Origin of the sequence: Pseudomonas sp. NPDC089758 (assembly GCF_044748705.1) — a bacterium.
GTDB classification, from domain to species: Bacteria; Pseudomonadota; Gammaproteobacteria; order Pseudomonadales; family Pseudomonadaceae; genus Aquipseudomonas; species Aquipseudomonas putida_X.
Genome location: NZ_JBIVGN010000010.1, coordinates 112,689 through 167,482 on the forward strand (window position 1 = coordinate 112,689; position 54,794 = coordinate 167,482).

Annotated in this window: 56 protein-coding genes (2 of these 56 cut by a window edge); 26 read left to right on the forward strand and 30 right to left on the reverse strand. The window is 63.8% G+C overall.

All coding sequences use genetic code 11. The annotated features are described in order from the left end of the window. Together ACIPZH_RS15425 and ACIPZH_RS15430 are read right to left on the reverse strand one after the other, a co-directional pair. A protein-coding gene (locus ACIPZH_RS15425; RefSeq protein WP_400636753.1) for an FUSC family protein crosses the window boundary here: on the reverse strand, positions 1-1,939 show its 5' portion. 239 nt of this gene lie to the left of the window's left edge; only the first 1,939 of its 2,178 coding nucleotides appear in the window; its start codon is at positions 1,937-1,939; its stop codon lies off the left edge, out of view. Further along, on the reverse strand, positions 1,936-3,465 hold the full coding sequence (locus ACIPZH_RS15430) for an efflux transporter outer membrane subunit (RefSeq protein ID WP_400636754.1): 1,530 nt from the start codon (positions 3,463-3,465) through the stop codon (positions 1,936-1,938). The genes ACIPZH_RS15425 and ACIPZH_RS15430 overlap by 4 nt, the downstream gene beginning before the upstream one ends. Positions 3,466-3,643: 178 nt before the next feature. Between ACIPZH_RS15430 and ACIPZH_RS15435 the strand changes: the two genes are divergently transcribed. Continuing rightward, complete coding sequence (locus ACIPZH_RS15435; RefSeq protein WP_267821042.1) at positions 3,644-4,591, forward strand: LysR family transcriptional regulator; 948 nt, start codon at positions 3,644-3,646, stop codon at positions 4,589-4,591. A 113-nt stretch (positions 4,592-4,704) separates the two neighbouring features. Next, complete coding sequence (locus ACIPZH_RS15440) at positions 4,705-5,679, forward strand: 2-hydroxyacid dehydrogenase (RefSeq protein ID WP_400636755.1); 975 nt, start codon at positions 4,705-4,707, stop codon at positions 5,677-5,679. A 40-nt stretch (positions 5,680-5,719) separates the two neighbouring features. On the opposite strand, the gene ACIPZH_RS15445 is transcribed toward ACIPZH_RS15440, so the two are convergent. The 4 genes from ACIPZH_RS15445 to ACIPZH_RS15460 form a co-directional block, all read right to left on the reverse strand. Beyond that, on the reverse strand, positions 5,720-6,658 hold the full coding sequence (locus ACIPZH_RS15445; protein ID WP_400636756.1) for a glycosyltransferase family 2 protein: 939 nt from the start codon (positions 6,656-6,658) through the stop codon (positions 5,720-5,722). Further along, positions 6,655-7,014, reverse strand: coding sequence for a GtrA family protein (locus ACIPZH_RS15450; RefSeq protein ID WP_241806594.1), 360 nt, complete (start codon positions 7,012-7,014; stop codon positions 6,655-6,657). The genes ACIPZH_RS15445 and ACIPZH_RS15450 overlap by 4 nt, the downstream gene beginning before the upstream one ends. Before the next feature lie 2 nt (positions 7,015-7,016). Beyond that, positions 7,017-8,450 (reverse strand): glucosyltransferase domain-containing protein, encoded by a 1,434-nt coding sequence (locus tag ACIPZH_RS15455; RefSeq protein ID WP_400636758.1) that lies wholly within the window; start codon positions 8,448-8,450, stop codon positions 7,017-7,019. A 123-nt stretch (positions 8,451-8,573) separates the two neighbouring features. Beyond that, the gene (locus ACIPZH_RS15460) at positions 8,574-9,497 is read right to left on the reverse strand and encodes a DMT family transporter (RefSeq protein WP_400636760.1); all 924 of its coding nucleotides are present in this window, start codon (positions 9,495-9,497) and stop codon (positions 8,574-8,576) included. 265 nt (positions 9,498-9,762) lie between these two features. Here ACIPZH_RS15460 and ACIPZH_RS15465 point away from each other — a divergent pair, with 265 nt between their 5' ends. After that, a complete protein-coding gene (locus ACIPZH_RS15465) occupies positions 9,763-10,638 on the forward strand; it encodes a helix-turn-helix domain-containing protein (RefSeq protein ID WP_400629253.1) in 876 nt (291 codons plus the stop codon). Here the strand turns inward: ACIPZH_RS15465 and ACIPZH_RS15470 are convergent. From ACIPZH_RS15470 to ACIPZH_RS15495, 6 genes are all read right to left on the reverse strand, one after another. Continuing rightward, positions 10,635-13,025, reverse strand: a complete 2,391-nt coding sequence (locus tag ACIPZH_RS15470; protein ID WP_267821030.1) for a TonB-dependent receptor — start codon at positions 13,023-13,025, stop codon at positions 10,635-10,637. The genes ACIPZH_RS15465 and ACIPZH_RS15470 overlap by 4 nt on opposite strands. A 96-nt stretch (positions 13,026-13,121) precedes the next feature. Next, complete coding sequence (locus ACIPZH_RS15475) at positions 13,122-14,123, reverse strand: FecR family protein (RefSeq protein WP_400636761.1); 1,002 nt, start codon at positions 14,121-14,123, stop codon at positions 13,122-13,124. Next, a complete protein-coding gene (locus tag ACIPZH_RS15480; RefSeq protein ID WP_400636839.1) occupies positions 14,120-14,617 on the reverse strand; it encodes an RNA polymerase sigma factor in 498 nt (165 codons plus the stop codon). The genes ACIPZH_RS15475 and ACIPZH_RS15480 overlap by 4 nt, the downstream gene beginning before the upstream one ends. A gap of 55 nt (positions 14,618-14,672) precedes the next feature. Continuing rightward, positions 14,673-14,999, reverse strand: a complete 327-nt coding sequence (locus ACIPZH_RS15485) for a DUF3325 domain-containing protein (RefSeq protein WP_400636763.1) — start codon at positions 14,997-14,999, stop codon at positions 14,673-14,675. Next, positions 14,993-16,573 (reverse strand): PepSY-associated TM helix domain-containing protein, encoded by a 1,581-nt coding sequence (locus tag ACIPZH_RS15490; protein ID WP_400636765.1) that lies wholly within the window; start codon positions 16,571-16,573, stop codon positions 14,993-14,995. The genes ACIPZH_RS15485 and ACIPZH_RS15490 overlap by 7 nt, the downstream gene beginning before the upstream one ends. After that, positions 16,570-16,875 (reverse strand): DUF3649 domain-containing protein, encoded by a 306-nt coding sequence (locus ACIPZH_RS15495; protein ID WP_241806586.1) that lies wholly within the window; start codon positions 16,873-16,875, stop codon positions 16,570-16,572. The genes ACIPZH_RS15490 and ACIPZH_RS15495 overlap by 4 nt, the downstream gene beginning before the upstream one ends. A 274-nt stretch (positions 16,876-17,149) precedes the next feature. Here ACIPZH_RS15495 and ACIPZH_RS15500 point away from each other — a divergent pair, with 274 nt between their 5' ends. Then, a complete protein-coding gene (locus tag ACIPZH_RS15500) occupies positions 17,150-17,497 on the forward strand; it encodes an HPF/RaiA family ribosome-associated protein (RefSeq protein WP_241806585.1) in 348 nt (115 codons plus the stop codon). Positions 17,498-17,565: 68 nt separating this feature from the next. On the opposite strand, the gene ACIPZH_RS15505 is transcribed toward ACIPZH_RS15500, so the two are convergent. After that, positions 17,566-17,976 (reverse strand): response regulator, encoded by a 411-nt coding sequence (locus ACIPZH_RS15505; protein ID WP_241806584.1) that lies wholly within the window; start codon positions 17,974-17,976, stop codon positions 17,566-17,568. A 55-nt stretch (positions 17,977-18,031) separates the two neighbouring features. Continuing rightward, positions 18,032-18,208 (reverse strand): Flp family type IVb pilin, encoded by a 177-nt coding sequence (locus ACIPZH_RS15510; RefSeq protein ID WP_241806583.1) that lies wholly within the window; start codon positions 18,206-18,208, stop codon positions 18,032-18,034. Between the two features lie 295 nt (positions 18,209-18,503). Between ACIPZH_RS15510 and cpaB the strand changes: the two genes are divergently transcribed. The 8 genes from cpaB to ACIPZH_RS15550 are packed head-to-tail and all read left to right on the forward strand — an operon-like array spanning position 18,504 to position 25,927. Next, positions 18,504-19,451 carry a Flp pilus assembly protein CpaB gene (gene cpaB, locus ACIPZH_RS15515; RefSeq protein ID WP_400636767.1) on the forward strand — a complete coding sequence of 316 codons (948 nt, stop codon included), beginning with the start codon at positions 18,504-18,506 and terminating at the stop codon, positions 19,449-19,451. 17 nt (positions 19,452-19,468) lie between these two features. Beyond that, entirely contained in the window at positions 19,469-20,728 is a 1,260-nt protein-coding gene (locus ACIPZH_RS15520) for a type II and III secretion system protein family protein (RefSeq protein ID WP_400636769.1), read from the forward strand. Further along, the gene (locus ACIPZH_RS15525; protein ID WP_400636770.1) at positions 20,725-21,915 is read left to right on the forward strand and encodes a pilus assembly protein; all 1,191 of its coding nucleotides are present in this window, start codon (positions 20,725-20,727) and stop codon (positions 21,913-21,915) included. Before ACIPZH_RS15520 ends, ACIPZH_RS15525 begins: the two co-directional genes overlap by 4 nt. Further along, positions 21,912-23,168, forward strand: coding sequence for a CpaF family protein (locus ACIPZH_RS15530; protein ID WP_400636771.1), 1,257 nt, complete (start codon positions 21,912-21,914; stop codon positions 23,166-23,168). The genes ACIPZH_RS15525 and ACIPZH_RS15530 overlap by 4 nt, the downstream gene beginning before the upstream one ends. Further along, complete coding sequence (locus tag ACIPZH_RS15535) at positions 23,165-24,046, forward strand: type II secretion system F family protein (protein WP_400636773.1); 882 nt, start codon at positions 23,165-23,167, stop codon at positions 24,044-24,046. Before ACIPZH_RS15530 ends, ACIPZH_RS15535 begins: the two co-directional genes overlap by 4 nt. Positions 24,047-24,048: 2 nt before the next feature. Next, positions 24,049-24,936, forward strand: a complete 888-nt coding sequence (locus tag ACIPZH_RS15540) for a type II secretion system F family protein (RefSeq protein ID WP_400636774.1) — start codon at positions 24,049-24,051, stop codon at positions 24,934-24,936. 10 nt (positions 24,937-24,946) lie between these two features. Continuing rightward, complete coding sequence (locus ACIPZH_RS15545; RefSeq protein ID WP_400636776.1) at positions 24,947-25,648, forward strand: tetratricopeptide repeat protein; 702 nt, start codon at positions 24,947-24,949, stop codon at positions 25,646-25,648. 15 nt (positions 25,649-25,663) lie between these two features. Further along, complete coding sequence (locus ACIPZH_RS15550; protein ID WP_400636778.1) at positions 25,664-25,927, forward strand: DUF3613 domain-containing protein; 264 nt, start codon at positions 25,664-25,666, stop codon at positions 25,925-25,927. A gap of 16 nt (positions 25,928-25,943) precedes the next feature. Here ACIPZH_RS15550 and ACIPZH_RS15555 read toward each other — a convergent pair whose 3' ends face one another. Beyond that, positions 25,944-26,378: a prepilin peptidase gene (locus ACIPZH_RS15555; protein ID WP_400629309.1), complete on the reverse strand. Its 435-nt coding sequence runs from the start codon at positions 26,376-26,378 to the stop codon at positions 25,944-25,946. Between the two features lie 75 nt (positions 26,379-26,453). On the opposite strand from ACIPZH_RS15555, the gene ACIPZH_RS15560 reads away from it, so the two are divergent. After that, the gene (locus ACIPZH_RS15560) at positions 26,454-26,894 is read left to right on the forward strand and encodes a TadE/TadG family type IV pilus assembly protein (RefSeq protein WP_241806575.1); all 441 of its coding nucleotides are present in this window, start codon (positions 26,454-26,456) and stop codon (positions 26,892-26,894) included. Further along, complete coding sequence (locus tag ACIPZH_RS15565; protein WP_400636779.1) at positions 26,891-29,524, forward strand: ATP-binding protein; 2,634 nt, start codon at positions 26,891-26,893, stop codon at positions 29,522-29,524. The genes ACIPZH_RS15560 and ACIPZH_RS15565 overlap by 4 nt, the downstream gene beginning before the upstream one ends. Here the strand turns inward: ACIPZH_RS15565 and ACIPZH_RS15570 are convergent. Continuing rightward, on the reverse strand, positions 29,509-31,464 hold the full coding sequence (locus tag ACIPZH_RS15570; protein WP_400636781.1) for a pilus assembly protein TadG-related protein: 1,956 nt from the start codon (positions 31,462-31,464) through the stop codon (positions 29,509-29,511). The genes ACIPZH_RS15565 and ACIPZH_RS15570 overlap by 16 nt on opposite strands. 173 nt (positions 31,465-31,637) lie before the next feature. Here ACIPZH_RS15570 and ACIPZH_RS15575 point away from each other — a divergent pair, with 173 nt between their 5' ends. Then, positions 31,638-31,928: a DUF3509 domain-containing protein gene (locus ACIPZH_RS15575; protein WP_241806572.1), complete on the forward strand. Its 291-nt coding sequence runs from the start codon at positions 31,638-31,640 to the stop codon at positions 31,926-31,928. A 3-nt stretch (positions 31,929-31,931) separates the two neighbouring features. On the opposite strand, the gene ACIPZH_RS15580 is transcribed toward ACIPZH_RS15575, so the two are convergent. Continuing rightward, the gene (locus ACIPZH_RS15580; protein ID WP_039604338.1) at positions 31,932-32,402 is read right to left on the reverse strand and encodes a phosphate-starvation-inducible protein PsiE; all 471 of its coding nucleotides are present in this window, start codon (positions 32,400-32,402) and stop codon (positions 31,932-31,934) included. 227 nt (positions 32,403-32,629) lie between these two features. Between ACIPZH_RS15580 and ACIPZH_RS15585 the strand changes: the two genes are divergently transcribed. After that, a complete protein-coding gene (locus tag ACIPZH_RS15585) occupies positions 32,630-32,893 on the forward strand; it encodes a YebG family protein (protein WP_400636783.1) in 264 nt (87 codons plus the stop codon). Positions 32,894-32,921: 28 nt separating this feature from the next. Here the strand turns inward: ACIPZH_RS15585 and ACIPZH_RS15590 are convergent, their stop codons facing one another. Continuing rightward, positions 32,922-33,941, reverse strand: coding sequence for a Glu/Leu/Phe/Val dehydrogenase dimerization domain-containing protein (locus ACIPZH_RS15590; protein WP_400629222.1), 1,020 nt, complete (start codon positions 33,939-33,941; stop codon positions 32,922-32,924). 125 nt (positions 33,942-34,066) lie between these two features. On the opposite strand from ACIPZH_RS15590, the gene ACIPZH_RS15595 reads away from it, so the two are divergent. Beyond that, entirely contained in the window at positions 34,067-34,873 is an 807-nt protein-coding gene (locus tag ACIPZH_RS15595) for a SirB1 family protein (protein WP_400636785.1), read from the forward strand. Here ACIPZH_RS15595 and maiA read toward each other — a convergent pair. From maiA to hmgA, 3 genes are read right to left on the reverse strand one after another with little or no spacing between them, the layout of a single operon-like run. Beyond that, positions 34,867-35,499 (reverse strand): maleylacetoacetate isomerase, encoded by a 633-nt coding sequence (gene maiA / locus ACIPZH_RS15600; RefSeq protein ID WP_400636786.1) that lies wholly within the window; start codon positions 35,497-35,499, stop codon positions 34,867-34,869. The genes ACIPZH_RS15595 and maiA overlap by 7 nt on opposite strands. 12 nt (positions 35,500-35,511) lie before the next feature. Further along, positions 35,512-36,804, reverse strand: a complete 1,293-nt coding sequence (fahA, locus tag ACIPZH_RS15605; RefSeq protein WP_400636788.1) for a fumarylacetoacetase — start codon at positions 36,802-36,804, stop codon at positions 35,512-35,514. A 3-nt stretch (positions 36,805-36,807) separates the two neighbouring features. Beyond that, a complete protein-coding gene (hmgA, locus tag ACIPZH_RS15610; protein WP_400636789.1) occupies positions 36,808-38,109 on the reverse strand; it encodes a homogentisate 1,2-dioxygenase in 1,302 nt (433 codons plus the stop codon). A gap of 114 nt (positions 38,110-38,223) precedes the next feature. Here hmgA and ACIPZH_RS15615 point away from each other — a divergent pair, with 114 nt between their 5' ends. Beyond that, a complete protein-coding gene (locus ACIPZH_RS15615) occupies positions 38,224-39,006 on the forward strand; it encodes an IclR family transcriptional regulator (RefSeq protein WP_400636791.1) in 783 nt (260 codons plus the stop codon). A 244-nt stretch (positions 39,007-39,250) separates the two neighbouring features. Here the strand turns inward: ACIPZH_RS15615 and ACIPZH_RS15620 are convergent, their stop codons facing one another. From ACIPZH_RS15620 to ACIPZH_RS15630, 3 genes are all read right to left on the reverse strand, one after another. Next, a complete protein-coding gene (locus ACIPZH_RS15620) occupies positions 39,251-40,162 on the reverse strand; it encodes an SDR family oxidoreductase (RefSeq protein WP_400636793.1) in 912 nt (303 codons plus the stop codon). 113 nt (positions 40,163-40,275) lie between these two features. Beyond that, positions 40,276-41,184, reverse strand: coding sequence for an alpha/beta fold hydrolase (locus ACIPZH_RS15625; RefSeq protein WP_400636795.1), 909 nt, complete (start codon positions 41,182-41,184; stop codon positions 40,276-40,278). A gap of 209 nt (positions 41,185-41,393) precedes the next feature. Next, positions 41,394-41,849 (reverse strand): flavodoxin, encoded by a 456-nt coding sequence (locus ACIPZH_RS15630; RefSeq protein WP_400636796.1) that lies wholly within the window; start codon positions 41,847-41,849, stop codon positions 41,394-41,396. Between the two features lie 101 nt (positions 41,850-41,950). Between ACIPZH_RS15630 and ACIPZH_RS15635 the strand changes: the two genes are divergently transcribed. Together ACIPZH_RS15635 and ACIPZH_RS15640 are read left to right on the forward strand one after the other, a co-directional pair. After that, positions 41,951-42,391 carry a PAS domain S-box protein gene (locus ACIPZH_RS15635; RefSeq protein ID WP_241806561.1) on the forward strand — a complete coding sequence of 147 codons (441 nt, stop codon included), beginning with the start codon at positions 41,951-41,953 and terminating at the stop codon, positions 42,389-42,391. A gap of 46 nt (positions 42,392-42,437) precedes the next feature. Continuing rightward, positions 42,438-43,055: a hypothetical protein gene (locus tag ACIPZH_RS15640; protein WP_400636798.1), complete on the forward strand. Its 618-nt coding sequence runs from the start codon at positions 42,438-42,440 to the stop codon at positions 43,053-43,055. On the opposite strand, the gene ACIPZH_RS15645 is transcribed toward ACIPZH_RS15640, so the two are convergent. After that, positions 43,040-43,978, reverse strand: a complete 939-nt coding sequence (locus ACIPZH_RS15645; RefSeq protein WP_400636800.1) for a MerR family transcriptional regulator — start codon at positions 43,976-43,978, stop codon at positions 43,040-43,042. The genes ACIPZH_RS15640 and ACIPZH_RS15645 overlap by 16 nt on opposite strands. A 212-nt stretch (positions 43,979-44,190) precedes the next feature. Between ACIPZH_RS15645 and ACIPZH_RS15650 the strand changes: the two genes are divergently transcribed. The 4 genes from ACIPZH_RS15650 to ACIPZH_RS15665 all read left to right on the forward strand — a co-directional run bounded on the left by ACIPZH_RS15650 (position 44,191) and on the right by ACIPZH_RS15665 (position 46,161). Further along, on the forward strand, positions 44,191-44,751 hold the full coding sequence (locus ACIPZH_RS15650; protein ID WP_400629204.1) for an antibiotic biosynthesis monooxygenase: 561 nt from the start codon (positions 44,191-44,193) through the stop codon (positions 44,749-44,751). A gap of 77 nt (positions 44,752-44,828) precedes the next feature. Continuing rightward, positions 44,829-45,521, forward strand: coding sequence for a dihydromonapterin reductase (folM, locus tag ACIPZH_RS15655; RefSeq protein WP_267820971.1), 693 nt, complete (start codon positions 44,829-44,831; stop codon positions 45,519-45,521). A gap of 9 nt (positions 45,522-45,530) precedes the next feature. Further along, on the forward strand, positions 45,531-45,827 hold the full coding sequence (locus ACIPZH_RS15660; protein WP_241806558.1) for a DUF1244 domain-containing protein: 297 nt from the start codon (positions 45,531-45,533) through the stop codon (positions 45,825-45,827). Further along, entirely contained in the window at positions 45,820-46,161 is a 342-nt protein-coding gene (locus ACIPZH_RS15665; protein ID WP_241806557.1) for a HopJ type III effector protein, read from the forward strand. Before ACIPZH_RS15660 ends, ACIPZH_RS15665 begins: the two co-directional genes overlap by 8 nt. Before the next feature lie 24 nt (positions 46,162-46,185). Here the strand turns inward: ACIPZH_RS15665 and ACIPZH_RS15670 are convergent, their stop codons facing one another. Beyond that, entirely contained in the window at positions 46,186-47,094 is a 909-nt protein-coding gene (locus ACIPZH_RS15670; RefSeq protein ID WP_400636802.1) for an alpha/beta fold hydrolase, read from the reverse strand. Between the two features lie 89 nt (positions 47,095-47,183). Then, positions 47,184-48,383 (reverse strand): enoyl-ACP reductase FabV, encoded by a 1,200-nt coding sequence (fabV, locus tag ACIPZH_RS15675; RefSeq protein ID WP_241806555.1) that lies wholly within the window; start codon positions 48,381-48,383, stop codon positions 47,184-47,186. 322 nt (positions 48,384-48,705) lie between these two features. On the opposite strand from fabV, the gene ACIPZH_RS15680 reads away from it, so the two are divergent. Then, positions 48,706-49,884, forward strand: a complete 1,179-nt coding sequence (locus ACIPZH_RS15680; protein ID WP_400629307.1) for an acetyl-CoA C-acetyltransferase — start codon at positions 48,706-48,708, stop codon at positions 49,882-49,884. Positions 49,885-50,102: 218 nt separating this feature from the next. Next, positions 50,103-51,614: a methylenetetrahydrofolate reductase C-terminal domain-containing protein gene (locus ACIPZH_RS15685; protein WP_400636803.1), complete on the forward strand. Its 1,512-nt coding sequence runs from the start codon at positions 50,103-50,105 to the stop codon at positions 51,612-51,614. On the opposite strand, the gene yjiA is transcribed toward ACIPZH_RS15685, so the two are convergent. From yjiA to ACIPZH_RS15700, 3 genes are all read right to left on the reverse strand, one after another. Continuing rightward, a complete protein-coding gene (gene yjiA / locus ACIPZH_RS15690) occupies positions 51,550-52,527 on the reverse strand; it encodes a GTPase (protein WP_400636804.1) in 978 nt (325 codons plus the stop codon). The genes ACIPZH_RS15685 and yjiA overlap by 65 nt on opposite strands. A 72-nt stretch (positions 52,528-52,599) precedes the next feature. Further along, positions 52,600-52,797 carry a YbdD/YjiX family protein gene (locus tag ACIPZH_RS15695; RefSeq protein ID WP_008094130.1) on the reverse strand — a complete coding sequence of 66 codons (198 nt, stop codon included), beginning with the start codon at positions 52,795-52,797 and terminating at the stop codon, positions 52,600-52,602. Between the two features lie 13 nt (positions 52,798-52,810). Continuing rightward, on the reverse strand, positions 52,811-54,794 hold the 3' portion of the coding sequence (locus ACIPZH_RS15700; protein ID WP_400629193.1) for a carbon starvation CstA family protein. It continues 83 nt past the right edge of the window; the window shows 1,984 of its 2,067 coding nt (coding positions 84-2,067); its start codon lies off the right edge, out of view — the gene reads right to left on this strand; its stop codon occupies positions 52,811-52,813.

Genomic DNA, 54,794 nt, shown 5'->3' on the forward strand with positions numbered 1-54,794 from the left:
CACGAATTGCCTGGCGCCAAGGCTGCGACTCGGCATACGCCGGGTGGACGGGTGCGCGGGCCTGCTCCTTGCGCAGCTCGATGACCGCATGGCCGATTTCCAGCACCGTCAACATCCAGCCCATCAGCTCGCTTTGTACCTGCGGCTTGCCGGCGGCCAGGCCATAGGCCTGGTGCAACAGGTCACGGGTGCGGCTTTCGAACGCCGAGCCCAGGCCGCGCAGGCGACCGCTGATGGCGAACAGCACCTGCTCGCGCAGTTCCTGCTCCAGGCGGCTCCATAACCAGCGGCTGTTGGGCGGCAGGATGATCGCCCCCGCCGCAGCGCAGACGAACATACCGATGACCATGCCGATGTAGTCGTTGATGAAGGTGTAAGGGTCGTACACGGTCAGGTTGTTAGGCACTGAGCCGATGGCGAAGAACACCAGCAGGCCTATGCCGTAACCCGCGTAGGCAGGCCGCGAAGACAGGAAGGCACCCAGCGTGAACACCGGCGCCAGCACCATGCACAGCAGCGCGAAGCCGTCGATCCAAGGGAACACGAAGAAGGTTTCGAAGAAGCCGATGAACGCCCCGATCGCCGTGCCGCAGGCCATTTGGAACGACATGCGCTTGGGGTTCGGCGAAGCCGCCGACAGGCCTACGGTGACGGTGGCGATCAAGGTCATCATGCCCCCACTTGGCCAGTCGCTGAGCAGCCAGTAGCTGCCCAGCAGCAACAGCACTGCCGAGGCGCGCAGGCCGGCGGCCAGCGACACCAGCCAGCTGGTCTGGGCCACGTAAGGCTCATCCCACTGCTCGCGCTCATGCGTGTGCGCGGCCAGGGAGGCGTGGGTTTCGGCGTAGCTGTACATCTCGTCGACGAAGCGATAGAGCAGCTCGAAAGCGGTATGGAAATCGAGCTGGTCGGACTCGCTGGGGTCGGTCAGCAGGTATTCGGCGCGCAGGCCACGTACCTGAGCCTGCAGGCCCTCTTTGTAGGCCGCCAGCTCCAGCGTCAGGCGCAGCGCATCGGCATCGGTCAGCGCGCGCCCGACATAGGGCTCAAGCAGCTCGACCAAGGTGTTCAAACCCGGCTCGATGGCCCCGACGATGGTGAGCGGCCCACGGGCGCGCAGGCGCTCAAGCAACCGGTGCAGGGCGTTGAAGCGCGTGGTGATGGCCATGAACTCGCTGTTCATGCGCACCAGGCGGCCAGAGCGCCTGCGCATGTGCGGGTCTTCGAAGGCGGTGACGTTGCGCAGGCTTTCCAGGCCGACCGCCTCGGCGACGAACCTGACGTTGCTGGTTTCGAAACGGTCTCGCTGGCTGTCACCACGCAAGGCCTCGACCACGACCCCGGCGAACACGCCAAAACGCTGGTACAGCGCATTGCGCATCGCGGCGCTGGCCGACTGCGGCAGGACCGCGGCGCTGACGAAGGTCGAAACGAGGATGCCCAAGCCAATCTCCAGCACCCGCCATACCGCCGCCATGAACGCTTGGTCTGGGTGTTCCAGCACCGGCAGGCCGGTCATGGCCGCGGTGTAGCCGGCCAGCACGAAACCATAGGCGCGAAAGGTGCGGTAGCGCATGGCGCCCGCCGAACACAGGCCCACCCACAGCGCCAGGCTGGGCAGGAACAGCTCAGTGTTCTGCGCGAACAGGGCAATCAGCGCCACCATCATCGCCGAGCCGGCCAGGGTGCCGAGCACCCGGTAGAAACTCTTGGCGAAGACATGGCCGCTCTGCGGCTGCATGACGATGAACACGGTGATCATCGCCGTGCGCGGCTGTGGCAGCTCCAGGCGCATGGCCAGCCACAGGGTGATGAACGCAGCGGCCAGCACCTTGCAGATGTAGACCCACGTCACCCCGTCGGTACGCGCCCAGGCAAAGAAACCCCGGCGCCATTCCAGGCTGTGCAGCCAGCGCAGGGGCAAGCTCGATGCACTCATTCGGCGTGGTCCGGTTTGCGGTCGAAAACAGCCAGGCTGGCTGGGGTGGTCGGCGCTGCCTGGCGCTCCTGCTCAGGCACGTCCTTGCCGGCCTGCAGGCCACCGCCCAGGGCGGTCACCAGCTCGGCATGGGCGATCAGGCGCGCGGCCTGCACCTGCTGCTGCACGTTCTGCTGGCGCAGCAGCAAGGTCTGGGCATTGAGCACGTTGAGGTAGTCGGTCAGGCCCCGCTGAAAGGCGATCATGGCGATGTCGTAGGTCTTCTGTGCAGCGGCCACGGATTCAGCGGCGAAATGCGCCTGTTCCTGCATCGACTCACGGCGGATCAACTGGTCGGAAATGTGCTTCAACGCGCCAATGACCGTCTGGTTGTAGCGCGCCACGGCCACGTCATAGCCCGCCGCAGCCACCCCCAGCTGCGAGCGCAAGCGGCCGCCGTCGAAGATGGGCAGGCTGATGGCCGGCCCGACGTTGTAGTTGAACTTGCGCCCGCTGAGAAATTCCAGCGGCCCGCCACCGGTGGCCATGAAGCCCAGGCTGCCGACCAGGTCGACGTTAGGGAAGAAGCCAGCGTGAGCGACGTCGATGCCACGCGCCTGGGCGGCCACCTGCCAGCGGCTGGCAACCACGTCGGGGCGCTGGCCGACCAGCTCGGCCGGCAGCGCAGACGGCAGCTGCACAGGGGCGGCGAGGGTCAGGCTGGGGCGCTGGATCTGCGCGCCCTCCCCTGGCCCCTTGCCCGCCAGCGCAGCCAGCTGGTTGCGGGTAAGCGCGATTTCTTCGTCGAGGCTGTCCAGTTGGCGATGGGTTTCGGGCAGCGGGGCTTCGGCCTGGCTGACCTCCAGATGGGTACCGATACCGCCGTCCAGGCGGCGCTTGGCCAAAGCCAGAATCTGCTCCTGCTGCTTGAGCTCGGCCTGGACGATGTCACGCTGGGCGAAGTGCAGGCTCAACTGAATGTAGGCACGCACCACGTTGTTCTGCAGTTCCAGTTGCGCCTGGCGGGCCTCGGCCACGCTCATGTGTGCCTGGTCCACGGCCTGTTCGCTGGCGTTGCGTTCGCGCCCCCAAAGGTCCAGGGCATAGCTGAAGCCGATGGCGGCGTTGTTGTCCCAGGTGTTGGCACCCGACAGTGCGCCAGGGCCGTAGAACTGATCTTCAGGCCAGTTGTGGCGCTTGAGCGACGCCTGGCCGTTGGCCTGCAGCTGTTCTGCCGACTCGACCACGCCGGCCATGGCCTTGGCTGCGCGCACCCGCGCTGCGGCCATGGCCAGGCTCGGGCTACCCGCCACGGCCAGGTCCAGCCAATGGTTCAGTTGCGGGTCATGGTAGGCACGCCACCACTGCTGGTCGGGCCAGTGGGCATCGCTGGCGGCTGCACGGATGGCTGCGTCGGTGGTCAAGGTATTGGCTTGGAGGGTCTTGCTTTGTGGGGCAATGCCCCAGGTTCCGATACAGCCGCTCAAGGTGAGGCTAATGGCACAGGCACTGAACGCCTGAAGCGTTCTGATGATGCGACGCGGCACAGCTGCGATTTCCCGAGGAAGAGGTGGAGGGCTGGGCAATTCTAGGGGGCGGCCGCACTGGCGATAAGCGTGGATTCCTGCGAATCTTTGTTACCAAAACAGCGATAATCCGGCTTTGGTCGAAGGCACATGCAACTTACTTCGTGACACAATTTGCCCTCTACCTTGAGAGTGACCCATGGACACCCTGCAAAACATGCGTGCTTTCAGTTGCGTAGCCCAGCTTGGCAGTTTCACTGCCGCTGCGGCGCAACTGGATACGACCACCGCGAACGTGTCGCGGGCGGTCTCCAACCTGGAAGCCCATCTGCAAACCCGGCTGCTGAATCGAACCACGCGGCGCATCGCCCTGACCGAGGCGGGCAAGCGTTACCTGATGCGCTGTGAACAGATCCTGACCTACGTCGAAGAGGCCGAAGCCGAGGCGAGCGATGCGCATGCCCGCCCTGCCGGGCAATTGAAGGTGCATTCGATGACCGGGGTCGGCCAGCACTTCGTGGTCGATGCCATCGCCCGCTACCGCGAGTCGCACCCGGACGTGACGTTCGACCTGACCATGGCCAACCGCGTGCCCGACCTGCTCGACGAAGGCTATGACGTGTCCATCGTGCTGGCCACCGAGCTGCCGGACTCGGGCTTCGTGTCGCAGCGTCTGGGCATTACCTACAGCATCGTCTGCGCCTCGCCCGACTATGTGGCCAGGCACGGCTTCGCGCACAAGCCGGTCGACCTGCTGCAGCATGCCTGCCTGCGCATGGTCAGCCCGGTGATCCCGCTGGAAAAGTGGTTGTTCGACGGCCCGGAGGGCCAGGAGCTGGTCAACATCAGCAGTTCGCCGTTCCAGGTCAATTCTGCCGACGCGATGAAAACCGCGATTCGCAGCGGCATGGGCATGGGCGTGCTGCCGATCTACTCGGCCATCGAGGGTTTGCGTGATGGCAGCCTGGTGCGGGTGATGCCGGACTACAGGCTGCAGGAGCTGAACCTGTATGCGATCTACCCGTCGCGCCAGTATCTGGATGCGAAGATCAAGACCTGGGTGGAGTACCTGCGCAATTCCTTGCCTGAGATTCTCGCAGCCCACGAAGCGGACCTGAAAACCCACGAGTTGCTCATCGCAAACTGAAGCAGCTGCAAGCTGCAAGCTGCAAGCAACAGCAGAGCCGTGCACGCGCTGCTTTCTCTTGCAGCTTGTAGCTTGCAACTTGTAGCTTCTACCTTTTGCCCGGAAGTAGCCCGATGAAAAAGACCGTCCTGGCCTTCAGCCGCATAACCCCGGCCATGGCCGAGCGCCTGCAGCAAGATTTCAACGTGATCGTGCCCAACCCCAAGCTCGGCGACATCAGTGCCCAGTTCAATGAAGCATTGCCCGAAGCCCACGGCCTGATCGGCGCCGGTCGCAAGCTCGGCCGCGCGCAACTCGAAGGGGCCGCCAAGCTGGAAGTGGTGTCCAGCGTCTCGGTGGGCTACGACAACTACGACATCGACTACTTCAACGAGCGCGGCATCGCCCTGACCAACACGCCTGACGTGCTGACCGAAAGCACCGCCGACCTGGGCTTCTCGCTGATCATGGGCTGCGCACGGCGCACGGCCGAACTGGACGCCTGGACCAAAGCCGGCCAATGGCAGGCCACCGTCGGCCCAGCGCACTTCGGCAGCGACGTGCACGGCAAGACGCTGGGCATCGTCGGCCTGGGCAACATCGGCGCGGCCGTCGCCCGCCGTGGCCGCTTCGGCTTCAACATGTCGGTGCTGTATGCCGGCAACAGCCGCAAACCAGCACTGGAGCAGGAGCTCTGGGCCCAATACCGCAGCCTTGAGCAACTGCTGGCAGAATCCGATTTCGTCTGCATCGTGGTGCCGCTGTCCGACGCCACCCGCCAGCTGATCGGCGCTCGCGAGCTGAAGCTGATGAAGCCGAGCGCCTTCCTGATCAACATCGCCCGTGGCCCGGTGGTCGACGAAGCAGCGCTGGTCGAGGCGCTGCAAAACGGCACCATTCGCGGCGCGGGCCTGGATGTCTACGAAAAGGAGCCGCTGAGCGAGTCGCCGCTGTTCAAACTGCCCAATGCCCTGACGCTGCCGCACATCGGTTCGGCCACCGCCGAAACCCGTGAGGCCATGGCCAACCGGGCAATGGACAACCTGCGCGCTGCGCTGCTGGGCGAACGGCCGCGGGATTTGGTGAATCCACAGGTGTGGAAGGGCTGACAACGCGTATTCGCCGCGAAGAGGCCAGCACAGGCAACCTTCACATGGGTTGCCTGTGCCGCCTCAGTACCTTGCGCACCACGTACCGGGGCCGATGCTTGGTCTCTTGGTAGATCCGCCCTATGTATTCGCCCAATATTCCGATGCCGATCAACTGCACCCCGCCCAGGAACAGCACTGCCGTCATCAACGACGGATAGCCCGGCACATCGTTTCCGAACAGCATTTTGTCGATCACCATGTACATCGCAAACACGAACGCCGACAGCGATACCCCTCCACCCACGTAACTCCATAGCCGCAAAGGCACCGTGCTGAACGAGGTGATGCCATCCAGGGCCAGGTTCCATAGCCGCCAGAAGCTGAATTTGCTGTTGCCCGCCGTACGTTCGGGCCGGTCGTACTCGACGATTTCGGTACGAAAACCCACCCAGGACAACACACCTTTCATGAACAACTGCTGCTCCGGCAACTGGCGGATGGCGGCCACCACCTTGCGGTCCAACAGGCGAAAATCACCGACGTTTTCCTCGATCCGGGTCGAGGCGATGCGGTTGTGCAAGCGGTAATACAGGCGTGCAGTCCAACGCTTGAGCCGGGTGTCGGTCGCACGGCTACGGCGCTTGGCCAGCACGACGTCGGCCCCCTGCTGCCACAGCTCGATCATCTGTGCGATCAGCTCTACAGGGTCCTGCAGGTCGACGTCGATCGGCACCACGGCATCGCCATTGGCGTATTCGAGGCCCGCGAACAGGGCGGACTCCTTGCCGAAATTGCGCGAGAAGTTGACCACCGTGACCCATTCATCGCGCGCCGCCAACTCGGTGCAAATCTGCTCGCTGGCATCGCTGCTGCCATCGTTGACCAGCAGGATCTCGACCGTCACCCCCTGCAGCGTCGGCTCGCTGCGTACCGCATGATAAAAGCGTTCAAGGGTGTCCTGCTCGTTGTACAGGGGCGCGACCAGGGTAATGTTCATGCCTCCCTCCGCTTGAAAACCACCGCGTGCGAGTAGCTGTAGCCGACGATCAGGCTGGTGGCTGAAAACGTAAGCACGGTCAACCAGGGCGACAACTGCGCCCAATCGGCGATGGCCCCGAGCACTAGGCTGATGCCACCCATGCCGGCCATGAACACCAGGTAGTGCGACCCCGTTGGCCTGACGGCAAAGGTAAAGCGGGCATTGATGTGATAGGACACCGTTGCCGCCACGGCGAAGGCCAGCAGGTTGCTCTGCCCCTGATTCAACCCCAGCGCCAGCGCCCCCCAAAACACCAACCCGTGCAAGGCGGTGTTACCGATGCCAACCAGGCCATAGCGAGCGAAACGAACCATGATCAGTGCTCCTGTCCGGTTGCCTGCGGCAGCTTGATCAGCACATAAGCGGCATCACCCACCAAATGGATGTCATAGAACCTGCTCACGACCCGTGGCGAGGGACTGCGGGCCAGTACCTCCCGACGGGTCAGCGGCGGCGACTGGTAGAACGTGCGAGGGTCGTCGATACCCACCCGCGGGAGCATTTCTGGCAGCATCACATACCGGTTCGCATCGATGACTTCGATCGCTGGCATATGCGCCAAGGTACCTTTGGCAGCAGGCACCCAAAGCCTGGACTGCCAATAGCCGAGCAGGTAGTAATGCCTGGCTGCGGCCAGCTCCGGCTGGGACGAGAGGTCATGGGCAACGGACTGGGCGACTGCTTGGTGCAAGGCCTTCTGCAGCATCAGCACCCGGCCGTACGCAAAGGCCATGGAGAGCATGAACACGATCGAGGTGGCCAGAACGACCAGGCGCACACGGGGCACCGCTGCCAAGGCGTCGTGCACCACGTAAAGCAACATGGTCAGCGCGGCACCCAGGCCCATCAGTACCCGCGCGGTGGGGTCGAAGTGCTCCAGGAACAGAATGAGGCCTGGAATGCATAGCAGTATCAGGGCAACCGGTAACAGTAATGCCGCGACCAACCCCAGCCGCTCGCTCAAGGCGTAGGGACGACGCCACAGTGCTTGCATCTTGCGGCCCAATGAGAATGCCGCCAACAGGCACAAACCGAGGGCACCCCAGAACACCCAAGGTGTGACCAACACGCTGACAACGTCCACCGTAGCCGCAAGGCGCTGGTACATTTCAGTCAGCCACAGCCCGTCGATAGCAAGCAGCGCCGTACGCCCACTGCGCACCATCCAGGCGCAGGACACATAGAAAAGCCCCACGCCAACCAGCAACTGCCCCAAGCGCACCGCTGCAACCTTGCAAACCATTGCAAACCGGCTGCCGTTCATGACCAAGCGCATGATTTCCAGGCAACACAAACCCGCGAATACGTTCAGGCCGGGTTGGTAGAGCGCAGCGCTGGCGGCCACCAGCAACGTGCCGCCGAGCCATGGTTTCGCCCATTGGCAGCCAAGGGTGATCGCCCACAGACTACACGCCAGCGACAAGGCCATCGACGCCCCATCATATTGATAGGAAAGGTTCTGCAGGAAGAACGGCTGCATCCACAACGGCAACACCACCAGCACGGCACTCACCGTCGGTAGCGTGAACCAGTGCTGCACCAGGTTGGCCAGCGCGTGTGCGGTAATCAGCACGGCAAGCAGCAACGGCAATGGGTAAAGGTTCACAGCAGCGGGGCCGAAACTCAGTACGGCATTGAGCAAGGCGGCCAGCGGCCGACCGTCTTGCACCCAGTCATTGCGTGCCAGGTATTGGCGCGCGTAGTCGTCCAGGACTGACATGTCGGCCATCAGCAGCGGGACGATATGCAACAGCAACGCTGCTGAACACGTTAGCCAAAGCTGTGTAGAGGACAGTGTTCTGAAGGAGGACGGCATTGGTTTCCCCAGCGATTTGCGGCCTAGTCTTAGCCATGCTGCAAATACGCGCACCTGTCATTTCTGACAGTTGCCAATGCCCCCTCCAACATGCAACACACCAGCAGCCACGGGCTTCGGCTTGCGAAACACCAGCACATTACCCGCCATCACCGCGACCATCCCGAGCAACGCGGGGGCTGTCCATTGATAGCCTTCGGCAAACGCCGACACATTCAGCGCCACCAGCGGGAACAGCACCGTGCAATATGCAGCCCGCTCCGGGCCCATGCGCCCGACCAACGTCAGGTAGGCGGTGAAGCCGATCACCGAGCCCGGTATCACCAGGTACAGCAGCGAGCCGACATAGCGCGTGTTCCACTCCATCGCAAAGGGAATACCGCTGATCAGGCAATACACGGACAATAAAGCGGCCCCATAGACCATCCCCCACGCATTGGTGGTCATGGGCTTGAGGCCGGCTTTCTGCTGCATGCTCGACAACATATTGCCTGCCGAGAAACACAGCGTACCGAGCAAGGCCAGGCCGAGGCCATAAAGCGTTTCGCGGCTTGCCGCATGGTGCGACAACTCCGGCCAGAACAGCAGGCCCAACCCCAAAAGGCCAAGCGCGCCGCCAGCGAGTACGTTGCTGGCGACCCTCTGCCCGAAGAAGATCCGTGCGTTCAGCGCATTCCACAATGTGGCAGTGGAGAACACCACGGCGATCAGACCACTGGCAATCCACTGGCTGGCGGTGAGGAAACACATGAAATTGACGCAAAACAGGCACAGCCCCTGCGCCAGACACAACAGGTGACCGCGCCGATTCATTGGCTGCAGGCGGCGGGTAAGCAGCAGGATGGCGAACAGGATCAGGCCAGCCAAGGCAAAGCGGTAGACGATCGACACCGGGATGGCGACTTCGCCCAATTGCAGTTTCAGAGCGATCCAGGTGGTACCCCAGATCAGGACGGTGAGCAGGTACAGGGAAAGGTTCATGGGGGGTTCCTTAGGCATACGACCTTGCATTGCGGGGCACCATGCGGCCCATCGCCGACAAGTTGGCCTTCACAGGTTCGCCGCCGTGCTTGGAAGCGGCACTGGTGGGCGCTGGCTTGCCGGCGATCGAGGGCGCAGCCCTCGCCAGAGCCATCAGTGTTCGCTTCGGCCAGTGCTGTGCGCTTGCACAAACTTGCGCTTTTCAACGCCCAGGGAGCTGCCACCTCGGCGCATCGGCAGTACGATGGCAACAGAGGAATCGCCCATGACCCCACTGAACCAGCTGCACGTATTCAACGCCATGCATGCCTCGCCCCACGCCAGGCTGGAACTGAGCGCGCACCTGGGCGATGGGCTGGCTGCGGCACTGTGGAGCAACCGTGACGACGCCCGCGACTACCAGGCGCCCAGTCACCACACGCTGTCGTGCTACATCGCCCACGGCACGGGCACCTTTCGCCGCCAACGCCCCGCCGCCAAAGGGGCGCCGGGCAAACTGTGCATCATGCCGGCCGGCCACGAGTCCAACTGGGTGGTCAATGGGCAGCTGCGCCTGGCGCACCTGTACATCAGCGAGGTGCAGTTCGCCCTGGGCTGCGTGCGCCTGCTCGACCGGGAACCGCGGGAGATGCAACTGCAGGAAGCGACGTTTCTCGACGACCCACGGCAGTCGATGCGTTTTCGCCAGCTGATCAGCCTGGCTTGGGAGGAGCCAGGCGAGCGCTTGCTGGCCAGCAGCCTGGCACACGAGATCGTCGATCACGCCGTGCTCAGCCAAGTGGGGCCGCGCCAGGGGTTACGCCTCAAAGGCGGGTTGGCACCGAACCTGCGCCGGCAACTGGTGGACTACATCGAGGCACACCTGGACCAGCCCATCACCCTCGGTGAGTTGGCCGTGCGTTGCAACCTCTCCGAGTATCACTTCGCACGCATGTTCCGCACCAGCTTCGGCGTGCCACCGCACCAGTATCTGCTGGCCCGCCGTTTGTATCGGGCCTGCCAGCTGCTGCGCCTGGGGCAGCTGCCGTTGGGAGACGTTGCGTTGCTGTGCGGGTTTGCCAGTGCCAGCCATTTCAGCAATCGCTTTCGCCAGGCAGTCGGCGCGACACCTGGCGATTATCGCGCCGCCTTCAGCCACTAGAACTCAAACGTACTCGACAGGCTCACCTGGCGTGCATCGCCTATGGCGACGAAGTACTGGTTGACCGCCGAGCTGTAGTACACCTTGTCGAACAGGTTCTTCACGTTCAGTTGCAGGCGCACGTTGTGCTCGTCCAGCTTGGTCTCATAGGTGGCGAAGGCATCGGCCACGGTGTAGCTGGGCAAGTCGAAGGTATTGGTCGAGTTGCCCGGGCGCTCGCCGACATAACGGGCTCCGGCACCGAAACGCAAACGGTCGCCGCCGAACAGGCTGCCGAAGTCGTACACCGCCGACAACGAGCCACTGTGCCTGGCCACGTTCTGCAGGCGGTTACCCTCAAGGTCCGGGTCCTTGGTCACCTTGGCGTCGGAATAGGCATAACTGCCGATCAGGCTCCAACGCTCACTGAGCTGCCCGGTGAGGTCGAGCTCCACCCCTCTGGAACTGACCTCGCCCGCATTGCTGTAGACCGTATCGCCGGTACCGCTGTCGAAGTTGGCGACCAGCACGTTGCGTTTGGTGATGTCGAACAGCGCCAGGGTGCCGGTCAGGCTGCCGGGCATGTCGAGCTTGGCCCCCAGCTCCCACGATTTGCCCTCTTCGGGCGCAATCGACGAATCCAGCACCACGCCGCCGGTCAGCGGGGCAATGCTGGAGTTGGGCTTGAACGACTCGCTGTAACTGCCATAGAACGACAACTGTTCATCGACCTTGTAGACGATGCCGGCATGCGGTACCCAGGCCTGGCCACGGGTGTCGGTATTGGCCTTGAACGGCCGGCCGCGGCCAGCGTATTGGTCGTACTGCTGAAAGCGCGCGCCGGCCACCAGTATCCAGTGCTCATCCAGGTGCACTGCGTCCTGCAGGAACAGCGCGTCGGTGCGCAGCTTGTCGGTCTGGTCACTGTCGCTGGCGCGCACCGTGCTCCCCTCCACTTCCTGGCCGTAGACCGGGTTCACATAGCTGAAGGAGGACTGCGCGCTCTGCCGAATCAGGTCGCCGCGAAAGACCTTGCGGTCCTCGTGATCGATGCCCATCAGCAGGTCATGCTGCATGCCGGCCAGCTCCAGGTTGCCAGTGAGGCTGAGGGTGGCGAACTGGTCGCGACTCATGGCGTTGTGGGTGCCATCGATGCTGCGTGTGAGCGTGCCCTTGGTTTCGTTGACACCGGTCACGCGCACCTGGCTGGCGTCGTAAGTCTCGCGGTTGAAGCTGTAGCCAACGTGCAGCTTCCAATCGTCGGCCAACTGGTGATCGACCTCCAGGCGATACAGGTCGGAGCGGCCTTCCATGTCGTTGAAGGGTTCATCCAGGCGGCGCGTGGCCGGAATGTCCAGCGGGTGCCCGTTGCTGCCGAAGGCGGTGCCCCGGTCGAACGGGTAGAGAAATTCACGGTGCTCGTAGGCCAGCACCACCTGGGTGTCCTCGCCAAGCCAGGCCAGCGACGGCGCCACCAGCGATTCGCGGTGCACGCCATAGTTACGCCAGTAATCCTCGTCTTCATGGTCGACGATCAAGCGGTAGGCGAAGTGGCTGTCGCCCAGTGCCCCGGTGCTGTCGAAACCGCCGCCGCTGCCATTCTTGCCGCTGCCGTAGGTCGAGCCGCGCACGTTCAGGGCGTTGTACTGCTGCAATTGCGGGCGCTTGCTGACCACGTTGATCACCCCGCCCGGGTCCTGGATGCCATAAAGCAGCGAAGCCGGCCCCTTGAGTACCTCGACCCGTTCGGTGCTCGCATTGAGGCTACGCCCCTGCACCACGGGCATGCCGTCGCGCATGATCGAACCGTCGCGGTTGTCGCCGAAGCCGCGCTTCATCACCGTGTCGGAGGTGCCACCGAAATTGTTGCCCTGGGTGATGCCGCTGACGTTGGCCAGGGCATCATCCAGGTTGCGCGGAGCCTGGTCGCGAATGACTTGGGCCGGGACCACGTTGATGGCTTGGGGGATATCCTGGGACGGGCCCTGGCCACGCATGATCGAGGCGCTGGCCGGCGGCTGGTAGCTGTAGGTGTCCATCTGCGAGGTCACCGTGGTGGCCTGCAGGTTGAGCGCACCGGAGGTGTCCACAGGTTCGAGCGTCAGCGTGCGGGCGTCGACCCGGCGCCACGTCAGGCCAGCGTTGCCCAGCAACTGCTGCAGCGCCTGTTCGGCACTGAACGTACCCTGCAGGGCCGGAGCCTGCACGGCAGGCAGTTCCAAGGTGTAGACCACGCTCTGGCCGGTGGCGCGGCTGAAGGCACTGAGCGCCAGGGGCAAGGGCTGGCTCGGCTGGGCGAACCTGTGCAGTTCGAGCTGTTCGGCGGCGAAGATACCAGGGGCAGCAGCCAAGGCCGAAAGCGCAGAAAGACCAAGCCAGAGGGGGACGCAACGGTGGGTGAACTTCATGGACGCTGACCTGTTAGAGGGTAATGACTGCGAATGAATCGCACTTCCACTCATTACACGGACGTCACGTCCTGTTACCTCACCCGCTTTTGAAAATTATTTTCCCGCGACCGACACTTGACGGATGACCGTCAACCGGCCGAGAACCGTCTGCCGCGAGAACCCCATCACCTTGCCCAACCCGTCCAGCGCCGCCAGTGGCTCGCGCACCGGGAAACTGCCGCTGACCTTGCGCTGCCCCAACTCGTTGTCGAGCAGCACGATCCGCCCCGGGTAATAGCGCCCCAGGTCTTCGATCACCTGCGCCAAGGGCGCCTGGTAGTAGTTGACCCAGCCTTGGCGCCAGGCCAGACGGCTGTCGCTGTCCACACGCGCAGTCTCACCCGCCAGGCCTCGGGCATAGGCCAGTTGCTGGTTGGCCGTCAGCTCACGGGCAGCTTGCCCCTGAGCCGGCGTGACCGCCACTCGACCGTTGCGCACCGTGACCTGTGCACCCTCGGCCTGCTCCCGCACTTCGAACTCCGTGCCCAGCACCCGCACCTGGCCCCCCGCCGCCTGTACCACGAAGGGCTCACCGGTGTGCGTGACCTTGAAGAATGCAGCGCCATGCAACAGCCGCACCTGGCGCTGCCCGTGCTGGAAATCGACAGCAATGGCACTGCCCGCGTCCAGCGTCACCTGCGACTGGTCAGCCAGCGTCACCTGACGGATGGCGTCCGTGCTGCTGAAATCGGCTTGCAGGTCCTGCAGCCAGTACCCCGGGTGCCAGCCCCCCGCAACACCCACGGCCAGCACCAGGCATGCCGCCATAGCCAGGGCGCGGGCGCGGCGCCAGCGCGCCGGGACGGGCGCCTTGGCCATGGCATCCAGGTATCGCTGCAGGTCTGCGTGTTCTTCCTCGGCCAGGCGTGCCGCCGGTGCCGCAGTCTTGTGCCACAGCGCCTGGGCCTGGGCATAGGCTTCACGGTGCCTGGGGTCGGCCAGCAACCAGCGCTTGAACGCCCCACTCTGCGCAACCTCAGGCTGCTCGTTGATCGTGGCCAGCCAACGCAGCGCTGCTTGCGACGGGTCAGCAGTGGTCAAGTCTGAACGGCTCATCGACGGGCGCTCCCTGGCCTGGGGATCGGGGGCGCGGGCTCGGCAACACTGGCCTTGCACGCTTGGAGGGCGCGCATCATATGCTTTTCCACGGCACTCTGGGACAGCTGCATGGCCTTTGCGATCTCGCCATACGTGCAGCCGTGGATGCGGTTGAGCAAAAAGATCTGCCGGGTGCGCTCAGGCAAGGCGCGCAGCGCCGCTTCGATGCGCTGCAGGTCATGGTTGACCTCCAGCGCCTGCTCCGGTGCCTGGGCCAGGCATTCACCCAGGGGCAGCGACGCTTCGGCGATACGCTCGCGGCTGCCTTCACTGCGCAGGTGGTCGATGGCCAGATTCCCGGCGCAGCGCAGCAGGTAGGTGTCCAGCGCCTCTACCTTGACCTCGGGGCGCCGCCAAAAGCGCAAGAACAGCTCCTGGACCAGGTCCGATGCCGTGGCGCGGCAGCCCACTCGCCGGCTGACCAAGGCTTCCATGCGTGCGCGCTGGGCCATGAAGACCTGCACGAAACGCGCGCGGGTGCCGTCGCTGTCAGGCTCGATCAAGGCATCATCCGCCAGACAGGATCAATAGCGGGCCCACTATCAGGCTGATCGCCGCCAGCCCCAGCAGCACGCGCGGCTGGTAAGGCAAGGCGAAGACCCACAGGGTCACCCCGGCCATCGACACAGCGACCCACTCCACCAAGCCATGCGCCCACCCACGCAGGTGCACCGACAGCGCCAGCGATGCCAGCAGCAACGACCAACCCGCCACGCGCAGGCCACGCAACTGGCCAGCGGCAGGCTTGCGCCCGAGCAGGTCGTTGAAGTGCCTTTCCATCGCCAGGCACAAGGCAGCGAAGCCGGCGAAACCGATCAGGGCGACGCTCAGCATCCGTTCACCTCGACCGTTTCAGCCGTTGCCCTGGCCACCCGGGGCGCACGCTTGGCCACAGCCTTCGGGGCACGGAGCATCCTGCTTGCGGCCCAGGCCAGGAACAGACCGGTGCCCAGTGCCGTGAGGTCCAGCCCGGCCATGGCCCAGTCGCCAGCGGCCAGGCTATGGTTCAGGCCCTGGCCGGTGGTCAGTGCATTGAGCAACGGCAGCAGGGCAAAGGCCAGCGCCCCAAGCCCCAACTGCTCGGCCCAGGCGCGACGCCCGGGACGCAGCACGGCATGTACCAGCGACAACAGCCAGACCACGAAGAACGTGTTCACCTCCCAGTCCGCCCGGCCTTGCAGCGCGGCAGGCAGCAAGCGGTTGGCCCAGAAAAAGCCGGCCACCGCGAGCAGCAGGCCACTGATGCTGGCAATGTTGAGCACCTCGACCAGGCGCAGCTCGGCGGGCATGCGTTCGCGCTTGGCATGCTTGAGCTGGCGCTTGCCAAGCCACATCACCAGGCCCGTGCCGATCACCGCAGTACCGGCCACCCCGAACACGAAGTACAGCCAGCGCAACCAGGGCCCGGCGAAGTTGCCCATGTGCAGGCCGACGAAACTGAACGAGGTCATCATTGCAGCGCTTTCCGGTGCCCCTTGGCTCAGCAGTTCGCCCGTGCTGCCGTCGAACATCCAGTTGGCGCTGCGCTTGTAGGCGATGCTGTCGGCCGAAGCCTGGGCGAAGCTCACGCGAGCGTTGCGGTCGCCCGGGTTGTGGACCTGGATGTAACCCATGCGGGCTCCGGGGGCCTGCGCCTGAACCTTGGCATACAAGCTGGTCAACGGCACCAGTGGCGCAGCGACGTTGGCCACCTTGGGCACGTCCTCACGGCCGAACAGGTCGTTGAAATAGCCGTTGGTATTGCCCCCATAGCTGGCCATGATGCTGGCCGGCATCACCATGTACATGAAGATCACCAGGCTGCTGTAACTGATCATCAGGTGGAACGGCAACACCAGCACACCGATGGCGTTATGCCCGTCCAGCCACGAGCGCTGACCCTTGCCGGGGCGGAAGGTGAAGAACTCCTTGAAGATCTTCTTGTGGATGATGATCCCGGTGACGAGGCCGAGCAACATGATGAAGGCGCAGAAGGTCGCCAGCCAGCGCCCCCAGGGATAGGGCATCTGCAGCTGGAAGTGGAAGCGGTAGAAGAATTCGCCGCCGCGGCTGTCCCGGGCCTCTACGGGCTGCCCGGTCTGGGCGTCGAGTTGCTTGCTGACAAAGCCACGGCGCCCGCCATCTGGGTCACGCCAACCGACGCTCAACGCGGCTTTGCGCTCGCTGGGCAAGCGGATCATCCAGTTGCCGGAATGTGCCGCGTTGGCCTCCAGGTAGCGCTGAGCCAGGCCCAGGCTCGCCACCGGGTCGAGTGCGTGGCGGCGGACTTCAGGCTGTGTCCAGTGGCTGATCTCTTCCTTGAAATACGACAGCGTGCCGGTCAGGAAGATAGCGAATAGCAGCCAGCCGAAAATAAGCCCGGTCCAGGTGTGCAACCAGGCCATCGCCTGGCGGAAACCATCCTTCATGGGTTTCTCAGCCAATAGGCGAACCCGCTGATCAGCGCCAGCAGCAGGCTCGGCAGCAACACGCCCAGCCAGGCAAGCGCGGCGCTGCGACAGGCGAAACACCAGATGAAGGCCAGCAGGTAGAAGACGAACGACAACATCATGCCGGTCATGGCCGCGTCGACTTGCGGCAACGGCGCCAGCAGGGTGATGCAGACGCTGGCCATGGACGCCAGCAGGTATCCGCCCAGCACCGCAGCCAGGCAGCGTGAGGTCACGGCCAGGCGGTAGCTCAGGGGCAGTCCGGCGGCATTGCGCTTCATGGCGGTGGTCCGGGAAACGTTGGGGTTGCAATAGTAATGATTTCAATTCGCATAAGCAAAGTCTGAAAGGCCACAGGGTTTTGAGCAGGCCTTCGCTCGTCAAGGGCAGCCCCGTAGCCTTTGCGATGCCAATTGCAACAGAACATTTATTTTCACGAAGGGCTTGAATTCAGGCTTCGGTTGCCTGACCTTAGAGTCAAGAGGCGAAGAATTACCAAGGGCCTCAAGGGCCTAGGCACGCCTCCATGCGAGCAAGCTGAATAAGGATTGAATCATGCAAATCCAGGTCAACAGCAGCAACCATATCGAAGGCAACATCCGTCTCAACGAGTGGGTCCGCAGTACGCTGCAAACCACGCTCGAACGTTACGAGGAGGACCTCACCCGCATCGAGGTGCACCTGCGCGACGAGAACGGCGCCAAGCCCGGGCCGCATGACAAACGCTGCCAGATGGAGGCTCGCCCCAAAGGCCATCAACCGATTTCCGTGACCCATACCGCCGCTTCGCTGGACCAGGCCGTGGATGGGGCAGCCAGCAAGCTGAACAATGCGCTGGATCATTTCTACGGCAAGCTGCGCAGCAAGCGCGGTGTACTGGAGCTCAATGACCCAGACGCCTGATCCTTGCCAGTAACCATAACGCCCGGCCATGTGCCGGGCGTTTTCGTTTCTGCTCTCGCTGCGTGGAGTCAGTACTTGGCAACCTGCAACAACGGTTGCGGGAACAGGTTGTCCAGTGTCTCCAGCAACCGTGCATAATAGATGGGCTTGCGGAAGAAATCCAGCACCTGCAGGCGCAGCAGGTCGCTGAGGTCGTCTGCACCGGCGTGGCCCGACATGACGATCACCGGCAAATGCTGGCGGGCCGTATGGTCGCGCAAGCGCTGGATCAAATCGATGCCGCTTTCCTCCGGCATGCGCAGATCAGTGATGACCAAGGCAACGTCCGGATACCGGGTGAGCAGTTGCAGTGCAGCTTTCACCGAGCCTGCCGTATGGCAGTAGTACCCCTCGCTCTCGAGGAGTTCGGCCAACTCAAGTAGATGCTCTTGCTCGTCATCGACCAGAAGAATCTGCTGACGCGAGGGCGAGTTCTGCATGTGCGGCTCCTGGACACCTGGCCCGGTGAGGCGTTGAACATCGTAGGGTTAGGGATTAAAGCGCCCCCTGGATCGCGGTGAACATCGCCGTGATCTGGGTCGAGATGGGCGTGACGAAACCCGCCAGCACCACCGCCACCATTGCCGCGATGACCGCGTACTCGATGCCCGAAGCGCCGTCTTTGCGACGCAGGAATTGTTTGCAGTGAAGGATGACCTGTTTCAGCAACATGACCAGCTCCTTGCGGCGACATCGCCGGCGACAATGGTGTCAAAGTGACGCCTGTTTGCCATCAAAGGATTGCCAAGCTGGCGCCGTCCGCAAATATAAAAAAGCATTATTCAACAGGTGATAATCCAAAAGCATTAAAGCCGTCGATTTCATCAACTGATTGTTTTAATTGGTTTTACATTCAGGCGTAAAAAAAACGCGAGCGGCTAATGGCGAATGGCAATGGGTGGGCTACCGTGCAATAGCGAAATAGTAACTTTTTGCCACCACCCGACCATGTGCACGGAGGCCAGACATGAGCAGTCGCTTGACCATGATTCTGGCTGCACTTTTCCTGATCGGCGCACTGCTGGCAGGCTATTGGGGCGTGGTGCTCAGCCGCCCTGCTGCACCACCCCAGCCAGTAGCCCCTGTCGCCGAACAGCCGGCAGCCGTGGTTGCCGCGCCCACCCCAAAACCGCCCGAGCCCCAGCGCTTCCCTATCGTCGTGCTGCGCAAGGCGCTGCCGGCCAATACGCCTCTGACTGCAGACGACGTGCTGCTCGAGCGCTTGCAGGTGGTGCCTGACGGGGCCTTCCAGCACGTAGACCAGGTGATCGGACGCAGCAGCGCCAGGCCACTGGCGGCAGGTAGCTGGCTGGACGAATCGAGCTTCCAGCCTGGCGGACCGCTGGCACGGATGATCCGTGCCCACGAACGGGCCGTGGCGGTCGGCGTGGACGAAGTGGTCGGCGCAGCCGGGCAACTGTACCCAGGTGATTTTGTCGACGTGCTGCTGTACCTGCGCGAAGAGGCCAACAACCCACAATCCTCTGCCCAGGTGGTGTTGCCGGCCCTGCGCGTGCTGAGCGTCGGCGAACAGATGGGCGTTACTAATGACGGTCGCCCGGCACTGACCGCCGAGGAACTCAAGGCCCGACGCGAACAGGCGCGCCCAAGCAACCCGGCCAGCACCCACACCGTGGTGCTGGCCGTTCCTGAAGCCTTGGCCAGCCGCCTGATGCTGGCAGCCCAGGTAGGCACCCTGCGCCTGGCCGTGCGCAGTGCCGCCGAGCAGCGGCTGGCCCGCTACTGGGCCGAAGCGGATAGCAAGCCTCAGGCAGAAACCATCAACCGCGAACTCTATCGGTTCAGCCAGCTTTCCCAGGCCCCGTTGGCCAAAACCGCCTCTACCGCTGCAGCCGTTGCGAGCATGCAGATCATCCGTGGCGCACAGGCCGCGGACGCCGACAAGACCCCCTGACAAGGCAAGGATGCAGTATGCGCAGTTCCGAGCGTTGCAGTGCAAAACGGTTCGCCAGCCACACATGCCTGGCCTTGCTCATGATGGCGCTGTTGCCGAACGCCGATGGCGCCAGCAAAGGCTGCGAAGCCTTTGCCCAACTGCCTTCAGTGATCGAAATCGATCAAGGCCTGCAGCAAGAATTGCGCTTGCCGCTGGCGATCACCCGGGCTGCCGTCGGCGACCCCAACGTTGCCGATGTGCAACCCAGCGGTGACCGCGCCGTACTGGTGACCGCCGTGGGCCAGGGCAATACCACGCTCATGCTGTGGACGGCCTGCGCCCCCGCGCCACACCGGGCCATGCTGTTCGTCAACGGCCAGGCCAGCGCCGCCATGGCCGAAACGGGCCTGCCACCGTCGCTGGATCCGGCGTTGCCGAGCCAGGTGCAGGCCGATATCCGCTTCGTCGAGGTGCGCCGCACCAAGTACAAGGAAGCCGGCGCGCGCCTATTCTTCAGCGGCTCGAACAACAGCCTGATCGGGTCGCCGGGCACCGTGCCAGGCACATCGGTGACGCCGGGCGCCGTGCCTGTCACCTCGCCGCAGATCCCGCTCAACGACGGCGTGTTCAACATTGTCTGGGGCGGCGGCAGCAGCCGTTTCCTGGCAGCCATCAATGCACTGGAGAACAGCGGCTTCGCCTACACCCTGGCGCGCCCCAGCCTCACCGTGCTCAGCGGCCTGACGGCAAGCTTTCTGGCCGGTGGCGAGATACCGATCCCGGTACCCAGCGCCGGCAGCGACAACGTCTCGATCGAGTACAAGGAGTTCGGTGTGCGCCTGGCCCTGACGCCGACCGTGATCAGCCGCGACCGCATCACCCTGAAGGTAGCGCCTGAGGTCAGCGAGCTGGATTACACCAACGCGGTGACCATTGCCGGCACGAGCGTACCGGGGCTGAGCATACGGCGCACCGATACCAGCATTTCCCTGGCCGATGGCGAGAGTTTCATCATCAGCGGCCTGGTCGGCAACAACACCCGTTCGGCGGTGGACAAGCTGCCCGGGCTGGGCAACCTGCCGATCCTTGGCGCGTTCTTCCGGCAATCGGCCCTGGTACGTGAGGAAACCGAGCTACTGATGATCGTCACCCCGCATCTGGTTCAACCGCTGGCGGCCAATGCCCGCCTGCCGGAACTGCCCGGTGAAGGGTTGCGCACCTACGACCCCAGCTGGGGCCGGCTGTTCTTCATGGAAAACGGCAACTTCGATGGCCAAAGCGGGTTATCACGATGAACGAGAGCCTCAACCAGACGTTTCTGGGCATCACCCGCAACGAAGAAGACCTGCAGTGGCTCCAGAGCGCGCTGGCACCCCAAGGCCAGGTGATCGGTGCCAGTGACGGCAGCCTCGACGAGCTGCTGGCGCTGATCAATGCGACGTTCAGCACCTTGGTGTTCATCGGCCTGGACCGTGAGCAACTGGTCAACCAGTGCGCACTGATCGAAGGCGTGCTCGAGGCCAAGCCGCTGCTTGCGATCGTCGCCCTGGGTGATGGCATGGACAATCAGCTGGTGCTGCACGCCATGCGTGCCGGCGCCCGCGATTTCGTCGCCTACGGATCGCGGGCCAGTGAAGTGGCCGGGCTGGTCCGGCGCTTGGGCAAACGCATGCCCACCGTCACCAACAACCCCAGCCTGGGCGGCCTGACCGTGCTGTACGGCGTGCAGACCGGTGCCGACGGTGCGCTGCTGACCACGCATCTGGCGCGGGTGGTCCAGGAAAGCGGCCAGCAGACCCTGCTGCTGGACCTGGGCATGCCACGTGGCGACAGCCTGGCGCTACTGGGGCTGGAGGCGTCGTTTTACTTCGGCGATGCCCTGCGCCACCTGCGCCGGCTCGACACCACCCTGATCGACAGCGCTTTCACCCGCGACAAGAAAGGCCTGCGCCTGCTGACCTTCGCCGAAGATGACGAACCTCTGCGCAAGACCAGTGCCGCCGAGCTGTACATGCTGCTCAGCGCACTGCGCCAGCACTTTCAGCACATCGTCGTGAACCTGACCGGGCATGCCGACAGCGAGGCCCTGCGCACCATCATCAGCCATTGCGACAAGCTCATCATCTATACCGACCAGAACATCCTCGACTGCCGGCGCAACCTCGAAGTGCTGGAGCTGTGGCGCGATCATGGCATCAAGCTGGAGCATGCCAGCCTGCTGGTCGACCGCTACCTGAGCAATGTCGCGCCGGATGCCGAGAGCCTGGCCAAGCGCTACGGCCTGCCCCTGCTCAAAGTCATGCCTGACAGCCCCGAAGTACGGCTGAACGTGAAAAACCAGGGCCTGAGCCTGTTCGAGCTGGCACCGCGGGAAAACCTGACCCAGGCCCTGCGCAGCCTGGGTGAGCGCTTGGCGCAGCGCTCGGAGAACCTTGCGCCACCGGCCTTTACCTGGCTGCGCCGGCTATGGGGTAGCAAATGAACGGCGACCAACCCTTCGGCGGCCCTCAGCATGCCTCGGGCGACCCGTATGCGCTCAAGCGTGCACTGCACCGTTTTGCCATCGATGCCATCGAAGACAGCGGCCGCAACCTGCTCGAAGGCGCGCGCCCGGCACTGACGCAATTTGTCCTGGAGCAGGTGGGCGATTACGTAGCCCGCCTGCGCCTGGCGATGTCACGCTATGAAATGGAGCGCCTGGCCGAAGAACTGGTCGATGAGCTGACCGGGTTCGGGCCGCTGGAGGTGCTGCTGCGTGATGCCAGTGTCACCGAAATCCTGGTCAACGGACCGCACAGGGTGTTTGTCGAGCGCGGCGGGCAACTGCAACAGACTGACCTGCGTTTCATCGATGCCCACCACGTCGAGCGCGTCATGCAGCGCATCCTCGCACCGCTCGGAAGGCGCCTGGATGAATCGTCGCCGATGGTCGACGCGCGCCTGCCCGACGGCAGCCGGGTCAATGCGATCATTCCACCGGTGGCCTTGGACGGCCCATGCCTGTCGATCCGCAAATTCCGCCAGGACATGCTCAAAAGCGCCGACCTGCTCGCCACCCGTGCCATCGACCAACCTATCTTCGACTTCCTCGAACGCGCCGTGGGCCGGCGCTGCAACATCCTGGTCAGCGGCGGCACCGGCACCGGCAAGACCACCCTGCTGAACATCCTCAGCCAGATGATCGCCCCACGCGAGCGCCTGGTGACCATCGAAGACGTCGCCGAACTGCAACTGCACCATCCCCACGTGGTACGCCTGGAAACCCGCCCGCCAAATGCCGAGGGGCATGGCGAGATCAAGGCCAGCGAGCTGATCCGCAACGCCCTGCGCATGCGCCCGGACCGTATCATCCTCGGCGAAATCCGCGGAACCGAGGTGCTGGATGTACTCACGGCGATGAACACCGGCCACGATGGCTCGATGAGTACGGTGCACGCCAACACCGCGCAGGACGCCTTGCTGCGCCTGGAAACCCTGGTTGGCCTGAGCGGGCGGCAAATCGCCGAGAAGACCTTGCGGCAGATGATCTGCGCGGCACTGGACGTGGTGATCCAGCTGGCGCGCCTGCCCGACGGGCGCCGCTGCGTCAGTGAAATCCTGGAAGTGGTCGGCGTGCGTGATGACGTGTACGTGACCAGCACACTGTTCCGCCTCGACCGCCGCGGTGGCAACGTGTTTCTACGGGAGGCGCCGAACCCGGCGGGGAGCAAACTGCGCCATGAAGGTGTGCAATGACCGGCCCCCTGCTGCTGGCGCTGGCGCCCCTGTTGCTGGGCGTCTCCCTGATGCTGTTTCGCCTAGGCCTGTACAAGCGCAGCGAACAGCGCATTCTCCAGCGCCTGGGGCGGGCCTTTGAGTTGGCCCGCAGCGCCAACGCACGGCGCGACTGGCTCGAGCCGCTCTTGCAACGGGCCGGGCTTGGCGCCACCGACTGGCAACCGCAGCGCTGGCTGCTGGCCTGGCTGGGCCTGGCGCTGGTGGCGCTGCTGGGCGCCGGGTGGGTGGCCGGGCTGATGGTGCTGGTGAGCCTGCCGCTGCTCGGCTATTTCACCCTCAGCTGGCTATGCCGGCGGCGTGTGCAGCAGCTTGTCGCGCAACTGCCCGCACTGCTGGACTACAGCGTGCGCAGCCTCAAGGCCGGGCGAACCCTCAATGATGCGCTACTCGGAGGTATCGACGGCTCGCGCGAGCCGCTGCGCTCGACCATGACCCGGGTACGGCGCAGCGTGCAGCTGGGCGTACCGCTCGACGATGCGGTCAACGAACTGGCCGAGCTCTACAACCAGGATGAGTTGCGCCTGTTCGCCATGGGGCTGCGCATCAACCAGCGCTACGGCGGCAACACCAGCGAGCTGATGGAGAACCTGATCAAGCTGATCCGCGAGCGCGAACAAGGCAGCCGCCAGCTCAAGGCGATGACCGGCGAAACCCGCATCACAGCGATGATCCTCGGCGCCTTGCCGCTGTGCATGGTCGGCTACTTCCTGATGGCCAACCCGCAGTACCTGCTGACCCTGTGGCAAGACAGCGGCGGCCAGATGATGTTGCTGCTCGCCTTCGCCCTGCAGGTGGTCGGCTGCCTGGTGCTGTGGCGCATGATGAGGAGCCTCTGACCATGGCCTTGTTGCTTTGTGCCGTGTGCCTGTTCATCGCCGCCGGCTTGCTGGGCTTGCAGGCGGCCCGTCAGCTGCGTGCCCGTTACCTGGTCACGCGCAGGCTGCAGGGGCGGCTGGCGCGCGAGGAGCGCCTGGGGAACTGGCTGCACTGGCTGGGCAACAGCCCCCTGGGGCAGCGCCTGCAGAAACTCGACGGTGAAACCCAGGCCCTGCTCGACCGGGTCGGCTGGCGCCGCAGCCGCCAGCGGGCGCTGTTCGCTGCCCTGCAACTGGGGCTGCCGCTGGTGGCGGTCGTCCTGACCTTGATCCTGCAGCAAGCCGCACTGGGCGGTGCGGGCACACACTGGCTGGTCTGGCCGCTGTTTGCCTTGGGTGCCAGCTACCTGTTGCCCAAACGCTTGCTGGCAATGGCCGCCCGGCAGCGCCAGCAACGGATCGCCCTGGAAGTCAGCCTGATGATTCCGCTGCTGCGTATTCTGTTCGAGACAGGCCTGGCCGTAGAGCAGGCGTTGCGGGTACTGAGCCAGGAAGGCCGGGCGCTGCTCCCGGAAATCAGCGAAGAGCTACGCCTGGTGCTGCAACGGGTGGACTCGGGCCTGGCGCTCGGCCCGGAACTGGACAAGACCGCACGCCTGTTGGCCGTGGATGAATTCATCGATACCTGCGTAATCCTTCAGCAGTTGCTGGTACAGGGCAGCGGCGCGATGAAGTCGCTGCTCGCACTCAAGGATCTGCTCGACGACCGGCGCCTGACACGCATGCAGGAGCGGGTTTCGAAGATGTCGGCGAAGATGTCGGCGGTGATGATGGTATTTCTCTTCCCGGCATTGCTCATCGTCCTGGCCGGGCCGGGTTTTTCCGCCTTGACGCGGGCCTTGGGGCCCTAGGGAGTAACGGATGAAAGCGACCCTGTTGTTCACCGGCCTGCTATTGCTGACGGGCTGCGCCGGCCAGCAGCCTGGCGGGCTCGGGCAGTGGTTCGGCACCTCAAGCTGCGCTAAGCCGGACGCCGACCAGCAACTGGCACTGAACCTGGCGGACGAGATGCTCAACGATGGCCGCCCGCACGCCAGCCTGGCGCACCTGGAGCAGTTGCCCAACACCCTTGACCAGGTACGCTTGCGCAAGGCCAGGGTCTCGCGCCTGCTGGGGCGCAGCGAAGCAGAACCGCTGTACCGCAGCTTGCTCGGCGGCTGCCTCGCGGCCGAGGGTGAGCATGGCCTGGGCCAGCTCGCCTCGGCCCGCGGCGATGACGTGCAGGCCTTGCAGAACCTGCAGCGCGCGGCACGGCTGGCACCGACCGATGAGCGCATTCGCAATGACCTGGGTGTAGTGCTGATGAACCTGGGCAGGTATGAACAGGCACGCTTCGAATTCCTGACCGCCATCGAGCTCAAGGAGGACAACTCGCTGCCCGCCGTCAACCTGGTGACCTTGGCGCTGCTGCAAGACAACTGGCAGCAAGCCACCGACCTGGTCGGCCGCCTGCGCCTCAAGCCGGCGCAGTTCGCCCAGGCCCAGGCCCGCGCCAGCCAGATCAAAGCCACCGGGCGCGGGCCGATAGCCTCGGCCGGTGGCGAACGTGTGATGGTCAACTGAGCGAAGGAGAAGGTCATGATCAGGTATGTGATGCTGCTGGCCTGCTGCACCGGTTTCTCCATGGCCTGGGCAGAGGATTACCCACGCCAGCAACCGCCTGCGCAAACGGCGACCGAAGCGCTGCTGCGGGTGCAGTCCAGTGGCGAACAGGCGTCCAACCGCCTGCAGGTGCAGACGGCGCGCGAGCGCGACCTGTCCAAGCAGCGCTGGCTGGAAACCTACAAGTACGCCATTCCGGATTTCTATCGCTGGACCAAGGTGACCGAGTCCAACAACTGACCAGGCCAGGGCACGCTCAGTGCAGGCACACGCAGGCCAGCAAAAAGCCCACCAGCACAAAGGGCGCAAATGGCTGCGTTTCAGGCGCCTGCCCTGCCCTGCGCCGCGTCCCGCGTCGCAACAGCGCCCAGATAAGCATGGAGCCCCCGGCACCGATGAACGTACCGAGCACGTAGGCCTGGCTGGTGGCCAACCCCAGCGCGCCGAGCAACTTGACGTCACCGGCACCGAAACGCCCCATCATGTAGCCAGGCAATGTGAGCAGCAACACGATCGCCAGTGCCCAGCCGGCATCACTGGCCCGGGCGCCGATCCAGCTGTGCCCGGTAGCCACCAGCCATACCAGCGCACAGGCTGCCACCCCCAGGGTCAGAAGGTTGGAAATCTGCCGTTCGCGGACATCTTGCCCGCTGCACACGGCAAGCCACAGCAGCAAGGCGATACTGGATATTGGCAATTGGCCATCCCTGTTCGTCGAAGGCTTCTATGCTGTAACTCAGGACTCCTCGTCAGGGTAGACGCAATCATGCAAGCAGGCCCGCCAGCACGGCAAAAAGGCGCAGCAGCCATCGAGTTCGTCGCCGTTTTCATGATCTTTTTCACCGTGTTCTACGGCCTGGTCAGCTACACCCTGCCAATGCTGATGCTGCAGTCGTTCAACCAGGCCAGCAGCGAGGCCGTACGCCGCTGCGTGGCCCTGGACCCGAGCAGCGAAAGCTATGACGACGATGTGCAGGCGCTTGCCCACGCCGTGATCCGTGAGCAGTTGGCCTGGATGCCCGAGGCACTGGACTTCCAGCCGGCCGATGCACAGGTGAGCGTGGATGATGACAAGCTGCTGAAAGTGACGATCAATTATCCGAAAAGGAAACTGCACAACGTATTGCCGATGCTGGTGATACCGCTGATTGGCGAAGTGCCCCGCTTGCCTGAGAGCTTGCGGGCCGAAGCGAGCCTGCAACTGTGAGCGGCCTGTTCGATCGCTGGCTGGGCAGCCCTGCCGCGCAGATGCCGCAGGCGGTGGGCCTGCAGGTGTGGCTGGACGATCACGGGCACGTGCTGCGCCTGGCCGGGCCCTTGCGCACGCTGCTGGCCGTACCTGCCCACGCCCAGGCGCGAATACACGACTACCTGTATCGGCACAGCTGGCTGGCCCTCGAAGGCGTGCCTGCCGATTGGCAAGGGCAAGCGCTGGATCTGGATTTCCACACCGTGCACGGCCACGCCCTGCAGACCCGCGGCTGGCTGCAACACCAGGCGATCGGCTGGATGCTGCAGCTGTTCGATATCAGCGACCTGCTGCGCCAAGGCGCTCAGCAGGAGCAGTGGCTGACCCAGCGCCAGCTGGCCGCAGAGGTCGGCCAGGCCGTGCGTGACTGCAGCGAAGCGTGGCTGACGCAGACGACCGCCGAGCAACTGCTGCGCCTGGCCGAGCACTGGCACGCCGGTTCGGTACGCCTGATGTTGGCGGACCAAGCGCGCTGGCGCGCCTATACCTGCAGCGAAAACGACTGGCCTTGGCCCGATGACCAACGCCTGCAGCCGTGGCTGCAGGCGCTTCCCGCCCACTTTCAGCAGGTCGCGCCGGACTTGCCGCACTGGCGAGCGACGTGCGCTGGGTTACCGCTGTTCCTTGTGCCTTACAGCCACGGCCATGAAGTTCAGGCCTGGTTGCTGTGTGCGGGCGCGCCGTCGGTACCTGCGCCAGAGGCGGCCAAGGCGCTGTTGCAAGCCTTGCTCGAACCGCTGCTGGCGCGCCTGCGCCAACACCAGTTGCAGCAGCGCTCGCGCCATCTGGACGAGTTGCAACAGCAACTGGGCGCAGGCTGGTGGCAATGGCCCGGTCAAGGGCTGCTGCAGTTCGATCCGGCCCTGGCCGCCAGCCTTGACCTGCCTGCTACGGTAAGCCTCGAGCAATGGCTGGCGCGCCTGCATCCGGCTGATCGGGAGGCTGCGCAAATGGCCCTGGAGCAACTGCGCTACGGTGCTGCATTGAGCCTGAACGTGCGCCTGCTCGCAGCCGACAGTGCTGCCGCGCCGCGCTGGCTGCACTGGGTCGGGCAGTTGCACGGCGGGCAGGGGCAAGGCTTTGTGCTCGACATCAGCGCACTGAAAGCCCAGGAACTTCAGGCCAGCGCCGCGCGCGCCCGGCTGGAGAACCTGATCGCCAGCTCGCCTGCGGTGATCTATATCCAGCGCTGTAGCGAGGGCGCGCTGCACAGCGAATTTTTCAGCGCCAGCCTGACGCCGATGCTGGGCTGGCCCAAAGATAGCGAACTGGCGCGCCAGCCAGGCCAGGCGGTACACCCGCACGACCAGGCACTGTGGCTTGAACGAACACGTACGCTGTTGCGCGATGGCCAGGTACGCAGCCGCTATCGCCTGCGCGATCAACTGGGTGGCTACCACTGGGTGCTGGACGAAGCCCGCCTGTTGCGTGACGACCTGGGCCAGCCGGTCGAGGTGGTCGGCCTGTGGCTTGATGTCAGCGAAGCGACCGAAGCTGCCGAGCGTGTGCGCCAGAGTGAGGAACGCTACCGGGTACTGGTGGAGGATTCACCCGCGATGATCTGCCGCTACACCCCGGACCTGCAATTGCTGTTCGGCAACCGGCCGCTCGCCGACCAGCTGGAGTGCGCCCCTGAGCAATTGCGCGAGATGAACCTGGGCCAATGGATGTCAGAAGCCCAGCGCCTTGCATTCCTGCAGCGCCTGGCCGCGCTGACCCCCGAGCAGCCGCTGGGCAGCGCGGAGATCTGCCTGCAACTGCCAGGGCACAGGCATGCCTGGTGGGTGTGGGCCGAGCGTGGGTTGTTCGATGAGCAGGGCCGGCTGCTGGAAGTGCAGGCAGTGGGGCGCGACAACACGCAGGTCAGGCAAAGCCAGCAACAACTGATGCAGGGCGCGAAGATGGCCACGCTCGGTGAGTTGGCGACAGGGCTGGTGCATGAAATCAACCAGCCGCTGAACGTGATGCGCCTGGCCATCGCCAATACCCTCAAGCGCGTGGAAAGCGGAGTGCTCGACGTCGAATACCTGCAAGGCAAGCTGCAGCGCATCGATGCACAGGTGGGGCGTGTGGCCAGGCTGGTGGAGCATATGCGCACCTATGGGCGGCGCTCTGCGCTTGAGCACGAGGTGTTTGCGGCGTGGACGGCGGTGGATGGCGCCGTAGCGTTGCTGGGTGAAGGGTTGCGCGGTAAAGGTGTCGCCTTGCAGATCGAAGCGCCGGACTTCTGCCCGGAGGTGCAAGGGCATGAGGACCAGCTCGAGCAGGTGCTGATCAACCTGATGGTCAACGCCCGGGATGCGTTGCTCGAGCGTCAGGTGGTCAGCCCCCGAATCGGCATCTGCCAGCGTATCGAGCAAGGGCAACTGTGCCTGCAGGTGGACGACAACGCCGGGGGTATCGACCCGCGTCTGATCGCGCGCATCTTCGAGCCGTTCTTCACCACCAAGCCTGCTGGCGTGGGTACCGGGCTGGGGTTGTCGGTGAGCTTCGGCATCGTCGAGGCCATGGGTGGCAGGCTCGAAGCGCTCAATGGGGCTGACGGCGCCTGCTTCCGGGTATTGCTGCCCATCTACAACATCAACTGAGCTCGGCCGGTGGCGCAACTGAGGTTGGCGCCGACGTCGGTATTGACCAGGTCGATTCCCAGCACCTTCAACAGCACATTGACCAAGGGGTCGAGCAGCGGGCTGAGCAACCCGCTTATCAACGGTTCGATGATGCCTTTGACCGCACCGAGCACGTTACCGGCAATCACCAACACCTCGCCAAGGCCACTGTTGGCAGTGGGTTTGAAGGCCTGGAGCTGGACGCCCAGCAAGGTATCGCTGAGGCTGCCGACCACATTGTCATTGGCGGGGCGCATGTTCATGTAGGCCGCGGGCTGGCCGATATTGGGCGGTTCGCTGCCCGGCCCCTGGAACAGCAACGGGCGCTCTACCGGGCCACTGCCCAGCAATTTGCTGTCGACCCGCAGGCCAAGGCCACCACCGGCGTAAGGTATTCGGCTTTGGCAGGTGCCGAGTATCAGCAACTTGGTGCAGCGCATGGTGCCGATATCGACCAATGGCAGGGCCTTGACTGCGGTCGTGCCGGTGGTGAAGAACGCATCAGCGGATTCGAAGCGGCCCACCGCCAGCTTGGCGGCAGCGCTCTGAGCCTGAACGGTCAAACGCTTGGGCGAGCACCTGAACGTGTCAGGGGACTGCGGGTCGAGGCGCGCCGTGGCTTCGGCGACCTCAAGGCCAATGTCGAGCTGAAGCCTGTCTGGCACGAGCACGATGTCGGTGACAGTGCACGGCACACCCAGCAGACACAGCACCGACTCCAGTGTCGAAGCCAGGTTCAGGCTGAGCAGGTTATTGAGCACGTTGGTCAGCGGCGAGACAAGGTCGAGCACGGCATTGGCCAAGCCGAAAACCCCGCTGAGCAGCGGCAGGTCGAGGGAAATCATCGCCCGTACCTGAGCCGTGTGAACCCTCAGTTCATCCGTACGCGGGTCGCCGACCGCCGAGACCTGTTGCGGCTCGATCACCTTCAGCCGCACCCGACCGTTGACCAGGCCGAGCACGCTGAGCGGCAAGTCTGCAGTGGCTGCGCTTTCGCTCGCCGCCAGCTGGATCACCCCCTGCACCAGCTGCAGCAGCTGGATGCTGGCGTCCAGCCCTGCTTGGGCAGTACCGTTCTGAATATCGAGAATCTCGCCCAGTTGCAGCAAGGTGCTGTTGCCGGCACCCAGGGCGACCTTGCCCAGGTTGGTGACGACATCGGCGGCGGCGCCGCTTTGCTCAAGCACCTTGACCGCCGCTTCCAGCAATTGTGTGGCGGTGGCGTCGGCATTGACTAGCTGCTGGTAGTCGCCGACGGTCAATTGCAGGTCGACAGCCAACTGGTCGAGGTAATCGAGCAGGTTGAGGTCGGTTGCGGCGATACCGCTCCAGCCCGCCAGGCCAAGCTGCACGTTGCCACCCAAGGCGCCGAGCAAGCCATCGAGCAACACCGACTGTTGCGAGTTCACCGTAGCCAACGTAGTGCGAATGCTCAGCATGGCCTGTGGCGGCGAGGGTTTCGATGCCACAGCATGGGCCTGCAAGGTCGTGGTCAGCGGCACCTCCCCCCCTTGGGTCAGGAGGTAGATGCCGGCGGCGAAACTGGTGGTGACGGTGTTGCTGACATCGACCCTTATCGCTTCGTTACGGGTGTTGTCATGGGTGAAGGTGCGCAGGCTGTTGGCACCGGTCTGCAGGTAACCGCAGCTGGCCACCACCGGGCTGCCGGGCGTGTGGCCGTTGCGGGCCGCGGCGATGCTGGCAATGGCCGTGGCCTGTGGGCCATTGCCGGTGCACACGGCAGACTGGCCAGCAGCCTCCAGCGCGGCCATGTCGGCGATACGTTGCAACTTGCGCTGCTCAAGGTAAAGACGGCCGCTGTCCACCGCTACCAGCATGAACAGCAAGGCCAGCGCCAGTGTGGTAACCGCCATCAGGCCGATCGCGCCACGCTGCCGGGCAGCGGAAGAGGGAACCACGGGCACTCCTTTGCAGGCCAGAGGCCAGCCATCGCGGCTTTGGTCAAAAGAGTGTAGCCACACTAGTGGCTAATTGCCTTGCCCTGTTGATGCCAGGCTACCGATCAAATGCCCTGAACCAACCCGGCACCTACCCGGTCAATTCCTGCAATCACCTATTGCAGGCCCAGACCATGAACAATCCATTCGAGCAGATCAGCGCCGCCTTCGCCCCCGAGTACCGCGTCAACCTGAGCATCGAGCGCCTGGACGGCAGCATCATGCTGACCTTGTCCGATGATGCCGGCGTGGTCGCCAAGCGCCTGATCACCCAGGCCCAGCGCAACGACCCGGTGCGCCTGCAGCGGGTGATCGACAGCATCCGCCTGGGCCTGGCCATCGAACTGGGGCAGAACCCTTTGCAGGTGCTGGCCGCCCTCACCCGCGACCCGCGCCAGCAGCCAAGTCACGCCATCGCCAACTGACGGCTACTTGCCGTCTTCCACTGCCTTGCCATTGGCGTCCAGCACCTTGGTCGAGGGGTAACGGTAGGAGGCGTAGCGCACCACCAGGATCGAAAACGCCAGCAGCAGGATGCCCCCGCACAGGTACAGCAGCCCCTCATCCGGCGCCTTGTGGTGCGACACATCACCGATCAGCAGGCGCGTCAGCGCGGTGATCGCCACATACAGCAGGAAGCGGATAGGCATGTGGTTGGTCTTGAAATAGATCCCGACCATCGCCCCGAGCTCCAGGTAGATGAACAGCAACAGAATGTCATCGACGCTGATGCCACCCTTGCCGAGCATGTCCAGGAACGTCATCACCGCCGCGTAGGCGGTAATGGCGCCGATGCCGAACAGGGCAAGGTAGTGGAACCCTTCTACACACAGATTGCCCAGCGAGTCGGCCGAGCCGTGCAGGCCCTTGCGCAGCTTTTCTGCCCATTTGATGTTCACGATGTGCGATTCCCCGATACGACATGAAGGATGGTGCGTCACGCATGTGACGCTTGTGCCATGCAGTTAAAGGGCCAGGCCCCTGCTTTGGAAGGCGGCCAATTGCCGCAAGGCACCTGTGGGCTACGCTTTTTTGCGGCAAGGGTTGCACCTGAGGTGCGATTGCCATTACTGTATGCGCATACAGTAATCGTTCAACCAACCGCAAAAAGGCACAGAGGTGATGAATGGCCGTCGAAGTGGTGTACCGCAGCAGCCGCGACCCGGAGCGCTTGTTCATGGATAAGGCCGAAGCAGATCGTCACGACAAGATGCTCGAACTGGCCGAGCGACTGGCCGAGGTGCTGCAGAAGGCGGTGCCTTCGCTGTCCGAGCAGCAGGTCGAGGAAGCTGGCATTTACATGGCGAAGAACCGCGACGTGTTCGCGCGGGCATTCAAGAGCCAGCCGGACGCCTTGAGTGAGTTGTTGGAAACTGACGCGGCCCAATGATCTGCGGCGGCGGGGCCGGCGTGCAGCGTCAGCCGTATAGCAACCGCTCGGCCAGCATCTGCGCCACGCGCGCTGGTGAGCGCTTTTCGGCCTGGGCGTGGGCAAACACCTCGGTCAGGCGCGTCGGGATGCGCGCCAGGTGCGCGGTGATGGTACCCAGCTCCTCGCCGCGGTGCTTCATTGCCACGTAGATCAAACCACCGGCATTGATCACGTAGTCCGGGGCATAAAGAATCCCGCGGGACTCCAACTGGTCAGCCACCTGCAAGGTGGTCAGCTGGTTGTTTGCCGCCCCCGCCACCGCAGCACAGCGCAGTTGCATCACCGTCTGGCCATTGAGTACCGGGCCCACGCCACACGGCGCAAAAATGTCGCAGGGCGTACTGATCAAGGCGTCGTTGGTCACCGGATGGGCGTTGAACTGCTCCACGGCCAGCCGCACCCGACCGGGGTCCAGGTCACTCACCAGCAACTCGGCACCTGCTGCGTACAATTGCTCAGCCAGTGCATAACCCACATTGCCCAGGCCTTGCACGGCAATGCGCAAGCCTTTGAGGTCGCTGCTGCCCAGGCGGGCCAGGCAGGTCGCACGGATGCCGGCAAACACGCCCAGCGCCGCATGCGGCGAGGGGTCACCCGAGGCCGTTGTGCTGGTCACATGGGGCGTGCTCTGGGCGATGCAATCCATGTCCAGCGTGGAGGTGCCGCTGTCCACAGCGACGATGAAACGCCCCTGCAGGGTATCGATGCAGTGCCCCAGCGCTTCGAACAGCGCCGCGCGGTTTTCCACGTGCGGGTTGCGCATGACCACCGCCTTGCCACCCCCCAATGCCAGCCCGGCCAGCGCCGCCTTGTAGCTCATGCCTTGCGCCAGCCGAATGGCATCGGCCATGGCACTCTCGTCGTCTGCATAGGGCAGGTAGCGGCAACCACCCAGCGCCGGGCCGCGAATCTCGTTATGAATGGCCAAAACCGCCTTGAGGCCGGTTTGGGGGTCATTGAACAGGTGCAGTGACTGGGTGCGGGTGCTTTGCATCAGCGCGAACATCGGCGGGCTCCCCTGCGAGGTGCTCCTAGCAGTATAGGCATCCGCATGCAGGCCAAGCTGCTACCGGACCACTGGACGAATCAGCCCGCCAGCGCTATTACTCAAGGGTATGTGGAGATGCCCCGATGAACCCACGCCAAGCCTGCCTGGCCTGCCTGGAACGCGAACCGGTCGCCTTGCTGGAGGCTGCCTTGTGGATGGCCGCCGAGCACGATCACAAGGTCGAGCCTGCCACCAGCCTTGCCAGCCTGCACCACCTGCAAGCCGAAATCAGTGCCAGCCTGCCGATGCTACCGGTGTGCGAGCTGGCTCAGCCACTGTTGCGTCAACTCAATGCGCTGGGCTTCCAGCAGGATGAATACCACCCTCTGCGCCCGCAGGCAGCACTGATGGACAAGGTTTTGCAACGCCGCCGGGGCCAACCGCTGGCGCTGGCCATCATCACCCTGGAACTGGCCCGGCGCCTGTCCATAGCGCTGGAGGGTGTGGCATTCCCAGGGCACTTTCTGCTGCGCGTACCCGGTGCCGATCACCTGCTCGACCCTTGCGGTGGCCGGCGCCTGTACCCCAATGATTGCCGCGAGTTGCTGGCCCGCCAGTTTGGCCCGCACGTGCCACTGACAGCCGAGCACCTGCGAACGGCTACCCCGGCCCAGATGCTGCAGCGCCTGTCGCGTAATTTGCGCCAGTTGCATATCAGCAATGACAACCACCTGGCCGCGCTGATCGACGCCGAACGGGTCATGCAATTGGGCCCGGTGCAAGTGAGCGACTACATGACCCGCGCCTCGCTCTACCAACACCTCGACTGCCCCCAGGCCGAACGCTTCGACCTGGAGCATGCCTTGCTGCTCACCGAGGATCCGGTGCAGCGCCTGAAACTGACCGAACGTATCGGCCAGTTACCGCTGGCGAAGCGTTCGATTCATTGAGCCGGTGTATCCGCCTGGCAGGACGGGTGCGCCATGGCGAATGCAGCATGCCTGGCGGCCAATGCCATGACCCGGCGGATGCGCGGATAGCTGCCAAGGTCGACATTGAATCGCTCGGCCGCATACAGTTGCGGCACCAGATAGACATCCGCCAGCCCCGGCGCCTCACCAAAGCAGTAGCCATCGTCGCCGATCCGTTGCTCTACAGCCGCCAGGCCTTGGCCAATCCAGTGGGCGATCCACTGGTTGACCTGGGCCTCGTCATGGCCCAACTGGCGTAACTGGTTGAGCACACTGACGTTGTGCAACGGGTGGATGTCGCAACCGATGATGGCCGCCACACCGCGCACCTTGGCCCTCGCTGCAGCGCCACTGGGCAACAGCGCAGGCTGTGGATAAACCTCTTCCAGGTACTCGATGATCGCCGACGACTGCACCAGCAGCTGGGCATCGTCGGTACGCAGCGCCGGGACCCGGCCCTGCGGGTTCACCGCTGCATACTCGGTGCCGCGCTGCTCGCCCTTGAGCAGGTTGACCGGCAGGGCCTGGTAATCCAGGCCCTTGAGCGCCAACGCGATACGCACCCGGTAGGAAGAGGTGGAACGGTAGTAGGTGTACAGCTCCATTACCCTGCTCCCTCAGTTGGCGGCAATGACCTTGCCGCGGCACTCACCAAAGCCGATGCTGGCCACGCCATCCCGCTTGCAACGGGCACGCAGGATGATTTCATCGCCGTCCTCGAGGAACTTGCGCTGCTCGCCACTGGCCAGCTCCACCGGCTGCTTGCCACCCAAGGTGGTCTCCAGCAGGCTGCCGTAAGCATCGGGCGAAGCACCGGACAGCGTGCCCGAACCGAACAGGTCGCCTGGCTGCAACTGGCAGCCGTTGACACTGTGATGGGCGATCAGCTGTGCCACGGTCCAGTACATGTTCAGGGTGTTGCTCAGCGCCAGGCGGTGGGCCGGCAAGCCCTGTTCACGCATGCGCTCGGTCAGCAGCAGCACTTCCAGTTCGATGTCGAAGGCACCGTGGGCCTGATCACGCGGGTCGAGCAGGTAGGGCAACGGTTGCGGATCACCTTGCGGGCGTGCCGGCTGGGCGCAACGGAAAGGCTCCAGGGCCTCGGCGGTGACCACCCAGGGCGACAGCGTGGTGATGAAGCTCTTGGACAGGAACGGCCCCAGCGGCTGGTATTCCCAGGCCTGGATATCACGCGCCGACCAATCGTTGAGCAGGCACAGGCCAGCCAGGTGCTGATCGGCTTGCGCGATCGGAATCGCCTGCCCCATCTCGTTCCCCTGGGCAATCCAGATACCCAGCTCAAGTTCGTAATCCAGGCGCGCGCACGGGCCGAAGGTCGGTTCGGTGTGCCCGGCGGGCAGCGTCTGGCCCTTGGGGCGGCGTACATCGGTGCCGGACGGGCGCAGGGTCGAGGCGCGGCCGTGGTAGCCGATCGGCACGTACTTGTAGTTGGGCAGCAGTGGGTTATCGGGGCGGAACAGCTTGCCGACGTTGGTGGCGTGCTGAATGCCGACATAGAAATCGGTGTAGTCGCCGACCTTGGCTGGCAGGTGCAACTGGCAATCGCTGGCAGGATGCAGCGCCCCTTTGAGCACCGCCTGGTGCTCGCTGTGTTCGCCCAACAACGCCAACAATCGCTCGCGCAGCGCCACGCGGGCCTCACGGCCGAGGGCGAAAAAGGCGTTCAGCGCACCACCACGGGTAGCCTCCACCGCAGCCTTGGCCTGGCCCTCGAACAGCCCGGCAGCCAGTACGGCCTCCAGGTCGAGAACCGCATCACCGATGGCAACGCCGCAGCGCGGCGTTTCACCTGGGCGGCTGAAGATGCCCAGCGGCAGGTTCTGCAGCGGGAAGTCGCTGTGCCCGTTGGCGTGCTCTACCCAACTACGGGCAATGGCGGACTGGTGCATGGGTTATCTCCGGTTCGGGTTGAAGGTGCTCGGCAAGGTGGCCCAGCAACTATCGTAGTCGGCCTGCAACTGCGGGCATTCGAGGGCCTGCAGGCTCGGGCGCAGCACCTGGCTGGTCTCGAACATGAAGGCCATGGTGTTGTCGATCTTGTGCGGCGCGAGGTCAGCCGCGATGGCTTTCTCGCAGGTCTCGGCATCGGGCCCGTGGGCGCTCATCACCCCGTGCAGCGACGCGCCGCCGGGCAGGAAACCTTCGGCCTTGGCATCGTAGGCACCGCTGATCAGCCCCATGAACTCGTTCATCAGGTTGCGGTGGAACCACGGTGGACGGAAAGTATTCTCGGCCACCATCCAGCGCGGTGGGAAAATCACGAAGTCCATGTTGGCCAGACCGTGCACGCTGGTCGGTGAAGTCAATACGGTGAAGATCGAAGGGTCGGGGTGATCGAAGCTGACCGTGCCGAGGGTGTTGAAACGGCGCAGGTCATACTTGTAGGGCACGTTGCTACCGTGCCAGGCCACCACGTCCAAAGGCGAATGCTGCAGCTCGCAGGCCCAGTGTTCGCCCAGGAACTTCTGCACCAGTTGCACCGGGCCTTGAGCCTCCTCGTAGTGCGCGACCGGGGCCAGGAAGTCTCGGGGGTTGGCCAGGCCATTGCTGCCGATCGGGCCCAGGTCCGGCAGGCGCAATGGCGCGCCGTGGTTCTCGGCAATGTAGCCACGGGCCTGGCCATCAGGCAGTTCGACGCGAAACTTCATGCCGCGCGGTATCACCGCGATCTCCTGCGGCTCGACCTCCAGCAGCCCCAGCTCAGTGGCGATGCGCAGGCGGCCCTGCTCCGGCACGATCAGCAGTTCACCGTCAGCATTGAAGAACACCCGCTCCATCGAGCGGTTGGCGCAGTAGATGTAGACACTCACCCCCGCCGGTTTGTCCGCAGCCGAATTGGCTACCATCGGCAGCCAGCCTTCGATGAAGTCGGTTGCTTCAGCCGGGATCGGTTGAGGGTTCCAACGCAGGCGATTGGGGGTGACGGCGCCCAGCGGCCCGTTCAGTGGCTGACGCGCCAGCCGTTCGAAGCGCGGGTGCAGGGCGGAGGGGCGGATGCGATACAACCAGGTCCGGCGCAGTTCGCTGCGCGCCATGGTGAACGCCGTACCCGACAGCAGCTCGGCATACAGGCCATAGGGGGCCTTCTGCGGAGAATTCTGCCCGATGGGTAGGGCCCCAGGCAGTGCTTCACTGGCGAATTCATTGCCGAAGCCGCTCAGGTACTGAAGGTCGGGCGACGTGTCGCAGTTCATCGATGCCTCCGGATTTTATATTTATCGTAATCAGATTACGAATAACGTAATTTGCTCCGTGTCATGCGTCAAGCTATAAAGGCGCGACTCGACGAATCCGGAAACCCGTAACCCATGGCCAAAGCCAGCCCCCCCACCGACAACGGCAAGCAGAAGGTCCGCTCGGCGGAAGTCGGCACCGACATCCTCAAAGCCCTCGCCGAGCTCTCCCCGTCTACCTCCCTGTCGCGGTTGGCCGAGCACGTGCAGATGCCCGCGAGCAAAGTGCACCGTTACCTGCAAGCGCTCATTGCCAGTGGCTTTGCCGAACAGGATGCGGCCACCAACCACTATGGGCTTGGCCGCGAAGCATTGCGCGTGGGGTTGGCAGCGTTGGGTAGCATCGATGTGCTGAAGCTGGCGGCGCTGCCTTTGTCGCAGTTGCGCGACGAACTCAACGAAAGCTGCTTCATCGCCGTGTGGGGCAATCAGGGGGCCACGGTGGTCAGCATCGAGCCTGCTGTACGGGCGGTCACGGTGGTGACCCAGATCGGTTCGGTGCTGCCGCTGCTCAGCTCGTCCACCGGCCTGGTGTTTGCGGCCTATCTGCCTGAGCGCGAAACCCTGGAGCTGCGCGACAAGGAACTTGCCGTGCTGCAGCAGAGCGCGAGCGATTACGACCGGCTGCTGGCAGGCATTCGCGAACGGGGCCTGCACCATGTGCACGGTTTGCTGATGCCGGGCGTGGATGCGCTCTCGGCGCCCGTTTTCAATGCCATGGGGCAGATCGCTGCGGTGATGACCGTAGTCGGGCCGACCTCGATCTTTCACGCCGATGAACATGGGCCGGCGGCGCAGCGCCTGCTGGCAGCGGCGGGCAATACCAGCTGGCGCATGGGTTACTCGCCGAAGGCCTGAGAGGGGCGATGGCACTGTTGCCTGGAACGTAAAGGTGAATGTCGCAAGGGGCTATTTTTCCTGCCTGATCAAGCGCTTATTCTAGGATCACTGGCCGGCATGAAGGGCCCTCCCCCCGCCTTTCAGGCCTGCTAGGTTCACCGACGTTGATTTTGAAGCTCCTTGATCTGACGTCTCGATTGGCCGCTGCGCTTGCAGCGGCCTTTTTTTATTCATAGGGCGTTTGGGGCGTGGCGGACGCACGCTACAGCGGATAGCGCTGCAGGTTCGCCATCATCTGCTGCAACGCCTGCAGGCTGTCCTGCGGGTGTACCGCGTCAGCGAAATCACCCATCTGGTTCCAGCTGTCGGCCACCTGCTCAGGGCTGAACCCTTCCCTCGGGTCGAAGCCGACACCCAGGCTACGCTCCCAGCGCACCTTGCCTATCCAGCCTCCGCCTACCTCGAACAGCTCACCGCTGCTCTGGCACTGCTCGCTGCCCAGGTAAACCACCAAGGGGCTGACCAGTTCAGGCTTGAGGCGCTCGAACACCTGTGCCGGGATCAGCCCTTCGGTCATGCGCGTGCCACCGGTGGGCGCGATGGCATTGACCAGCACGCCGTGCTTGCGCCCCTCGATGGCCAGGGTGCGGGTCAAGCCATACAACCCAAGCTTGGCCATGCCGTAATTGGCCTGGCCGAAGTTGCCATAAATACCAGAGGTCGAAGCGGTGAAGATCACCCGCCCCCAGTTCTGCTCGCGTAAATGGGGCCAGGCAGCCCGGGTAACCTTATAGGCGCCCTCGACATGGACCCGGTAGACCTGATCCCAGTCACTGTCGTCCATCTTGTGGAAGGTCTTGTCGCGCAGGATGCCGGCATTGTTGACCAGCACATCGACCCGACCAAAGCTGTCCAGCGCCTGTTCGACGATGCGTGCGCCGTCACTCACGGAGTCGTGGTTGGCCACGGCCAGGCCTCCCGCGGCGCGGATCTGCTCGACAACCCGGTCAGCCGCCGAAGCACTGGCACCTTCCCCATGGGTAGAGCCACCAAGATCGTTGACCACCACCTTGGCGCCACGCGCGGCGAACAGCAGGGCATGGGCGCGGCCCAAGCCACCACCGGCTCCCGTGACGATCACCACACGGTCTTGCAGACGTACCGGCTCGCTCATGCTTCTGGCTCCAGATAGGTTGAAGGCCTCGAGTGTCCACCAGCCTCTGCCGGCGGACAATCAAGCTCACTCAGGCTGAATGCCAGGCGATAACGCGCCACGATGTCAGTCGCTCAGGACCAGGCCACTTTTTGCGGGACGTAGCGCAGCGGCTGTTCGCGAAACGCCAGATAATGGCGCAGTACCTGCACAGGGGCTTCGGTGTGCGGGTAATGGCCTATGCCTTGCAATTGCACGATGTCCGGGTTGGGCACCAGTTGCCCGTAACGCTCGACCATCTGCGCACCGCTCAGCGGATCGACCACACCGTTGATCAAGCGCAGCGGCACGCCGTCACGCTGCAGCGCCCCCACCCAGCGCTCGCGATGCAGCCTGCGCTCGGTCACGAAACCCACCAGCTTGTGCAGGATGCGAGTGCCGCTGTTGGCCGCGATCAGGCTCCAGAAATCATCCAGTGCGCTTTCGCTGGGGTGAGTGCACGGCCCGTAGACCTGGCTGACGTTGCGCACCAGGTCGTCGCGCCCGAACGAGCGCGCCACCAGCCAACCCAGGCGGCTGAGCAGCAGCTTCTGTATCAACAGTACCCGGCAGCTTTCAGGGAACAGACCGCTGTTGAGAAACACGCAACTGGCGATGTCCGCACTCTGCTGTTCATGGTGCCGCGCCAGCAACTCCTGGGCCACACTGCCGCCGTAATCGTGTGCCAGCAGGTGCACGGGCTGGTCGACCTTGAGGTGGGCCAGCAACGCCTGCTGCAGGTCGGCTTGCTCGATCAGGCTGTAGCCATGGTTGAGCGGCTTGGCCGAATCGCCAAAGCCGAGCATGTCGCAGGCGATGACGCGAAAGCGCTGGGCCAGCGGCGCCCAGAGGTAATGCCAATCCCAACTTGCGGTCGGGAATCCATGCAACAGCAGCAGAGGCTCTCCTTGCCCTGCGGTCCAGTAGCTTATGCTCTGGCCCCGGAATGAAAATTTCTGACTCCGGGTACGCCAGACGCACAATGGTATCTCGGCCAAAGGCATCAGATTCGTCCCGGTATGCAACGGTTGTGGTGGTTATAGGGCAAGGCTGCGTTCATTGCATGTCACCTCGGCACATACATGTGCTCTCTATGTCGAGGCTGAGTCTAGTCAGCCACCAACTCGGTGAAACTTGCGTTGACAGCCAGCTTGATGACCGAGCGAGTCAGTGGCACGAACGGTCATGGCCCATGGGCGTCGCCACTACAGCCTCAAGCCTCCAGGGCCTGGGCAAATGCCGCCAACCACGGTTCGGCGTCAGTCTCCGGGGTTACTGTCTCGCTGGCATCGAGCGTGAGCATCGGCTGCACTTCACGCACACCCAGTTCGGCGAACAACTCTCGCATCTGCTCACCACCGCCGCAGTAAGTATCGCCATAACTGGAATCGCCCAGCGCGATGACCGCCCCCGGCAGGCCACGCCAGGCAGCGGGCAGGGTGTCGCGGATGCTGCTGTACAGCGGCATGAGATTGTCCGGCAGCTCACCCATGCCGGTGGTGGAGGTCACTGCCAGCAAGGCTTCTGGGGCAAAGCCTTCGAGATCCTGCTGGGGGGCGCGGGCTGCGTGCCAGGCGTCATGGCCTGCAGCTTTGAGCAGCGACTCGGCGTGACGGGCAACTTCTTCGGCAGTACCGTACACGGAGCCGGAAATAATGGCGATTTTCATCGGGAGATGGATTCCGAAACTGAGTGAAAACGTAGGATACTAGCATCCGACGGTGGCAAAAGGCCGCCTACCCCTACGCCCTCTTGCCTACTGGCCCGGACATGATCAACGCACAACTGCTGCAATCGATGGTCGATGCGTCCAACGACGGCATCGTGGTAGCCGAACAGGAAGGCGATGACACCATTCTGATCTACGTCAACCCGGCGTTCGAGCGCCTGACCGGCTACAGCCGCGACGAGATTCTTTACCAGGACTGCCGTTTTCTGCAGGCCGATGACCGCGACCAGCTTGCCCGTGCACGCATTCGCAAGGCGCTGGCCGACGGCCGCCCCTGCCGCGAGGTACTGCGCAACTACCGCAAGGACGGCAGCGCCTTCTGGAACGAGTTGTCGATCACGCCGGTGACATGCGATGCCGATAACCGCACGTATTTCATCGGCATCCAGAAAGATGTCAGCCGCCAGGTCGAACTGGAGCGTGAACTGGCGCAGATGCACGTTCGTCGGGATTTCGACGAGCGCCCGGAACCAAGCGCCTAAGGCAGGGTCAATCCCGTTGAAGAAGTCGCCAACTCCGAGCTCGATCATGCACGCCAATGCGCTTTTGACCCAGGACGAACTGGATTTCATCCAGGACATGCAGCATTCCCCGCAATTGAACCAGACCGACCCGATGTCGAGCCTGCTGGTCAATGGCGATCGGCGCATCCAATCGTTGCTGGCTCGCCTGGTAGCCAACGAGCAAGTGACCCTGCAGGCCCAGTTCAACAACCAGCAGATCAATTTCCCCCTGCAACTGGTGGAGGACGAGTTCCACGCCGTGCATCTGCAGATCGGTTCGCCGGAAATCTACGAAGACGGCCCGATGCTGCGCCCTTGGCGCCTGTCGATGGAACAGCCCACTGCGCTGCTGGATGGGCAGGGCAAGGTCAGCGGGCTGTTCGTGCGCGAGATATCTTTCAAAGGGGCGCTGCTGGAAATTCGCGGCCTGCCTGAAGCGCCTTCACGCTTCGACCTGCGCTTCGCGCCAGCGGGCATCCCGGCTATCACACTGCACGGCAGGCTACGCCGGCGTATCGGCTCGGATCTCGCTGCCTACGACCTCAGCCGCAGCCTGGCGCAAGAAACCGAGCGCTTGCGTGAATACATTCTGCAGGCCCATCGTCAGGCCCACCCGGAGCTGCACGCTCAGCTGTCGAGCTGACCGGCCAGGTATTGCCGCAGGCGCCGCCGCATCACGCTCACCTCTGCCCCCAAGCACGCCACCGGGCTGCCTGCCAGGCTTTCCTGGGCCAATTCGGCAGCTTCCCCCGCCAGTAACAATGGACACTCGAGCCCAACAGCCATCCGGCTCAAGCGCTTGCTGAGCTCTGCGGTGGGCGCCTGGTTGGAGAACAGCACCAAAGCGTCAGGCCTGAGCTTTGCAGAGACGACCGCCAACTCATCCAGCGGCTGCCCAGGCGCCAACAGCGTCACGCCGATATCATCGCTGCACAACAGCAGGCCGGTGACCAGCAGCTCCAGCTCCAGGCACTGCCCCGATAGCGGCGCCAGAAGCACGCAGCGGCTGTGCTGCCGACGCGTGACTTGCAGGCGCGAGAACACTCGGGCACGCAAAAACTGATCGAGGAACAGCCACTCGCTGGCCTGGCCGAACGCACCTTGCCCCGCCGCCAGGTCGTGCCAGACGGGCATGAATACATCAGCGAAAACCTGGTCCTGGCTGATGCAGGCAAACACCTGGTCGAACAACTGATCAAGGCTTGCGGCATCGAAGCGTTGCACTGCCTCGCGCACTTGCGCCTGCCAGCGCAGGGCAGAATCGGCTGCAAACGCGTCACCCGCGCTCGCCTGATCACGCGCCAGAATACTGCCTACCTTGCTGACCGCCACGCCGCGCTCGAGCCACCCGACGATGCGCCGGATATCGTCGATGTCCGCCAGCGAATACAGGCGGTGGCCGCTGTCGGTGCGTGTTGGCTGGATCAGCCCATAGCGCCGCTCCCAGGCACGCAGGGTCACGACATTGACCCCGGTGAGCCGGGAAACTTCACGTATGGGGAACAGGTCCTGATGCTGCAGGCCTGCTTCGACTTCCGCTGTAAGTCCCTGATTGTCGATCTGCACTGAATGACCTGTGCGCAATAAATTGGAGGTGCAGTCTACTACGGGAGCAAAGGTCGCAGGTTACCCAGCCACTGCAGCAGGCAGTTGCCAATGACGTTCAATCAGCCATAATCCGCGCCCGATTCTTGCATAGATGCTTGTGTCGCCCACCACCCCGGGCCACACAGCCAAGGGGCCGGCTACCCGCCAGCCCCGTCGCCAGGAGATACACGATGTCTACCCCACCCGTCACCCTGATGGTGTCGCGCCGCGCCGCCCACGGCCGCTACCAGGACCTGCTGGCCTGGCTGCACGAAGGCGAGCAGCTGGCCACCGACTTCCCCGGCTACCTCGGTTCGGGCATCCTCGCGCCGCCCCACGACAGCGATGAATTCCAGATCATTTTCCGCTTCAGCGACGAGCCCACCCTGCACGCCTGGGAGCATTCGGCGTCGCGCCGCGCCTGGCTGCAGCGCGGCAACGGCCTGTTCGAGCGCCCCAAAGAGAGGCGCGTCAGCGGCATCGATGACTGGTTTGGCAGCAATACAGTGCAAAAACCACCCCGTTGGAAACAGGCGGTAGCGATCTGGTTGGCATTCTTTCCCGTGTCGCTGTTGTTCAACGTGCTGTTCGGCCACTGGCTGAACGCACTGGAACTGCTGCCGCGGGTGATGCTCAGCACCTTGGCACTCACGCCACTGATGGTGTACCTGTTCATCCCGCTCTCCACCCGCCTGCTGGCCAGCTGGCTGCATGCTTCGCCTGCCTCAGGCGCCGCTCTGCGCAGCCGCTGAGGCGAGGCCGCACACGAGGGAAACAGTTCGGGTATGCTGGGCGGCAACGACAGGAAAGACAAGTTGACCGCCCGCACATGAACAGCCCAATTCTCGTTACCGGAGCCAGTCAGCGCGTCGGGCTGGCCTTGGCCCTCGAGCTGGCAGAGGCCGGCCATACCGTGGTCAGTGCCAGCCGCAGCGTGCAGCCCCAGCCTGCGCACCCGAACATCGTGCAGTTCCAGGCCGACCTTTGCCTGGCGGCCGAACGCCAGGCGCTGATCGACTACCTGCAGCAGCACTACGATGGCCTGCGCGCGATCATCCACAATGCCTCCTTGTGGCTCGACGATGGCCTGGACAACCTGCAGACCATGTTCCGCCTCCACGTCGAGGCGCCCTACCACCTGAACCTGGCGCTGGGTGATTTGCTGAACAAGGTCGACAAGGCCGATATCATCCACATCTGCGACGAAACGTCCTCGCGTGGCAGCAAGAGCCATATCGGCTACGCCGCCACCAAGGCAGCGCTGCAGAACATGGTGCTGTCGTTTGCCGAAAAATATGCGCCCAAGGTGCACGTCAACGGTATCCTGCCCGGGCTGCTGATCCTCAAGGAAGGGGGCGACGAAGCCTATCGCCAGCAGACCCTGAAAAAGGCCCTGCTGGAATTCGAACCCGGCCCAGGCCCGCTGATCGAGACGGTCAAATACCTGCTCGACAGCCAATACAGCACCGGCAGCCAGGTGGTCATCAACGGTGGCCGCCACCTGAAGAATCGCATGATTTGAGAGAACCCCATGACAGCGCAAGAACAACTCGAACTCGAGGCCGCCGCCTTCCGGCGCCTGGTCGCACACCTGCAGAACCGCACCGACGTGCAGAACATCGACCTGATGAACCTTTCCGGTTTCTGCCGTAACTGCCTGTCCAAGTGGTACAAGGCCGCGGCCGACGAACGCCAGGTCGACATCAGCCTGGATGACGCCCGTGAAGCGGTGTATGGCATGCCCTACGCCGAATGGAAAAGCCAGTACCAGAAAGAAGCCAGCGCCGACCAGCAAGCGGCGTTTGAAAAAGGAAAACCTCGTGACTGATCTGAACACCCTGCGCGCCAGCCTGGCCAGCGGCGAACACGCCTTTGCCGACACCCTGGCGTTCATCGCCGCCAACTACAGCTACCAACCACAGGCCTTCACCAACGGTGGCGTGGAAAACGCCGCCGGGCAGAACGAAGGCTCGTGCAAGACGCTGGGCCTGGCCCTGCTGGAGGGCCTGAGCGACCAGGAGGCGTTGCTGGCCTTCGGCGAACACTACCGCGACGTGGTGGCCACGCCCCAAGGCACCGACCATGGCAACATCCGTGCGCTGATCTCGCATGGCCTGGCGGGGGTGAAGTTCACCGCGCAGCCGCTTTCGCGCAACGCCTGATACTGCCGGGCGGGGCAGGCCGCATCAGCTGATGACCTGCCCCGGCCCTCCGGCCGGCAACCCGCCGCGCTGCACCCACGCCAGCGCAATCGGCCACAGGCTCTCGCGGAACCGGTCATGGAAGAACGCGAAGTGGCCAATGTCCTCGACCGCGATATCCACAGGGGCGATCCGCAGATGCCGACGCTCTGCGCCCTGCAGATAACCTAGCAATCGCTCCGTAGCGGCCACCGTGCCAAACGGGTCATCGGTCAGGCTGATCGCCAAGGTTGCAGCCCGCACCTGAGCAAACGGCAAATGCTGCAACTGGCGCCCGCTGGGCCTTTGCTCGTAGCGTGCAGTAGCGGTAGTCCAGTCCTGCACCACACCTGCAGGCGTGTCTTCCATCCAGCCCAGGCGCTTGCCGGGGAAGTAACCGAACACGCGGGTCAGCAAGGGCATCGCCACGTGCCACTTGCCAAACAGCCGCCATCGCTGATCGGCTGCATAGTCGCGCCAATAGGCGAACTGCGCCCCAACCATCAGCACCCGCCTGATCCGCCCGGCAGACGGCGCCAGCCCCACGGCGCAACCACCGAAGCTGTGCCCCACGACATCCACCGGCTGGCAGGGAAATGCCTGGCTGGCGTGTACCAGCATCGCTTCGAAATCCAGCCTGCCCCAGTCGCTCCAGGAGGCCTGGAACCCACGCAAGGAAGGCGGCCGGGATTCGCCGATGCCGCGGTAATCGTAGGTCAACACATCGCAGCCTTGGGCGAACAGGTAATCGGCAAAGCGGGTGTAGTAGCGGCAGCGCACGGACGTGGCGGCGTTGATGATCACCAGCGGGCGCTGGGGATTGGCTTGGGCGTGGCGCCAGCAGAAACCACCAAGGCTATAGCCGTCGGCTGTGGTCTGGCGAAAAGGCGTGGCCGGCTGGGTGAGGCTGCTCATGGCGCGCTTCCTGTTGTCGTGCGCCAACGCTAGCAAAAAATTCGGGGGCTGTACCGGCCCTTTCGCGGGGCCGGTACAAGCCAAGGGGCTTACAGCTCGACGCAGTCGAACTTCACCTCGGTGGCCACATCTTCGTCGTAGTTGACGTCAGCGCGCTCGAAACCGAACAGGTTGAGGAACTGCTTCTTGTAACCGGCGTAGTCGGTCAGTTCGAACAGGTTCTCGGTGGTCACTTGCGGCCACAGGGCCTTGCAGGCGCCCTGCACGTCTTCGCGCAGTTCCCAGTCGTCCAGGCGCAGGCGGCCCTTCTCGTCCAGCTCCGCCGCGGCGCCGTCAGCACGGTACATACGGTCACGGAACATGCGGTCCAGCTGGTCCTGGGTGCCCTCGTGAACGCCCTTCTCCTGCATGATCTTGAAGACCATCGACAGGTACAGCGGCATCACCGGGATGGCCGAACTGGCCTGGGTGACCACCGACTTGAGCACCGCCACGTTGGCGCTGCCACCGACCTTGCCGGCCAGGCGCTGGGCGGTTTCGTCCAGGTCCTGCTTGGCCTTGCCCAGGGCGCCATGCCAGTAGATCGGCCAGGTGATGTCGCTACCGATGTAGCTGAAGGCTACGGTGCGAGCCTGTGGCGCCAGCACGCCAGCGGCGTTCAGGGCATCGATCCACAGCTCCCAGTCCTGGCCGCCCATGACGGTGACGGTGTCTGCGATTTCCTGCTCGGTGGCCGGCTCGATGCTGGCCTCGATGATGGTGTCCTTGTTGGTGTCGATGGCGGTCGACTTGTACGGCTGGCCGATCGGCTTGAGGGCGGAGCGGATCACTTCGCCGGTCTGCGGCAGCTTGCGCACGGGCGAGGCCAGGGAGTAGATGACCAGGTCGACCTGACCGCCCATTTCGTTCTTGATCAGCTCGATGACCTTGGCGCGTGCTTCATCGGAAAAAGCGTCACCGTTGATCGACTTGCTGTACAGGCCCTCGGCCTTGGCGAACTTGTCGAAGGCAGCAGCGTTGTACCAGCCGGCAGTGCCAGCCTTGGTCTCGGTGCCTGGCTTCTCGAAGAATACGCCCAGCGTATCGGCCTTGAAGCCGAAGGCTGCGGTAATGCGTGCCGCCAGGCCGTAGCCGCTGGATGCACCGATGACCAGGACCTTCTTCGGGCCATCCTCGCGCACGCCCAGCTTGCGGGTGGCTTCGATCTGGTCACGGACGTTCAGCTCGCAGCCCTTGGGGTGGGTCGTGGTGCAGATGAAACCGCGAACCTTAGGATGAATGATGGCCAATGTCTGTACCTCGTCAGGTTTATGCCGGGGAAGCGCCGCCTCGGGCGATTCCGATTGATCAGAGGGTGAGACTACCCCCACAGGTTATCCGACACATATTACGGGGTGATCGGAGGGATGCAAAACGATGCGCCCCCGGCAAGCCCTCATGCGCTGGCAAGCACCGGTGGCAACTACCCAGAACCGGACACCCGTTCCGGTGCCATTCATTGGGTTTTCACATCAATGGCAAAGAAAAACAAACTTAACAAATGAGCCAAACCCGCCGAAGCTGGTGGCCCTGCGCCCGCTGGGCGACCACCTGCACACGGAGAACAACAAGATGAACGATGTGGTCATCGTCGCCGCAACCCGTACCGCCATCGGCAGCTTCCAGGGGGCTCTGGCCAACGTGCCTGCAGTAGACCTGGGCGCTGCCGTGATCAAGCGCCTGCTGGAGCAGACCGGCCTGGACCCGGCTCAGGTCGATGAGGTGATCCTCGGCCAGGTACTCACCGCCGGCGCCGGGCAGAACCCCGCCCGCCAGGCCGCGATCAAGGCCGGCCTGCCCTTCAGCGTGCCGGCACTGACCCTGAACAAAGTCTGCGGCTCGGGCCTGAAGGCCCTGCACCTGGCAGCCCAGGCCATCCGTTGCGGTGACGCCGAGGTAGTGATCGCCGGAGGCCAGGAAAACATGAGCCTGGCCCCCTACGTGATGCCGTCGGCGCGTACCGGCCAGCGCATGGGCCATGGCCAGTTGGTCGACAGCATGATCAGTGACGGGCTGTGGGATGCTTTCAACGATTACCACATGGGCATTACGGCCGAGAACCTGGTGGAAAAGTACGGTATCAGCCGTGAACAGCAGGATGCGTTCGCTGCCCAGTCGCAGCGCAAGGCGGTGGCTGCCATCGATGCCGGCCGCTTCAAGGACGAGATCACACCCATTGTGATGCCGCAGAAAAAGGGTGACCCCAAGGTCTTCGACCGTGACGAGCAGCCACGCCCTGACACCACCGCCGATTCCTTGGCCAAGCTGCGCCCGGCCTTCAAGAAAGACGGCAGCGTCACTGCTGGCAACGCTTCCAGCCTCAACGACGGCGCTGCTGCGGTGCTGCTGATGAGTGCAGGCAAGGCTAAAGCCCTTGGCCTGCCGGTATTGGCCAGGATTGCCGGCTACGCCAGTGCCGGGGTCGACCCGGCGATCATGGGTATTGGCCCTGTGTCAGCGACCCAGCGCTGCCTGGACAAGGCTGGGTGGCAATTGGGCGAGCTTGACCTGATCGAGGCCAACGAAGCCTTCGCTGCCCAGGCGCTGGCGGTGGGCAAGGCGCTGGAGTGGGATGCCGAGCGGGTCAACGTCAACGGCGGGGCGATTGCCCTTGGCCATCCGATCGGTGCTTCGGGGTGCCGGGTGCTGGTGACCTTGCTGCATGAAATGATCAAGCGCGACGTCAGGAAGGGGTTGGCCACGCTGTGCATCGGCGGCGGCCAGGGGGTCGCTTTAGCGATCGAGCGTTGAACCTGGGTCAAGGCCCGAGGTTGTTCCAGGCCGCCGAAATCGGTGGCCACCCGCTTCTGACCCGCTCATAGGGTTCAATGCCATTTATTGGCCTATTGGCTGATGATGGAAGGCCACGAGCACGTCTCGTTCAGAGCAACCTCGTGCGCTTCCAGACATGCCCGCGCCTGAGACGCGTCGCACAATGCTTCCCTGACAAATCCAGGTGCCCCACTGCCATGAGCCTGCTTAGATCGGCGCTGCGCGATAAAACCTTCGTCTGCGTCATGGAATTCGTGCCCAAGCCGTCGGCCGAACGCTTCGCCGCGATGGAGGCAATCTTGGCCCGTGGGCACTTGTGCGGCTGGCCAATGACCGTGGCCATCGGCGACCGTGTCGGTAGCCCGCTGGACCTCTCGCCATTGGACGCCCTGTCCAGCTTCAGTAAACCGGTCCCTGCCCTGCCGCACTTTTCCGGCAAGGACCGTGAACGCCATGACCTGCTGGCGCAACTGAAAAGCATGGACGCCGCCGGTCTCGACCAAATGCTGCTACTGACCGGCGATCGCCTGCCCGGCCACCAGCCAGGCGAGCGCCCAGTGCGTTATCTGGAGTCGGTCGCGGCACTACAAATTGCACGCGAGGCCTGCCCCCACTGGCTGCTGGGGGCTGCACTCAACCCCTTCAAATACCGTGAGGAAGAAGGCGGTGCGCAGTACCTCAAGGCGCAGAAGAAGCTCGCTGCGGGCGCCGACTTCCTCACCCTGCAATTGGGTTTCGATGCCAGCAAGCATCTGGAGGCCATGCAGTGGATGGGCCGTCAGGTCGAACCCAAGCCTCTGCTGGCCTGCCTGATGAGCCTGAGCCATGGCCGTGCCGCGATGCTCGAGCATGTCGCCGGCGTTACCGTCTCGCCGTCGATGCGCGAGATGCTCGAGGCTGAAGCGGCCGTCTCCAAAGCCTACGCCCAGGCACGCAGCGTCGATCGCCTGGCCCTGCAGATCATTGGCGTAAAGTCGATGGGGTATGCCGGGGTGCACCTTTCCGGGGTTCATGAGCTCAAGCAACTGCTCGCCCTTGAGGCGCGTATCCAGGACTGGCAAGCGCGTATCCATTCACAGGCACAGTGGGCAACGGCCTGGGCCGAGAGCTGGCAGATGCCAGGCCTGCCGGCGGTGACCTTCAACCCACCACAAGCAGCCTGGCGCCAAGGCCAGTCGCAGGTCAGCGCAACCGCCAGGGAGAAACTGCGTTATCACCTCTTGCATGGGTTTCATGCCCTGTTGTTCAGCCGTAACAACTGGCTGAGCAAGGCCTTTGGCTGGGCCGTGCGCCGGCCGCTGTGGGCCAGCGACAACGGCGCCCGCTGGCTGCACAGCCTGGAACGCAGCGTGAAGCGCCCGTTGCTGGGCTGCGACACCTGTGGCCGGTGCCGCCTGGAAGACACGTTGTACGTCTGCCCTGAAACCTGCCCCAAGGGCCTGGCCAATGGCCCCTGTGGCGGTACTGCGTTGAACCGCTGCGAGTTCGGCGACCGCGAGTGCATCCACAGCGTCAAATATCGCATTGCCAAAGCCGTACAGCAGACCGAGGTGCTCGCCGAGCGGCTGATCCCCTGCATCGAGGTACACACGCGTCACCGCAGCTCATGGCCGCAGTGGTTCGCCCCCCAGGCGCCTGGCCGGCTCAGCCCGCGGCCAAAGCTTCGAAACCCGCCCGAATCTTCGCCTCAGGCAGTTCATCGGCAATGAATACCATCACGCTTTCGCGCGTTTCGCCTTCGGCCCACTCGGCGTCCCAATCGAAACCGTAGAGTTTGAGCACGCCCTGGAATACCAGGCGACGGTCTTCTCCGGCAATGTTGAGCACACCCTTATAGCGCAGCAGTTGCTTGCCGTGCGTCTCGAGCAACTCGTTCATGAAGTCGCTGAGGCGGTCGATGTCCAGAGGGACCTCGGTACGCAGCACCAGGGTCGAGATGCGGTCAGGTGTGGCGGGTCTGAACACTGGGCGCAGGGTTGGCCTGAGGTTGGCGCCCAGGTCAGGGTTGAGGTTGAACCCGCGCACATCGAGCAGTTCGGCCAGGTCGATACGACCATGCTCGACCACGCGCATCGCTGCACGGCCATTGATACGTGCCAGGCGCTCGCGCAGCGCCTCCACCACCGCAGGCTCGACCAGGTCGGTCTTGCTCAGCAACAGGCGGTCGGCGAAGCCCACCTGGGCCTGCGCGATGGTCTGGGTCAGGTGCAAGTCGGCATGAGCCGCATCGACCAGGGTAATGATGCCATCGAGGATATAGCGGTCGCGCAGTTCCTCTTCGACGAAGAAGGTCTGCGCCACCGGCGCGGGATCGGCCAGGCCGGTGCATTCGATCACCAGGCGATCGAAAGCGATCTCCCCGGCGTCCAGGCGTTCGAGCAGCAGGAACAGGGCACGGGTCAAATCGCCGTGAATGCTGCAGCATACACAGCCGTTGGCCAGGGTCATGACCTGCACCGGCTCGTCACCCAGCAGCTGGCTGTCGATGCCTGCCTCGCTGAACTCGTTCTCGATCACAGCGATTTTCAGGCCGTGCTCGGCTTTTAGCATGTGTTTGAGCAACGTGGTCTTGCCGGCACCGAGAAAACCGGTGAGCACGGTTACGGGAATGGGCGTCTGCACGCAGAAATCTCCTGAAGCTGAAAATGACTGTGGGAGCCCACAGGCTCCCACAGGTTCACGCAGTGTGCCGAATCAGCAGCACTTCGGGCCAGACTTGCCACCGTAGCGGGCTTCCTGGCGTTCCCGGAAGAACGCCTCGTAGCTCATCACCGGCTTGTCCGGGTGCTTGGTCTGCATGTGCTCGACATAGTTGTCGTAGTCGGGCATGCCGACCATCAGGCGGGCAGCCTGCCCCAGGTATTTACCCAGTCGACCCAGGTCGTTGAACATCGCAGCATTCCTCTCAAGCGTCAGGCAGTGCCTGGAACGGGGTTTCCTTGTCGGTGCGTTCCTTGCGACCGAGGGCGGCGTAACCGACCTTGACCGCAAAGAACAGCACACTGAACACCACAACCAGGAACAACACGGTGAGCCCGGCGTTGGTGTAGGCGTTGTAGATCACATGCTGCATCTGCCCGATGTCCTTGGCTGGGGCCAGCACCTGACCGGCATCCAGGGCGGTGCTGTACTTCTCGGCCAGGGCCAGGAAGCCAACCGCAGGGTTCGGGTCGAACAGCTTGATCAGCCCTGCAGTGGTTGTGCAGATCAGCAGCCACACCGCTGGCAGCAAGGTGACCCACATGTAGCGCTGGCGCTTCATCTTGATCAACACCACGGTGCCGAGCATCAGGGCGATACCGGCCAACATCTGGTTGGAGATGCCGAACAGTGGCCACAGGGTGTTGATGCCACCCAGCGGGTCGATCACGCCCTGATACAGCAGGTAACCCCAAAGCGCCACGCAGCCGGCCGTGCCGATCAGGTTGGCGGTCCACGACTCGGTACGCTTGAGCGCCGGTACGAAGCTGCCCAGAAGGTCCTGCAGCATGAAGCGGCCGGCACGGGTACCGGCGTCCACTGCGGTCAGGATGAACAGGGCTTCGAACAGGATCGCGAAGTGGTACCAGAAGGCCATGGTGTTTTCACCCGGCAGCACCTGGTGCAGGATCTGCGCAATACCCACCGCCAGCGTCGGCGCACCCCCGGCACGGGCCAGGACGGTGTGCTCGCCGATGTCGCGGGCTACGGCCTCAAGCTGCTCGGGGGTGATGAGGAACCCCCAACTGCTGACCGTCTGGGCCACCGACACGACGTCGGTACCGACCACTGCGGCCGGGCTGTTCATGGCGAAATAAACGCCTGGCTCGATGACCGAGGCGGCGACCATGGCCATGATGGCGACGAACGACTCCATCAGCATGCCGCCGTAGCCGATGTAGCGGGCGTTGGTTTCGTTGTCCAGCAGCTTCGGCGTGGTCCCCGAGGAAATCAGCGCGTGGAAGCCGGACACCGCACCACAGGCGATGGTGATGAACAGGAACGGGAACAGTGTGCCCTTCCACACCGGGCCTGTGCCGTCGGTGAACTGGGTCAGCGCAGGCATTTTCAGCTCTGGCGCGATGATCAGGATACCGATGGCAAGGCCGAGGATGGTGCCGATCTTGAGAAAGGTCGACAGGTAGTCACGCGGCGCCAGCACCAGCCACACAGGCAGCACGGCGGCGACGAAGCCGTAACCCACCAGCATCCAGGTGATCTGCACGCCGGTGAAGGTGAACGCCGGGCCCCAGACCGGATCTGCGGCAATCTGGCCCCCCAGCCAGATCGACGCCAGCAGCAGGACCACGCCGACGACCGAAATCTCGCCGATACGCCCCGGGCGGATGTAGCGCATGTAGATGCCCATGAACATCGCGATCGGGATGGTCGCCATCACCGTGAACATGCCCCATGGGCTTTCAGCCAGGGCCTTGACCACGATCAGCGCCAGCACCGCGAGGATGATGATCATGATCAGGAAGCAGCCGAAAAGGGCGATGGTGCCTGGGATGCGGCCCATCTCCTCGCGCACCATGTCGCCCAGCGAGCGGCCGTTGCGGCGGGTGGACAGGAACAGGACCATGAAGTCCTGCACCGCACCGGCCAGCACCACACCGGCGATCAGCCAGAGCGTGCCGGGCAGGTAGCCCATTTGCGCAGCGAGCACGGGACCGACCAGGGGGCCGGCGCCAGCGATGGCGGCGAAGTGGTGACCGAAAAGAATGTGTTTGTTGGTCGGGACGTAGTCCAGACCGTCGTTGTTGAGCACCGCAGGGGTCGCTCGGCGTGGGTCGAGTTGCATCACCTTGGTGGCGATGAACAGGCTGTAGTAACGGTAGGCGACCAGGTAGATGGCCACTGCCGCGACCACGATCCACAAGGCATTGATCGCCTCGCCTCGACGCAGG

Excerpts from the sequence above, each read along its gene's own strand:
- ACIPZH_RS15435 (WP_267821042.1), top strand. The coding sequence starts at position 3,644 with ATGGACACCCTGCAAAACATGCGTGCTTTCAGTTGCGTAGCCCAGCTT.
- ACIPZH_RS15440 (WP_400636755.1), top strand. The coding sequence starts at position 4,705 with ATGAAAAAGACCGTCCTGGCCTTCAGCCGCATAACCCCGGCCATGGCC.
- ACIPZH_RS15445 (WP_400636756.1), bottom strand. The coding sequence starts at position 6,658 with ATGAACATTACCCTGGTCGCGCCCCTGTACAACGAGCAGGACACCCTT.
- ACIPZH_RS15450 (WP_241806594.1), bottom strand. The coding sequence starts at position 7,014 with ATGGTTCGTTTCGCTCGCTATGGCCTGGTTGGCATCGGTAACACCGCC.
- ACIPZH_RS15460 (WP_400636760.1), bottom strand. The coding sequence starts at position 9,497 with ATGAACCTTTCCCTGTACCTGCTCACCGTCCTGATCTGGGGTACCACC.
- ACIPZH_RS15465 (WP_400629253.1), top strand. The coding sequence starts at position 9,763 with ATGACCCCACTGAACCAGCTGCACGTATTCAACGCCATGCATGCCTCG.
- ACIPZH_RS15470 (WP_267821030.1), bottom strand. The coding sequence starts at position 13,025 with ATGAAGTTCACCCACCGTTGCGTCCCCCTCTGGCTTGGTCTTTCTGCG.
- ACIPZH_RS15475 (WP_400636761.1), bottom strand. The coding sequence starts at position 14,123 with ATGAGCCGTTCAGACTTGACCACTGCTGACCCGTCGCAAGCAGCGCTG.
- ACIPZH_RS15480 (WP_400636839.1), bottom strand. The coding sequence starts at position 14,617 with ATGGCCCAGCGCGCACGCATGGAAGCCTTGGTCAGCCGGCGAGTGGGC.
- ACIPZH_RS15485 (WP_400636763.1), bottom strand. The coding sequence starts at position 14,999 with ATGCTGAGCGTCGCCCTGATCGGTTTCGCCGGCTTCGCTGCCTTGTGC.
- ACIPZH_RS15490 (WP_400636765.1), bottom strand. The coding sequence starts at position 16,573 with ATGAAGGATGGTTTCCGCCAGGCGATGGCCTGGTTGCACACCTGGACC.
- ACIPZH_RS15495 (WP_241806586.1), bottom strand. The coding sequence starts at position 16,875 with ATGAAGCGCAATGCCGCCGGACTGCCCCTGAGCTACCGCCTGGCCGTG.
- ACIPZH_RS15500 (WP_241806585.1), top strand. The coding sequence starts at position 17,150 with ATGCAAATCCAGGTCAACAGCAGCAACCATATCGAAGGCAACATCCGT.
- ACIPZH_RS15505 (WP_241806584.1), bottom strand. The coding sequence starts at position 17,976 with ATGCAGAACTCGCCCTCGCGTCAGCAGATTCTTCTGGTCGATGACGAG.
- ACIPZH_RS15510 (WP_241806583.1), bottom strand. The coding sequence starts at position 18,208 with ATGTTGCTGAAACAGGTCATCCTTCACTGCAAACAATTCCTGCGTCGC.
- cpaB (WP_400636767.1), top strand. The coding sequence starts at position 18,504 with ATGAGCAGTCGCTTGACCATGATTCTGGCTGCACTTTTCCTGATCGGC.
- ACIPZH_RS15520 (WP_400636769.1), top strand. The coding sequence starts at position 19,469 with ATGCGCAGTTCCGAGCGTTGCAGTGCAAAACGGTTCGCCAGCCACACA.
- ACIPZH_RS15525 (WP_400636770.1), top strand. The coding sequence starts at position 20,725 with ATGAACGAGAGCCTCAACCAGACGTTTCTGGGCATCACCCGCAACGAA.
- ACIPZH_RS15530 (WP_400636771.1), top strand. The coding sequence starts at position 21,912 with ATGAACGGCGACCAACCCTTCGGCGGCCCTCAGCATGCCTCGGGCGAC.
- ACIPZH_RS15535 (WP_400636773.1), top strand. The coding sequence starts at position 23,165 with ATGACCGGCCCCCTGCTGCTGGCGCTGGCGCCCCTGTTGCTGGGCGTC.
- ACIPZH_RS15540 (WP_400636774.1), top strand. The coding sequence starts at position 24,049 with ATGGCCTTGTTGCTTTGTGCCGTGTGCCTGTTCATCGCCGCCGGCTTG.
- ACIPZH_RS15545 (WP_400636776.1), top strand. The coding sequence starts at position 24,947 with ATGAAAGCGACCCTGTTGTTCACCGGCCTGCTATTGCTGACGGGCTGC.
- ACIPZH_RS15550 (WP_400636778.1), top strand. The coding sequence starts at position 25,664 with ATGATCAGGTATGTGATGCTGCTGGCCTGCTGCACCGGTTTCTCCATG.
- ACIPZH_RS15560 (WP_241806575.1), top strand. The coding sequence starts at position 26,454 with ATGCAAGCAGGCCCGCCAGCACGGCAAAAAGGCGCAGCAGCCATCGAG.
- ACIPZH_RS15575 (WP_241806572.1), top strand. The coding sequence starts at position 31,638 with ATGAACAATCCATTCGAGCAGATCAGCGCCGCCTTCGCCCCCGAGTAC.
- ACIPZH_RS15585 (WP_400636783.1), top strand. The coding sequence starts at position 32,630 with ATGGCCGTCGAAGTGGTGTACCGCAGCAGCCGCGACCCGGAGCGCTTG.
- ACIPZH_RS15590 (WP_400629222.1), bottom strand. The coding sequence starts at position 33,941 with ATGTTCGCGCTGATGCAAAGCACCCGCACCCAGTCACTGCACCTGTTC.
- ACIPZH_RS15595 (WP_400636785.1), top strand. The coding sequence starts at position 34,067 with ATGAACCCACGCCAAGCCTGCCTGGCCTGCCTGGAACGCGAACCGGTC.
- maiA (WP_400636786.1), bottom strand. The coding sequence starts at position 35,499 with ATGGAGCTGTACACCTACTACCGTTCCACCTCTTCCTACCGGGTGCGT.
- fahA (WP_400636788.1), bottom strand. The coding sequence starts at position 36,804 with ATGCACCAGTCCGCCATTGCCCGTAGTTGGGTAGAGCACGCCAACGGG.
- hmgA (WP_400636789.1), bottom strand. The coding sequence starts at position 38,109 with ATGAACTGCGACACGTCGCCCGACCTTCAGTACCTGAGCGGCTTCGGC.
- ACIPZH_RS15615 (WP_400636791.1), top strand. The coding sequence starts at position 38,224 with ATGGCCAAAGCCAGCCCCCCCACCGACAACGGCAAGCAGAAGGTCCGC.
- ACIPZH_RS15620 (WP_400636793.1), bottom strand. The coding sequence starts at position 40,162 with ATGAGCGAGCCGGTACGTCTGCAAGACCGTGTGGTGATCGTCACGGGA.
- ACIPZH_RS15625 (WP_400636795.1), bottom strand. The coding sequence starts at position 41,184 with ATGCCTTTGGCCGAGATACCATTGTGCGTCTGGCGTACCCGGAGTCAG.
- ACIPZH_RS15630 (WP_400636796.1), bottom strand. The coding sequence starts at position 41,849 with ATGAAAATCGCCATTATTTCCGGCTCCGTGTACGGTACTGCCGAAGAA.
- ACIPZH_RS15635 (WP_241806561.1), top strand. The coding sequence starts at position 41,951 with ATGATCAACGCACAACTGCTGCAATCGATGGTCGATGCGTCCAACGAC.
- ACIPZH_RS15640 (WP_400636798.1), top strand. The coding sequence starts at position 42,438 with ATGCACGCCAATGCGCTTTTGACCCAGGACGAACTGGATTTCATCCAG.
- ACIPZH_RS15650 (WP_400629204.1), top strand. The coding sequence starts at position 44,191 with ATGTCTACCCCACCCGTCACCCTGATGGTGTCGCGCCGCGCCGCCCAC.
- folM (WP_267820971.1), top strand. The coding sequence starts at position 44,829 with ATGAACAGCCCAATTCTCGTTACCGGAGCCAGTCAGCGCGTCGGGCTG.
- ACIPZH_RS15660 (WP_241806558.1), top strand. The coding sequence starts at position 45,531 with ATGACAGCGCAAGAACAACTCGAACTCGAGGCCGCCGCCTTCCGGCGC.
- ACIPZH_RS15670 (WP_400636802.1), bottom strand. The coding sequence starts at position 47,094 with ATGAGCAGCCTCACCCAGCCGGCCACGCCTTTTCGCCAGACCACAGCC.
- ACIPZH_RS15680 (WP_400629307.1), top strand. The coding sequence starts at position 48,706 with ATGAACGATGTGGTCATCGTCGCCGCAACCCGTACCGCCATCGGCAGC.
- ACIPZH_RS15685 (WP_400636803.1), top strand. The coding sequence starts at position 50,103 with ATGAGCCTGCTTAGATCGGCGCTGCGCGATAAAACCTTCGTCTGCGTC.
- ACIPZH_RS15695 (WP_008094130.1), bottom strand. The coding sequence starts at position 52,797 with ATGTTCAACGACCTGGGTCGACTGGGTAAATACCTGGGGCAGGCTGCC.